Source organism: Bacteroides sp. RTP21281st1_H5_RTP21281_210402, from assembly GCF_040918965.1.
GTDB lineage: Bacteria > Bacteroidota > Bacteroidia > Bacteroidales > Bacteroidaceae > Bacteroides > Bacteroides congonensis.
On record NZ_JBCOWR010000008.1, the window covers coordinates 57,672 to 115,342 of the forward strand.

The following is a 57,671-nucleotide window of genomic DNA, read 5'->3' on the forward strand; positions in this document are numbered from 1 at the left end:
GAATTTGCAAAAGTTCTTCGTGAAGAGAATTTGTCAGATACAACTATCAGAATATATCTAACTTTGATAAAGGTGATATTGAATTATGCAGGAAAGATGAATTATGTAACCTATTCTATTCATCCTTTTATTCTCTTTAAAATGCCGGCAAGTAATGTACGGGAGCTTGATTTGTCAATAGATGAATTAAAGAGAATACGGGATGTTCATCTTTTAAAGCCTTCTTTATCTATAGCAAGGGATATTTTTATGCTTACTTATTATCTAGGTGGTATTAACCTGAGAGACTTATTGACATACAATTTTAAAGATAAAGATTATATGCGCTATATACGTCATAAAACACGTAATAGTAAAAAAGGAGAGAATAAAATCGTATTTACTCTGCAACCTGAAGCAAAAGTAATTATAGATAAATATCTGACAAAAGAAGGCTATCTGAAATTTGGGAAGTACTCATCTTATAAACAGATATACAGTTTGATTTTCCGCCATATCGGCAAAGTCTCAATACTCTCGGGAATAAAGAAAAAAGTCACTTATTATTCTGCTCGAAAAACCTTTGCACAACACGGATACAATTTAGGAATCCAGATTGAAAAAATTGAGTATTGCATAGGACACAGTATGAAAAACAATCGTCCTATATTCAACTATATTAAAATCATGCAGGAACATGCTGATAAAGTATTCAGGGAGATATTAAACCAGTTATTGTAAAAGGTTGCTCTGTTTGTCTCACCTTGGGGCATTTCTTTTATTGCTATATTCTTTTTACTGTTGAAACGATTTCAATGGTTACCTCATCGTTGCCTAAAGATAACTTTCTCAATTTTATAACTGCTTTATATACAATGCTTTCATTTCAAATTATGAATCTAACTTTTGTTTAACTTAACAATTAAAGTATGAAAAGCAACAAAAAAGGTAATCACCTGTACGCCTGTAAGGATACTATCCGACGGCTATTTTTCCTCACTTTGCTCTCCTTTTTAATAATTGGAGCCTATGCCCAAAATAAAACGGTCACAGGTACAGTCATTGATTTTACAGGAGAACCGGTTATCGGTGCCAGTGTATTGGTCAATGGCACTACCAATGGTACTATAACAGATTTGAATGGTAAATTTACCCTCTCTAATGTACCAGCTAAAGGTACGATAACAGTTACTTATATAGGATATAAGAAACAAGAAATTTCTGTCGCAGGAAATACTAATTTCAAGATTACACTTCAAGAAGATTCGGAAACGTTGGATGAAGTAGTAGTTGTGGGATATGGCGTTCAGAAAAAAAGCGACGTAACCGGTGCTATGGCGCGGGTTGGAGAAAAAGAGCTGAAAGCAATGCCTGTAAAGAATGCCTTGGAAGGAATGCAAGGAAAAACAGCAGGTGTGGACATCACCTCCAGCCAACGACCCGGTGAAGTAGGAAATATCAATATTCGCGGGCAACGCTCTATCAATGCCGAACAAGGGCCGTTGTATGTTGTTGACGGCATGGTTATTCAAAACGGCGGTATTGAGAATATCAACCCTTCCGATATTGAAGCTATTGATATTCTAAAAGATGCTTCGGCTACGGCTATTTATGGTTCGCGTGGTGCCAACGGTGTCATCCTTGTCACTACCAAGAAAGGAAAACAAGGGAAAGTTACTTTAAACTATTCCGGTACTGTCACCTTTGAAACATTGCATGACGTAACAGAAATGATGTCTGCATCCGAATGGCTGGACTATGCCCGTATAGCTAAATACAATGCAGGCTCCTATGCATCCGCTACTCCGACGTACGAAGCGGATAAAGCAGCCTTCGGCAGTGTAGCCGCTTCCTGGAAAAATATCGACCAGGCATGGTCAAACGGCAATTACGACCCTTCAAAAGTCGGTTCTTACGACTGGGCTTCCCACGGCAAACAAACCGGAATTACCCATGAACACACATTAAGCGCATCCGGCGGTTCGGATAAGTTCCAAGGGTATGCTTCATTCGGCTATATGGATCAGAAAGGTACACAACCCGGCCAGGCTTATGAACGTTATACCTTAAAGACTTCATTTGACTCAAACCCGGTGGAGTGGTTCAAAATGGGAACTTCCATTAACGCTTCCTACTCTACCCAAGACTACGGTTATAGTTTCTCTAAATCCGTAACCGGTTCCGGTGATTTCTACAGCGCATTGAGAAGCATGATTCCATGGACAGTGCCTTATGATGAAAACAATGAATACATCCGCTATCCGAGTGGTGATGTCAATATCATCAATCCTATCCGTGAACTGGATTATAATACCAATCAGCGTCGTACCTTCCGTGCATCAGCCAGCATGTATTCACAAATAGACTTCGGTAAAATATGGAAGCCGTTGGAAGGCTTGTCCTACCGTATCCAGTTCGGCCCTGAATTTCAATTCTATACATTGGGAGTTGCCAATGCAGCCGACGGTATCAATGGCGACGGTAATAACGGCGCACAATATAAAAACGAACAGAAACGTGCATGGACATTAGATAACCTTATCTATTACAACAAGACATTAGGCCAACATAATCTGGGATTGACATTGATGCAATCAGCATCGGCTTACCATTACGAAATGGGAGATATGAGAGCTACCAATGTTGCGTCGGCAGATGAGCTGTGGTATAATATGAGTTCTGCCGGTACACTGAATTCTTTTGGTACAGGTCTGACAGAGACTCAAATGGCATCTTATATGATTCGCCTGAACTATGGATATAAAGACAAATACTTATTAACTGCATCTATGCGTTGGGACGGTGCTTCGCAATTGGCCGAAGGACACAAATGGGCGAGCTTCCCTTCTGCAGCCATTGCATGGAGAATGGATCAGGAAGATTTCCTGAAAGATGTCAGTTGGCTTAATCAGTTGAAACTCCGTGTTGGTGTCGGTGTCACAGGTAATGCGGCTATCAAAGCCTACGCTACCAAAGGAGCAATCACCGGCTTATATTACAACTGGGGACAAAATGATTCTTCATTAGGCTATGTACCTTCAGATCCATCCCAAAAAGAACCGGCAAAAATGGCAAACCCGACTTTAGGCTGGGAAAGAACGACCCAATACAATGTCGGTGTTGATTACGGTTTCTTTAACAACCGACTCAGCGGTAGCATTGACGCGTACAAGACCAAGACGAACGATTTGCTGTTGGAAATGACAATTCCTTCATTGACCGGTTATGTTTCTACTTATTCGAATGTAGGCAAGACATCCGGTTGGGGTATTGACCTGCAAATAAACGCAATCCCGGTACAACTGAAAGATTTCTCATGGAGTACAACCCTGACATGGTCTATGGATAGAAACCGGATTGACGAACTATCCAACGGCAGAACGGAAGATGTAAACAACAAATGGTTTGTAGGAGAAGAAATAGGTGTTTACTATGACTGGGTATATGACGGCATATGGAAAACGGAAGAAGCTGAAGAAGCTGCCAAATACGGACGTAAACCGGGACAAATCAAAGTGAAAGATTTGAATAATGACGATAAGATAGATGCTAATGACGATAAAAAGATTGTAGGCCATGTACGCCCTCGCTGGACAGGCGGTTGGAGCAACACTTTCAATTACAAGAACTTTGAACTATCTTTCTTCATTCTGTCACGCTGGGGATTCACCGTACCACAAGGTGCTGTCACACTTGACGGCCGCTATATGCAACGCAAGGTTGACTACTGGGTAGCGGGAACAAATGAAAATGCAAGATACTACTCACCGGGATCCAACGGTGAAGGAGCAGATACTTACAACAGTGCCATGAATTACCAGGACGGTTCGTATATCAAAGTGCGTAACATTTCACTAGGTTACAACTTTACTCCGAAACAATTGGGCAAACTGGGTATCAATAACCTGAAATTATATGTTCAGGCAATGAATCCCTTCAATATCTATAAGGCGTGTGATTTTCTGGATACCGATTTAGTGAACTATGACAACAATACCAAAACATTCGGTTCACCCACTACTTTAAAGAGTTTTGTCATTGGTGTCAATATCGGATTCTAATAAACAATTAAAAGTAAGAACATTATGAAAATAAATAAATTATTATTCGCAGCTATACTAACCAGTGTTATGGGCGGTTCGATCACTTCGTGCAGCGAATCATTCCTTGACGAAGAGCTAAAGACCCAATATAGTACCGACCGTTTCAAGACACAGGAAGGTCTTGATGAATTAATAACCGGAGCTTATCAAAAATTGAAATTCAAATTCAATTATATCTGGGGAATCCAATGTTATAACATGGGAGTGGACGAATTTACCGACGCCAATAATGTGATACCGGCATGGAATCATTACAGCCAGGACTTGAATTCTTCAGAAAATGCCGCTAACCAACCGATATGGGATAACTATTACGGATTGGTTGAACCGGCCAATATACTTCTTCAGAACTTGCCGCAATATTACAATACAAGTTCGCCTACTTACAACACCCGTTTGGGAGAAGCCCACTTCCTGAGAGCTTATGCCTATTTCGAACTGGTGAAACAATTCGGCGGCGTACCCTTGAAACTGGAACCTTCTACAAGTGCGGAAACTTACTTCACACGCAACTCGGAAGAGGAAATATACACTCAGGTAATATCCGACTTCGGAGAAGCATACAGACTGCTGCCGGAACGAGGAGAATCTGTCGGACGTATCAACAAATATGCAGCCGCCCATTTCCTGGCAAAAGCACATCTGTTCCGTGCTTCCGAATTGTATAGCGGTTGGAACGGGAATTATGTATCTTCCGATTTGGACGCAGTTATCCAATATGGTTCAGAAGTGGTAGACGCACATCCACTGTGCAACGACTATGTAGAATTATGGGATTACCAACAGCCAAACGGTGCAAACGAAAAAGTCAGCGAAGTAATTCTGGCTGCCCAATTCTCCAATGATGAATCAACATGGGGACGTTATGGAAACCAAATGCATCTTTATTATCCGTCTGTATATCAAGGCAATGACATAGGTGGTTGTAAACGTGACATTTCCGGCGGACGTGAATTCTCGTACGTCAGTGCAACAGAATATACCATGCAAGTGTTCGACCGTGTCAACGACTCCCGTTTCTGGAAATCATTCATCACTTGCTATGGAGCCAACGAAACAAAAAGTGCCCCGGAATGGACAGAAGAAGATATGCCTTATGCTCCGGCAGGTGTCAACAAGGGTGACAAACGTTTCAAAGGCGGTGAACTGGGCATGAAATACATTGTCAACAATCCGGGTGACAACCGATATGAAGAATACCCTAACGCTCCGGCATATACAGCATTGAAAGACGGAAAGATGTGCAACACATATACTTATGTACGTTATTTCAAAGGACAATCCCATAGCTGGAACCTCAGTGAAAAGACCGGCAACTATTACAATATTATCCCGCACAAGCGCTCGGTCGCTTTGTCTAAATTCCGTGACGGTTACCGCGTTTCTATCGCTTCACAATTTGGTACTCGTGACGCTATCATTGCCCGTTCGGCTGATGATGTGTTAATGGTTGCCGAGGCTTATATCCGCAAAGGTGAAGCCAGTTATGACAAAGCTATCGAATGGATTAATAAATTACGCAACCGTGCCGGTTATGCTGACAAGGAAGACCGCAGCAAGAATGTAGACGGTGGACAAGCCTATAAGAACAATCCTTACTGTTCAGGAAAAGGTGGCGGTCACTCTGACGAAGGTGCTATCTATTGGGATAAAAACACCTATTATGAATCCAATAACATGGAAGGTGCAGAGACTACGGCTTCAACTAAATCAGCAATGAAACTGAATAGCGTAACAGACGTTTATAATTCAGCCGTTGACACCCCTATTTATAATGAATTAGGTTGTACGTCCAATGCCGAAAAGATGATGTGTTTCTTATTAAACGAACGTACCCGCGAACTTTGCGGTGAATTGCAACGTTGGGAAGACTTGGCCCGTACCAAAACATTGGATAACCGCTGGCATAAATTCAACGACGGTGCTACCCGGGGTATTGGCGAATTCAATCCAAGCAAACATTATTACCGCCCAATCCCACAGGCATTCTTAGACGGTATTACAAATGCAAGCGGCTCTGCCTTGACTAACGATGAAAAGAAAGCGATGCAGAATCCCGGATATTAATCTTAGATAGATATTGTCGATATTGCCACTTATGCTTCTTGAATATAAAGGCTTATTCAAGAAGCATAAGTGGCAATAGCTTGTATTACTAATAAACACTTTTGTTGATTTCTAATAAAAGCAATAGCATCCTACCAAATAGAATCTTCATAGGATTTGATTCATTTCCGTACGGTTATGAACTAATTCCGAGCTTGCGCAGATTTATTTTTAATACTTAATGGATTTATGGTTAATGATGCATAGCTTTATTCGTCTGACAACTGTTTCTTTTTCGTCTGACAGTTGTTAGACGAAAGAATAACAGTTATCAGACGAAAGTTTAACAATTGTCAGACGAATAAAGTTATGTATAACGGGGATTAAATCATTGTATACTACCAATAAAGTTTTAGAAAAACTAAGTTTAGTTCATTTCAGTACGGAAAAAACTATTCAAAGATAAGAATTATACACTATCTCATATTCATATTGAAAAGACCAATACGCCCGCCGTAGGGATTTCCGGTGTTCCTATTAATGCTTTACTGCCTTTCGGCAAGTCAAAGTTATAAGGCCGGTCAGAATAGTTCAGAACAATTCCAAAGCCATTGCGGTATTCAAGGGTTACGCCATAAGGCAAATCCATTACCGGAATATCGAGTTGTGCATATAGCTTCTTCAACAAGTCTTTTTCCAATGCACCGTTACAGCTGTCCACCCCGACATAAGTAATCGTTCCCTTTCCCAATTTACGGAAAGTCACCGCGGGGCTTCCTTCGTAAAATTCGTTGGCATATGTCGCCCATACTTGTGCATCGGCCGGGGGATTCAGGATTTCTCCCCAGGTATTCCAGGAATACTCTTTTCCATTCATTACAACAGTGCCGGGGTCTTCGGGAAGAAGCAAGTCATAGAAATTCATTTCGTTTCCGGTCAGCGGGGTAATCATAGACCCGAAAGGGGCTTCCGGCAGACGACCGTAACGGTCTTTCTGTGCTGTGCGACAGGTCAGTACGAGATTTCCGCCATTCTTCACATAAGCAGTCCACTTGTCTACCAATTCCTTATCAGCCAGTTGGTAAGCCGGGGCGATGACTATCGGGTAATCTGACAGGTTCTTGGCTTCTGAAATAAAATCGACAGGTGCTCCGAATGATTTTAAAATACGGTAATACTTTTCGATGTGTGCAAAAGTATCCCACGTGCGGTTCTGTTTCTGCCGTTCGATGCTCCAGGAATTTTCATGGTTGAAAAGAATAGCTGTACGACGTGCCATGTATGCGGCAGGTTTCGTTTCACGGGGAGAATAGTGCTTGCGAAGTTCGCGAATCTCTTTTATAAAGGTTTCATATTCTCTCCCACCGGGAGTAACGGTCACTCCGTCGGTGCCTACTATTCCGTAATGATATTGCTCTGTGCCGTAGAGCGGCTGACGATAGCGGTAGGTGCAGATAAAATCACTTCCACCGGCAAAGACACTCCACATCCACAGACGGACTGCTCCCGGAAGCGGTTGGGGATTGATGCCGCCCCAGTTTACCTGTCCCGGCTGAAGTTCCATTACACCGTAGGTTCCCTGTATCGGACGGAAGAAATCATTCGCCCACGCGATACGCAACGGATTGCCGACACGATATCCCCGACGACCGATACCTTCATTATCTCCATATACCATATAGCGGGTATAACTCTGAAAGTCAAGGGAAGGGCTTCCGCCGATATGCCCTTCGTCATAGTTCGGTATATAGTTGGTAGTTACCCATTGGTTCTTGGCGTATCTCTTGATCAGCAGGCATTGTTCGTTCAGGAAATCATTGGTTTGCGTTGCCGCAAAACGACGGTAATCCAAAATTTGATGATGATTCATAAACATCTGTACACGTTTGGGAAGGGTTATTTCATCAAAAGACGAATAGGCTTCGCTCCAAAAAGCCGTCCCCCACGCATCATTCAATTGACGGATGTCATTATGGTATTTGGCACGAAGGAAATCACGGAAGGCAAGTTCCGCTTTCAGGTTATAGTCGAATTGCACGGCAGGCTCGTTATCGAGTTGCCAGCCGATAATGCGGGAGTCATTTCCATAATGTTGCGCCAGTTTCTCTATCATTTTATAAGACAGCTCCCGATACAGGGGAGAAGTAAACGACGCGTGCTGGCGGGCGCCATGGTCGAGGATAGTGCCGTCTTCGTTCTTCAGCAGGATTTCGGGATATTTCCGGCTCATCCATACAGGCGGTGTGGCGGTAGAAGTGCACATGATTACTTTCAAATCATATTTGGCAGCCAAAGCTACGGCCCTGTCGAGCCAGGCAAAGTCGTAACGCCCCTCTTCGGATTCCAATTGCGCCCAAGCAAACTCAGCAAAATGGGTAAATTCAAATCCCAGTTCATGCATTTTCTTGAAGTCACGCTCCCATTGGCTTTCATCCCAGTGTTCGGGATAATAATAGACACCTGTCAATGTCAAGTCCTTGTCATTAAACCAGGATGAGGTTTGTGCTGTAGCTGAAAGGGTCAGTAGGCAGGCGGCACAAAAAACTGCCAGCATTTTACTTTTTATCATATACTTCATAGATTCGATTAATTATTAATGTTGGTATTTTAATCACATTGCTCTTTCAACGTTTCCACTACAGAAATATCGACAGCAAAGGCTGTTCCGTGGCGGATACCCCGCGGAAAGAAAACCTGTTCGGAAACATCTTCCCACGTTTTGCCGTAATCTATTGAACGGACAGCGCCATAACGGTGGTCACGGTATTTATCGAAATATACATAGAGCGTATCGCCTACAAAAAGAGGAGCCGGGCCTTCCGCCCAGTATTTTCCTGTAATGGGTGACGATACTTTAGTCGGGAATCCTTTTTCTATTTTCCTTGTACGTGTGACACGCAGATTCTTTTCCGGCGGATTGGAATTTTCGTTCTTCACCACCATTATTAAGTCTTCATGTTTCGGGTCTTTCACAATGGCAGCGTCAATTACGCTGAAATCAGGGTTGAAAAACATCTTTGTCTTTGAGAAAGTGCGGAAGTCTTTCGTCGTTACATAATAGATGCGATGATTCAGTCCCTTCTCACTTTCACTGGTCGGCACTTCCTTGTGACGGCCGGGGATGGTGGTAGCCCAGAAAATATAGTAGGTCTGCGAAGGCTCATCGTAGAACAGTTCGGGCGCCCAACAGTTATGGGCGTCCGGCTCATGCATCATCACCGGAATGGCTTGCTGCTCACTCCAATGAATCAGGTCGCGGGAAGAGGCATAGCCGATAATCCGGTCTGTCCAACTGGAAGTCCATACCATGTGGAATGTCCCGTCCGGTGACTGGCAAATGCTCGGGTCACGCATTAATTTATCTTTACCGACAGAGGGCGTCAGATAAGAGCGTCCGCCATTCAGAGGCAGCCAGTTTAAACCGTCATAACTGTATGCCAGATGCAATCCGTCCTTACTGTCATTGATAAAATAAGAAAAGAGATAAGCTGTCTCACCAGCAAAGATTGTCATGACCGGGCAAAGAGTTAGAGCCATCCAGAGAATTACTTTTTTCATGGTTCCTTCTAAGATTAAAAAGTTTACTTCGCAAATATAGGGTATCTCCCAAACTCCTCAAAGACAAAGGGCATGGACAATATTTCAAATACATGTAGTTTTGTACACCCACCGCCCTATATGTCCATTTTGATACAATATTCTATGTATCTGTACATCTTTCTATTTACCAAACCCCTAAAAAGCCCTACTTTAGCGGCAGATTTTCAGAAGAAATGAAAAACATATCAATTCTATATATCATGAAACGACTTTTAGTAAGTATTGCTATCGTATTTGCCGCTATACTGACCGCAATGGGGCAAAATCACTCTTTCAGCTTATCCGGCAAGTGGAACTTCCAGATAGATCGGGAAGATATCGGCGTCAGGGAACAATGGTTCAAAAAATCCCTCGACGACTCTATCAACCTGCCCGGCTCCATGCCCGAAAAGCTAAAGGGGGATGAAGTGACCGCCCGCACCCAATGGACGGGAAGCCTCTACGACAGTTCTTACTACTTCAACCCATATATGGAAAAATATAGGATAGAGGGACAAGTAAAACTCCCCTTTTTCCTGACTCCCGACAAACATTATGTAGGCGTAGCCTGGTATCAAAAGAAAGTTACAATCCCTTCCAACTGGAAAGGGGAAAGAATCTCCCTTTTCCTGGAACGTCCGCATATCGAAACCACCGTTTGGGTAAACCAAAAGGAACTCGGTATGCAGAACAGTCTTTGTGTTCCCCACGTCTATGACCTGACTTCTGCGGTCGCCCCCGGAAAGACGTGTCTGATTACTATCCGCATCGACAACCGCATCAAGGAAATCAACGTAGGCCCCGACTCCCACAGTATCACCGACCAGACGCAAGGCAACTGGAATGGTATCGTCGGACGAATCGAATTGCAGGCCACTCCGAAAGTACACTTTGAGAACATTCAAGTATATCCCGATTTGAGCAATCAGAAAGCACTGGTACGTATGAATGTGCAGTCCGCCTCTTCCGCCAAAGGAGAAATCACGCTTTCCGCCGAGAGTTTCAACACAGACATCCGGCACAAAGTCGCACCCGTACAGCAAAGTTTCAGTATCCGTTCGGGAGACAATGCGGTTGAAATGGAACTTCCGATGGGAAAGGACTTTCTGACATGGGATGAATTCAGCCCTGCACTCTATAAACTGACAGCCACGTTGAGCAACGGCAAACAGACGGATACGAAGCAAGTACAGTTCGGTATGCGCGACTTCAAGATAGAAGGAAAATGGTTCTATGTGAACGGCAGAAAGACAATGCTTCGCGGCACGGTAGAAAACTGTGATTTTCCGTTGACAGGCTATGCGCCGATGGACGTAGCTTCCTGGGAACGGGTATTCCGCATTTGCCGCAGCTACGGGTTGAACCATATGCGTTTCCACTCTTTCTGTCCGCCGGAAGCGGCATTTATCGCTGCCGACCTCGTTGGTTTCTACTTGCAGCCGGAAGGGCCGAGCTGGCCGAATCATGGCCCGAGACTAGGCAACGGACAGCCGATTGACAAGTACCTGATGGACGAAACGATTGCTTTGACGAAAGAATACGGGAATTATGCTTCTTATTGCATGCTGGCATGCGGCAATGAGCCTTCCGGTCGTTGGGTGGCATGGGTAAGCAAGTTTGTGGATTATTGGAAAGCGACCGACCCGCGCCATGTATATACGGGAGCTTCCGTAGGAAATAGCTGGCAGTGGCAGCCTCACAATGAGTTTCATGTGAAAGCCGGAGCACGCGGATTGAGTTGGGCAGGTGCCCGTCCTGAAAGCATGTCGGACTACCGTGCAAGGATAGATACAGTGAAACAGCCGTATGTTTCGCATGAGACAGGTCAGTGGTGCGTATTCCCTAATTTCAATGAAATCCGCAAATACACCGGGGTCAACAAAGCGAAGAATTTTGAAATCTTCCGGGATATTCTGAATGACAACCACATGGGAAGTCAAAGTTACGACTTTATGATGGCTTCGGGCAAACTTCAGGCTCTCTGCTACAAACATGAGATTGAAAAGACATTGCGCACTCCCGATTATGCCGGATTCCAGTTGTTGGCTCTCAATGACTATTCCGGTCAGGGAACCGCATTGGTAGGTGTGTTGGACGTATTCTTCGAAGAAAAAGGATATATCAATGCAGAACAGTTCAGACGCTTTTGCAGTCCGACTGTGCCATTGGCGCGTATCCCGAAATTTGTATATGCCAATAACGAAACATTCCATGCCGACATCGAAGTGTCTCATTTCGGGGCAGCTCCTTTGCAGGAAGCAAAAACGTTTTATACTATCAAGGATAAGTTCGAAAAAGTATATGCCCATGGAAGTGTAGGTACTCACAATATACCTGTCGGTAATCTCTATTCTTTGGGTAGTGTAGATATGGATTTAGCAGAAATCACTACTCCGCAGAAACTTAATCTGGAAGTACGTATCGAGGGCAGTGATGCCGCGAATGACTGGGATTTCTGGGTATATCCCGCACAAGTGGAACTGACACAGGGTGATGTATATACCACGGATACACTGGATGCCAAGGCTTTATCGGTATTGCAGGAAGGTGGAAACGTTCTGATAACGGCAGCCGGAAAGATTCAGTACGGCAAGGAAGTCAAACAATACTTCACTCCTGTGTTCTGGAATACTTCCTGGTTCAAGATGCGTCCACCGCACACGACGGGTATCTTCGTGAATGAATATCATCCGCTTTTCCGCCAATTCCCGACGGAATATCACAGCAACCTGCAATGGTGGGAACTGCTGAACAAGGCACAGGTGATGCAGTTCACCGACTTCCCTGCGGAGTTCCAACCGACTATCCAGAGCATTGATACGTGGTTTATCAGCCGGAAAATAGGAATGTTGTTTGAAGCAAAGGTATTGAACGGCAGACTGATGATGACCAGTATGGATATCACTTCCCAACCGGAGAAACGAATCGTTGCCCGTCAGATGCATAAAGCTGTTCTGGATTATATGAATTCAGACGCTTTCCGCCCGACAACGACTGTCAGTACGGAACAGATACAAGCACTATTCACCAAAGTGGCAGGAGACGTGAAGTCTTATACGAAAGACTCTCCCGACGAACTGAAACCGAAGATTAACTAAACGGAAATTAAAGAAAATCCCAATATTGACTGATATGAAAAGTAAAAGCATCCTTCCCCTACTTCTGGCGGGCACATTTTTTATAGCATGTACCCCTGCCAAACAGGCAGGAAGCAACAGCTTCGAATGGGGACAGGTTCCGCAACAGCCGGATTTGTCATGGGCCGACAGCGTAGGAAGCCGGCAAACTCCCGGAAACGAGCTTATTTTATCCGCCAATTCTTTTGGCGCAGTGGCAGACAGTACAGTGGTCAGCACAGAAGCTATCCAGAAAGCAATCGACAGTTGCGCCATCTCCGGCGGGGGAACCGTCACTCTCCAACCCGGATATTATCAGACCGGAGCACTGTTTATCAAAAGCGGTGTCAACCTGCAACTGGGGAAAGGCGTCACCCTGCTTGCCAGCCCTCATATCCACCATTATCCCGAATTCCGTTCGCGGATTGCAGGTATCGAGATGACATGGCCGGCGGCAGTGATAAACATTGTCAACGAGAAGAATGCCGCCGTCAGCGGAGAAGGCACTCTGGACTGTCGGGGAAAAGTCTTTTGGGATAAATATTGGGAAATGCGCAAGGAATACGAAACGAAAGGACTACGCTGGATTGTAGATTACGACTGCAAACGTGTGCGGGGTATTCTTGTGGAACGCAGTTCGGATATCACCCTGAAGGGATTCACCCTGATGCGTACCGGCTTCTGGGGCTGTCAGATTCTTTATTCCAACTATTGCACGATAGACGGACTGACTATTAATAATAATATAGGTGGTCACGGCCCGAGCACGGACGGTATCGACATCGACTCTTCATGCAACATTCTGATTGAGAACTGCGATGTGGACTGTAACGATGATAATATCTGCATCAAATCGGGTCGGGACGCGGACGGTTTGCGGGTGAACCTTCCTACGGAAAACGTGGTTATACGCAATTGCATTGCCCGCAAAGGCGCAGGACTTATCACCTGCGGCAGTGAAACTTCCGGCAGTATCCGGAATATATTGGGATATAACCTCGAAGCTGCCGGCACTTCCGCCGTGCTCCGTCTGAAAAGCGCCATGAACCGCGGGGGGACAATCGAAAATATCTACATGACCCATGTAAAAGCTGAAAATGTCCGCCACGTACTGGCGGCAGACTTAAACTGGAATCCCAGTTACAGTTACAGCACGTTGCCCAAAGAGTATGAAGACAAGGAAATTCCGGAACACTGGAAAGTAATGCTGACTCCGGTGGAGCCAGCCGAAAAGGGATACCCACGCTTCCGCAACGTATATGTATCGCAGATTAAAGCCGAAAACGTAGACGAATTTATCTCCGCTTCGGGTTGGAACGACTCTTTGCGTCTGGAAAATTTCTATCTTTACGCTATCGAAGCACAGGCTAAGAAACCGGGTAAAATTTGCTATACGAAGAATTTCAACCTGTCGGAGATTACATTGGACGTAACAGAGAAAAACGCTATCGAACTAAAGGAAAATGAACAAAGTAATATTAAATTCAACTATGCTGAAACAACTCCTGACCATCGTACTGCTGGGAATCTTGCTCATTGATGCGCAAGCGCAGTCTCTGACGCCACCCGCCGGTACTTTCCGATTAGGAATATCGCAGGGAAACGAAAGCCACTGGCTAAAACCTAAGGAAAAGACACCGGGGATTACTTTCCAATGGAAAGCCCTGCCCGATACCCGCGGATTTATACTGGAAATAGAGGTGGCATCCTCTCCCAAAGCCGATGCCTTATTCTGGAGCTTCGGCGATTGCCAACCGGATGCGGACGTGAACGTGTTTAGCGTGGAAGGGCAGGCTTTCACCTGCTATTATGGGGAAAGCATGAGATTACGGACTGTACAGGCAGTCACTCCTACCGATGATATCCGCCTGAGCAACGGTCACAAGGACGAAACTCCCCTGATGCTTTATGAATCAGGAAAAAAGACCGACCGCCCCGTACTGGCGGGACGTTGCCCGCTCGTTTCCGGCAGCAGGATTTATTTCTGCTTCTACGAGCAGAACGAGAAGGCGGATTATAACTACTATATGTTACCGGATATTTTTGCCCAAATCGACAAAAAATGAAAAGGATATATTTACTATTCAGTCTCCTAGTGGGTTGCATCTACAGCTATGCAGCCATCTACAACGTGAAGGATTTCGGAGCCAAAGCGGATGGAAAAACGATTGACTCTCCCGCCATCAATAGCGCAATTGAAGCTGCCGCACAAGCCGGTGGCGGAACTGTTTACCTGCCTGCCGGAGAGTATGCCTGCTATTCTATCCGGTTAAAAAGCAACATTCACCTGTATCTGGAACAAGGCGCACGCATCGTTGCCGCCTTTCCCGGAAAAGAGGAAGGATATGATACTGCTGAACCGAATGAGCATAATAAATATCAGGATTTCGGACACAGCCATTGGAAGAATTCATTGATTTGGGGAATCGGGCTGGAAAATATAACTATCAGCGGTTCCGGACTTATCTACGGTAAGGGGTTGACTCGTGAAGAAAGCCGTCTGCCGGGTGTAGGCAACAAGGCTATCAGTCTGAAAGATTGCCGGAATGTGACACTCAAGGATTTGTCCATGCTTCACTGCGGACATTTCGCCCTGCTCGCCACCGGTGTAGACCATCTGACTATCTTGAATCTGAAAGTAGATACCAACCGCGACGGATTTGATATTGACTGTTGCCGGAATGTGCGTATCAGCCAGTGCACGGTGAATTCTCCCTGGGACGATGCCATTGTCCTGAAAGCTTCATATGGACTGGGGCGTTTTCAGGATACGGAGAATGTGACTATCAGTGATTGTTATGTGAGCGGTTTTGACCAGGGAAGCGTTATGAACGGAACCTGGCAACTGGACGAGCCCCAGGCTCCCGACCACGGTTACCGCACGGGACGTATCAAGTTCGGCACAGAAAGTAGCAGCGGATTCCGTAATATTGCGATTACTAATTGTATCTTTGAGCATTGCAGGGGTTTGGCTTTGGAAACCGTAGACGGGGGACGTCTGGAAGATATTGTTATCAGCAATATCACGATGAGGAATATCGTCAATGCTCCTATCTTTCTAAGACTGGGCGCACGCATGCGCAGTCCCGAAGGTACACCGGTAGGCACAATGAAACGTATCCTTATCAGTGACATCAACGTCTGGAATGCCGACAGCCGGTATGCTTCCATCATCAGCGGCGTACCGGGCGCTTGCATCGAGGACGTCACTTTCCGTAATATCCACCTATATTATAAAGGTGGATACAGCGCGGAAGACGGCAAGCGTGTTCCGCCCGAACAGGAGAAGGTATATCCCGAACCGTGGATGTTCGGCACGATTCCCGCCAAAGGATTTTATATCCGCCATGCACGGAACATCACTTTCGACGGTATCCGCTTCCATTTTGAAAAGCCGGACGGACGACCGCTCTTCGTAACCGATGACGCAGAAAACATTGAATATTATAATACGCCCAAAGAATGATGAACAAAAAACAATTGATATTCCTCTGCCTGCTTGCAACAGGCGGAGTTGTACAAGCGCAACAGTGGCCGGACGTTCCGGCAGAAGCACGTCCCGGCACCCGATGGTGGTGGCTGGGAAGTGCCGTAGACGAAAAGAATCTGACATACAACCTGGAAGAATATGCACGTGCCGGCATGGGTACAGTGGAAATCACTCCTATCTACGGCGTGCAAGGGAATGACGCAAACGATATACAGTTCCTCTCTCCCCGCTGGATGGAAGTGCTCAAGCATACACAAGCGGAAGGTAAACGCACAGGTGTTGAAATCGACATGAATACCGGTACGGGCTGGCCTTTTGGCGGGCCGGAAGTCAGCATTGAAGACGCAGCTACCAAGGCAATCTTCCAAACTTATGAAATAGAGGGCGGCAAAGAGATTGCTCAGGATATTAACGTGACTGACCCTAAGCAACAGCCATATTCCGTATTAAGCCGGGTAATGGCTTATAATGAAAATGGCCACTGTCTTAATTTGACTTCTCATGTCAAAAAAGACAAGTTGCAATGGAAAGCCCCTGCCGGTAAATGGAAAGTGGTAGCCCTCTACATTGGAAAGACACGGCAGAAAGTGAAACGTGCAGCACCGGGCGGGGAAGGATACGTCATGAACCACCTGTCAAAGAAAGCTGTCAAAAACTATCTTTCCCGCTTTGACCGTGCATTCAAGAGTAGCAAGACAAGCTATCCGCACACATTCTTCAATGACTCTTATGAGGTATATCAAGCAGACTGGACAGACGATTTCCTGGAACAGTTTGCCCGCAGACGGGGATATAAACTGGAAGAGCATTTCCCTGAATTTCTGGATGAAAGCCGTCCCGAAGTCAGCAGACGTATCCTGTCCGATTACCGGGAGACGATTTCCGACTTGTTATTGGAAAACTTCACCTGTCAATGGACAGACTGGGCACACAAAAACGGTAGTATCACCCGCAACCAAGCCCACGGTTCACCGGGTAATCTGATTGATATTTACGCAGCCGTAGATATTCCCGAATGTGAAGGCTTCGGACTGTCACAGTTCCATATCGAAGGATTGCGCCAGGATTCACTGACCAAGAAGAATGATTCGGACTTGTCTATGTTGAAATATGCTTCTTCCGCTGCCCACATCGCAGGTAAGACCTATACTTCTTCCGAAACATTCACCTGGCTGACGGAGCATTTCCGCACTTCCCTGTCACAATGCAAACCGGATATGGACTTGATGTTCGTTTCCGGTGTCAATCATATGTTCTTTCATGGGACGCCTTACTCTCCAAAAGAAGCCGAATGGCCGGGTTGGCTGTTCTATGCGTCTATCAATATGAATCCGACGAACAGTATCTGGCGTGACGCTCCTTCTTTCTTTAATTATATCACCCGTTGCCAGAGCTTTCTGCAAATGGGACGGCCGGATAATGATTTCCTGATTTATCTCCCGGTATATGATATGTGGAACGAACAACCGGGACGATTGTTGCTGTTCACTATCCACCACATGGATAAACTGGCTCCCAAATTTATCGACGCCATCCACCGTATCAGCAACAGCGGATACGACGGGGATTATATCTCCGACAACTTCATCCGCAGCACCCGTTTCAAGGACGGACAGTTGGTTACTTCGGGCGGAACGGGTTACAAAGCATTGGTAGTGCCTGCCGCCCATCTGATGCCGGATGATGTGTTGGCGCATCTTGTAGAACTGGCCAAACAAGGAGCTACCATTGTATTCCTCGAAAACTATCCGACGGATGTACCGGGATATGGTCAGTTGGAACAGAAACGTAAGAGCTACCAACGCACGCTCCGTCAACTTCCGTCTGTCTCTTTCTCCGAAACAACCGTCACTCCGGTTGGAAAGGGAAAGATTATCACAGGAACGGATTATGCACGCACATTGGCCAGTTGCCAGATTCCGTGCGAAGAAATGAAAACTAAATTCGGCCTGCAGGCAATCCGGAGAGTGAATGATACGGGATATCATTACTTCATCACTTCTTTGCAAGACAAAGGGGTAGACGGTTGGATTACTTTAGGAACAAACGCAACCGCAGCCGCCCTCTTTAATCCTATGACCGGAGAATGTGGAGAAGCCCTTATCCGCCAGGCAGACGGCAAGGCACAAGTTTATCTGCAACTGAAATCCGGTGAATCGGTTATCCTGCAAACTTATCAACAGCCTTTGCAAGCTTCCAAACCGTGGAGATATATAAAGGAACAACCTTTCAGCCTCAGCCTTGACCATGGCTGGAAACTACACTTTGCCGAAAGCAAACCGGAAATTCAAGGTACATTTGACATAGACCGCCCGTCTTCATGGACAAGTATCAATCATCCGGCAGCCAAAATCAATATGGGAACCGGAGTGTATTCATTGGATATCGAACTGCCTGCCTTAAAAGCTGACGACTGGATACTTGACTTGGACGATGTACGCGAAAGTGCCCGTGTCCGCATCAACGGACAGGAAGCGGGTGGTGTATGGGCAGTGCCTTATCAGTTGAGAGTAGGTCATCTGCTGAAATCCGGAAAAAACCACATCGAAATAGAAGTCACGAACCTTCCTGCAAACCGGATTGCAGAACTGGACAGGCAGGGAGTGCAGTGGCGCAAGTTCAAAGAAATCAATATTGTCGATTTAAGCTATCGACCGGCTAATTACGGACATTGGAAACCCATGCCTTCGGGATTGAATAGCGAAGTGCGGTTGATTCCGGTAGATTTTATGCAGAAATAAATGCTTATCATTATTATTTGATTTCTTCACTTCTTATCCCAAAAGACAAGCCCCTTTTCCGAATTTCATAGAAAAGGGGCTTATTTTATAATTCAGGTTAGTCTCTGCTTCTTTATCTCTGATTACAGAACAACACATAGCCTTTTCTAACCCCATAGTAAACAACGGATTACGTTCTTATTTTTCTCAAAGTATTCTCATGCCTATGAGAAAATATTCTCATCGTGATGAGAAATAATTCTCACTGCGATGAGAAAAAGTTCTCATAGGCATGAGAATTATTTCTCGTTTCGGTGAGAATAATTCTAGTGTAATAACCCCATTCCAAAGAGGTTACTTTAAGCTTATTACTGCCTGCTCCAACTGCTTCAACGCACATTCCAACGTAGCACGCGGACAAGCAATATTCAACCGCATGAAGCCTTCGCCTTCCTTGCCAAATGTTGCTCCATCGTTCAATGCCAAATGAGCATCTTCTATGAAAAGGCGGTTCAGTTCTTCCTGATTTAGTCCTAATTCACGGCAATCCAAAAAGATAAGGTAGGAAGCTTGCGGACGAATCATCCTGATAGCAGGAATATGCTCTTTCAGATAGTTTTCGGTGAAATCTACATTCTCCTTGATATATGCAATCACCTGGTCAAGCCATTCCGTACCATGACTGTAAGCAGCCGCTACACTCAGGTAAGCAAACAGATGCCCTTCACAGAACTCACTTGCTTCCATATATGTCTGGAAACGGTGACGAAGCTCCTCATTTTCTATGATTACATAAGAGCTTGCCAGTCCCGGCATATTGAACGCTTTACTCGGAGACATAAAGACGAGTGAATTCATCCGCGCTTTTTCCGAGATAAGAGCGAACGTAGGATGTTTGTATGGCGGCAAAGTCAAGTCGGCATGAATCTCGTCAGAGATAATTAATGTACCGCTTTCATGGCAAATATCAGCTATTTGGGCCAGCTCTTCTTTTGTCCATACACGTCCGCCCGGATTATGAGGGTTACTTAAAATAAGCAGTTTGCAGCCCTGAATATCTTGGCGGAAACGGTCAAAATCAATATAATATTGTCCGTCTTTCAGCACTAACGGGCTAAATACGACTTCGCGTTCATTCTTCTGAGTTACCAAAAAGAAAGGATGATAAACAGGCGGCATCACCATGACCTTATCCCCTTTCTGCGTAAAGCAGTGGATGGCAAAAGCCAATCCACGGACAATGCCGGGAGTGAAGGTCAGCATCTCTTCGCTTACCGTCCACCCATGGCGTGCCTGCAACCAGTTAATAATGGATTCCGACCATTCCTTACAGGCAAAAGTATATCCGAGTACTTCATGTTCCAAACGCTTTTTCAGAGCTTCTATGACAAAAGGAGCTGTACGGAAATCCATATCAGCTACCCACATTGGAATCAAGTCATTGCGTCCCCAACGACTTTCTACCGCATCCCATTTTACGGAATCTGTACCATGACGGTTTATTATTTCATCAAAATTATAGTTCATACTGCATAATGTTGTTAGGTTATGTGTATAATAAACAGTTAGCAAAGATAGTTGTTTTCGTGGTATTACCGAAAGGCAGCCTCTAATTTTGTATGCCCTATTAAAACATAGAGGGCCGGAGCAATACAGCATCCGACCCTCATATTCATATACCCTGAAAAAAACTAATAACCTATTTGTATTTATTATTCATTCCAACGATGCACTATAAATCCACACTTACCATCTTCTGTTTTTAAAGAGATGAAATAGATATGCGGATGGCTCGTCGGACCTGTACCGATACGTTTTTCCAAAATAAACTCGGTCAGTTTAACGGCAGAGGCTGCTTTGTCTGTGTACGAAGTCTTAGTGTCATTGATAGTCGTTTCAAACTTCGGATTACGGTTGGCAGCATTCACACAATTTAAATTGTTTGCCCAACCACCGTTAAAGTAGACATAATATGTATCTTTCACTTCACCGTTTTGTTGATACCAGTACATATCTTTTGGCGTTGCATAAGATCCGGTACTGACAACTCCGGCCGTGTTAATATCAGCACGATAACCATCCCAATAAATACGTGGCGTCGGGTCGTCAAGATTGAGCGGTACCCATAAGTCTATGGAGCGGCTTTCCTTTTCCTGGTCGGTCACAGTGATGGTTGTACCACCGTCACCTACCACGGTAACAGTTACTGTGGTGCCGGATACTGCAACAGTAGCTACCCCCTCATTCAGAGATTTAACGGTATAACCGCCATTACCGGAAGTGATATTGAAAGAAATCTGTTGAGGCGTACCCTCATACACATATTCTCCCTCAAGAGTCCCCTCTTTATCAAACAGAACAGGACGAATCGGATTCGTCACCCGCACTTTAAGAGTAGCTGACTTGTTTCGGGAATCTGTCACAGTAATCGTTGCCTGTTCGACATTCGCTTTACCGCCAAGTACCAGTTTATATCCTCCTGTTACATCGGGGTCTTCCACAATTTCAGCGTTGATGGCTTCAGGAGCAGAATTGGTTACTGTATAACCGCCATTACCGGTCAGGATTTTCATTTCACGAAGAATAACGCCGTCATTATCCAGACGCAATACTTCCACTCCCTCCGGGAGCGATTCGAGTGTCAGTTCCTGAAGTTTACGTACTTCAACCGTCATGAGAGCACGATTGTAGCTATCATCCGAAAGGCGAACGATGGTGCTGCCTATGTCACCGCCTGTCAACAGTATTTCGTTGCCGACCACCTCGGCAGTCACCACATCCTCATTATCACTCTCTACACGATAATTCACACCGTCCAAACCAATACCGATATGCAGGACTTCTCCCTCAACGAGCACCGGATTGTGCGTCGTAAGCGGAACATTGACATAAGGGTAATACACATCTTTGTCATTCTCACATCCCGTCATCAAGCAGAGAAGAGCCAGAAAAGGGATAAAGGATAAATATTTTATTTGTTTCATTGATTCTAGATTTTTAAAGCCCGATTAAATCTCCCCAAGGGAATATCCGGACAGACTGTTAGTTTTATCAAGTTCTGCAATATCCCGTCTTATTAAAACAGAAAGAAGCATAATTGCCATCCCATTAATAATTAGGATTCTGATACATTCCGTCTTTATTCGTCGAGATCTGTATCTCGCTCAACGGAATGGGGAATAAATAATTCTTATCACTGTCGAAGCTGGTTTTCGTCGTACTAAAACCATTGCGGTTTTCCAGGAAGTGCTCAAGCATACCGGTACGTGCCAGGTCATACCAACGCCAGCGTTCGAAGCAAAGTTCACGGGCACGCTCCAACAAAATATCTTCGAGTGTATACGTATCGTAATTCCCAAATCCGGGGGTATCGTCTTCAGTGACAGCAACTCCCTGATTTAATCCGCGGGCACGTTGCACGATGCGATTCATTGCTTCCACACCCTCATCGGACGGTGAACCGTTGTTCAACATCAAATCGGCTTCGGCGTACATCAGCAGTACATCGGCAAAACGCAGTACGAGGATATTGTTCGGACAGTTAGAGTACACAAAGTTGGTATGTTCATCTTTCCAGGTAGCTCCCCAACGATATTTGGTGACACCACTGTTCGTTACAGACTTCGCATTGTCTCCGGGTTGCGGTTTACCGCTTAGCTCCGTCATGGGTTTCTGTGCTATCGGGCTATTATTGGTCTTATCAAAGTCAATCACATAATCGGCCAGATTCCACTCCCGACGCTTGTCGTAACCATTGGCATCATAATAGTTCCAGAATGAAGGAACATATTTAAGGTTGCATTGTCCGGCAATGGCATTTGTACGCCAGCCGCCGTAAAGTTTCTGTCCGTCGGTATTGATTGCACGGGCACCATATTCTTTCGGCCATTGTGAACCGTAAGGATTCTGTGCGCTGAACTGTATTTCCCAAATCGTCTCTTTATTGATGTTCTTATTTTCAATTTTAAAAACATCTCCGTAGACCGGTTCCAGATCACGTCCGCTATTGGTGATTACATCTTGCAGCAGCGCCAATGCATCACCGTAAAGTTTTTCATCCGTTTGTTCTATCTGCTTGTAACCGGCTACACGATCAGCGGCACGTGCCGAAGCCATCGTAATATATACTTTTGCCAGCAATGTTTTGGCAGCCCAGTAATTCGCCCAACCGCCATCTATTTCTTTAGGCAGAACATCTTCGCCCAAACAGAATAATAAATCATCTTCAATGAGTTGATAAACTTCCGCTACCGGTGTACGCCCCATGTCGTAAGTCAGCTCCGTCACATGATCGGTCATCAGAGGCACCGCTCCGAAAGTCTGCACCAGGTTAAAATATCCCCATGCACGCAAAAAACGTACATTAGCCACATAGCGGTTGATAAGTTTAGCGTCTCCTTCGATTCCCTGTGCTTTGTAGATAACAGTGTTGCAGGTGGTAACCAACCGGTAGTAGCGAAACCAGAATTGCTTGATACAGCCATCGGTAGGCGTATATGTGTAGCGGTCGATAAAACCACGCAGGTTCGTTTCATTGGGATACATACACTCGTCCGTACCTACCATACCGACAAATAACGGGGTATTGGTGCCGACGTTATACATATAGCGCAACGTAGAAAACGCACCGACTGCTCCTACTTTCAGAGATTCGATAGTCTTATAGAAAGTTCCTTCATCGAATTCAGACTCCGGCTTCTCTTCCAGGAAATTGGTACAAGACGAAACGGAAGTTCCGAGTAGGAACGTAGTAGCCAATAATAGTATGATATATTTTTTCATGGAATTCAATATTCAGGGTGTTAAACAAATCAGAAAATAAAATTGAAACCGACAGAATAAGAACGATTGCGCGGATAAGCACTGTAGTCGAGACTCGGCATCAAGTCGCCTGTCTGTCCCTGACGAGTGTTTACTTCCGGGTCAAATCCCGTATATTTGGTAAATACGCAAAGGTTCTTGACCGAAGCAAACAGTTTGATGTTCTGCATACCGACTTTCTTGGCTACTTTCTTTCCAAGTGCATAGGCCAGCGTGATGTCTCCAATACGGAGGAACGAACCGTCTTCAAGCATCTTGGACGTACAGTAGTTGAGTGCCACCCCACCCGGCATACGATATTTGGCTTCGTTGTTACCAGCAAAGAATACGTTACCATCTGCATCATAAAGTGTCGGCGACCAGGACTTGGTATTCATTTCAGCAATCTGATTATGACCGTCACGTCCACTTGTCAATGAATGGAGGTTGGCGTTGAAAACAGTTGCTCCATAACTGAACTGCATAGCTACGCTCAATGACAGGTTCTTATAAGAAACTGTGTTCGTCAAACCGCCTGTGAAATCCGGTTCGCCACTTCCCAGTAATACGAGGTCGGCAGAAGTGATTTTTCCGTCACCGTTCTGGTCGCGGAAGCGATAATCTCCCGGACGTATGCTGGCAATCTTCTGACCGAGCACTTCGGTAAGCCCTTGCTCGTTGATTTCGTGCTGTGAAGCATACACACCGTCAATCTTATAGCCATACCATTGTCCGAGGCTCTTGTTCTTGCGGATCATGACAAAGTTTCCTGAACCGGGAATAACTCCCGGGTCAAATCCCATTTCATCACCAGGGCCGATATCAAGCACTTTCGAACGGTTAAAGCCGATGTTGGCATTCAAGGTCCAGTTCCATTTCTTAGTCAGAATAGGGGTAGCATCCAAGGTAATCTCAATACCCTGATTGCGGACTGCTCCAATATTGGCCCATCCCTTTTCGTATCCTGTAGCCAATGCTGCATTCTTTTCAATCAGCAGGTCGGTGGTCTTTTTGCGATAAACATCCACCGTCATTGCCAGGCGGTTTTTAAAGAAAGACATATCCAGTCCGAGATTGACCATATCCGTTGTTTCCCAACGTAATGACGGGTTTGCCGGCCTGTCAATGCTGGCACCGTAAGAAAGATCGGAACCATACATCGGATAGAATGAAGAAGCGATTGTTGAAAGGCTCCGATAAGAAGGAATGGCTGTGTTACCACTGCGACCATAACCGAAACGCAACTTAAGGTTATAGAAGACTCCCAAGTCTTTCACAAACGACTCTTCGTTGATACGCCATGCCAGACCAACTGACGGAAATCCCGCCCATTTATTACCGGCACCGAAACGTGAAGAACCGTCGGCACGATAGCTGGCTGTCAGCAGATAACGTTCCTTATAATTGTATTCGGCACGTGCAAGGAATGATGCCATATTCCACTTGACAATTGAAGATGTCGGTATCTGTGGAGTGACGCCCATCCCCATTCCATTCACACCCAGATTGAGTGAAGGGAAATTCTGCGTTTCAGTACGCACTGTATTATTGTTATAGGTTTCAAGCGTGCTACCTGCCAATACATTAAGACGATGTCCGCCTTTCCAAGAATTGGTGTAGGTAAGAAATGCTTCTCCAGAGAGCTTTTTAATTCCGGCATTGCTGACAATGGCACGTCCGTTCGCCTTAAATCCCTGTTCGGTATTAGCGGGATAAAACACATCTGTTTTTTGATGGTTATCCTCATACGTACCTGCCACACGCAGTGAGAGTTCGCGAAGTATTTTCCATTCAACTTGCATACGTGCTGTCAGATTATCTTTGTAGCGATTGTTGGTAATATCACGCACTTGTACGTATGGGTTGGAAACCACTTGTCCCTCTTCACTACCTGTACCTTCGGTAATACCGGATGAGGTGGCTGAGTTCAAAGGTGACTGGCGCAATAGTTTCACCATCAGACCATCGGAACTGCCGGTTGCCAAACCAGAGTTTTTAGTTCTTGAACCTGATATGTTGGCGGTCAGGGTCACGTTAGTACTCAATTTCTGAACAAGGTTAACTCTTCCCGTGAAACGTTCGAAACCGGAATTAACAACGATACCTTCCTGGTTGAGATAGCCTCCGGATATCGAATAGCGGGTATTCTTATTACCACCTGAAACGTTGACACGGTATTCCTGATACAGGGCATCGCGGAACATCAAGTCCTGCCAGTCGGTATTTGTATTACCTGGGGCACCATACGACTCCCAGTCTGCATAAGTTGAACTTTCGGGAAGTACCCAATAGTTACCGTCACCGTTCGGGTTGTCACGATAGACAATGCCATCGCTCATGGTCGACGGATCGGTTCCGTAGGGGTAGTATTTCCATCCGGTCTTATAACGCATTAACGCATATTCCGAAGAATTGAGCATATCAAATTGGCGTACTGCCTGCTGTATACCTAAATTAGCATACAGCTCCACCCGTGTTTTTCCATCATTGGTTCCCTGGCGTGTGGTAATCATGATGACACCGTTCGCACCACGCGAACCATAAATAGCGGTTGAGGAAGCATCTTTTAGAATTTCAATGGATGCCACATCACCCGGATTCAGAGAAGAAGCATCTTCGCAAATCACACCGTCGATAACAAAAATCGGGGCACTTGAAGCATTAACGGACGATGCACCACGAATACGGATGGTGTAATCGGAACCGGGAGCACCGTCATTCTGCACAATCTGCATACCGGCTGCCTTACCTCTCATGGCATCTTCGAGTGACGTAATGGCACGTTCGCTCAATGCATCCTTACTAATAGATGATATGGAACCTGTCAAGTCAGAGCGACGCATAGAACCGTAACCGATGGCTACCACTTCTACGTCTCCCAAACCAATCACGTCCTCTTCCATAATAATATTGATCTGTGTACTATTGCCTACGCGATGATCGACAGTTTTCATACTAATCATCGAGAAAACAAGCACTGACTGTTTCGACGGTACATTTATAGAGTATGCTCCATCGATATTGGTAATCGTGCCGCGCGTTGTTCCCTGCACAACGACCGAGACTCCCGACAGTGGGTCTCCCTCCAGATCCGTTACTTTACCGGTAACAGTCAGAGTCGTTTTTTGTCCCATAACATCTATTGCCAGAACAGATGCCAGGAGCATAATCATACATAATGAATAGAATTGTTTCATTGGGTATTAATTTTTTAGGTTACTAAAAGAATACTGTTTTTTCTCAAATATATGGGTGAGATGATTAGAACTAGGGTTAATCCGTGGATTAACACCCTCAAAAAAGCATTAACCGCTATGTTAAAAGAGGGATTAACCTCTATTGCCTTTCACATTCTTCCTGATAAGTTCGAGGAACTGTTCCGTATTCACCAATACTACATTTTCGTTTAATAAGTTTTTAAATGCAAGCATATCTTCCACCGTATAACTGGACGGAGCATTGACGTGTACCACGATTGCCGAATAGGCATCTATACTGTTAATGTCACGCGGAGCCGAGTTCAAAGCCGCAGCGATGGTTTCGGGAGTATGAGGTTCCGTAAACTTATCATCATTCTTCATGAAATAGCGGAACGAAACGACCGGAACATCTCCTGCAAAGAAATAAGCGCCCTGCCATTTGGCATATCCCAGATAGTTCATATACAAGAATCCTTTCATATCGGGCAAGTTGCCGATGTGCCGCTTCATAAATGTTTCATACGAACCGACAGACGAACCGGTGAATAGTTCCGCATCGTCCATCAGTACCATATACTGCATTCCGCAATCTTTCAACATTCCATTCGTCATGCGGAAATAGTCGGCTACAAACTCATGATGAGACGGGAATGTATAACCCGCACCGGACAATGCTCCGACATAACAATTGGTTGCCGGCAGATTTTTCTGATACCAGTTGTGCACCGGAACCATATTGGTGCGCAGAGTCGGGGGATACATCCAGGTAAGCGGAATCTCATGTGCACGCGGATGCGAGATATAGGTATTCCGGGAAAACAAATCGAGCATATAGGACGTATTGTCCCCGTCACTGAATACAATCGTGGCATAATGCACGCCTGTTCGTGCCGGGACTTCCACAGGCGAAGCCGGTCGGTCATACGGTTTCAACTGTTTGGATGACAGGATGGAAAGGCTCATGGTGTTGATACCCGGCACGGTATATACTCCATTATGTTCGCATCCGAACCGTACATCCATGCGTTCAAGATTATAAGGTACTCCCCAACCATAATGAGGCGAATTGGGTTTCAACATATAATAAAGCTTTTGCAACACAGTACCGTCACTTTTGGCATTGCTACACCAGGGATATCGGTTCGCTATGGCAAAATCGACCATTGTCCACGGAAAAGAAGCATTGTTCACAATCGCATTCAAGTTGAATTGTGAAGAATGTTGTTTTATATAGTCAGCCAGCCAAGCCTCATCCTTATCCCTCACGTCGGCCAGTTTCTGCAGACTGTTATAAGGAGCTTTAGAGGCCAGAGCCGTTGTCAGTATCACAGCATCAAGCACTCCTGCAAGGCTTGCAGCAATGTATGTTTTCTCCAATTTATCATCCACCAATACATACCCTTCCGCTCTGTTCAGGAACAAAGAAGTTATCTCCGACAGGCTTTTCTTCGTAAAGGTATAACCGGAGGCTTTCATTTCGTTCATCCATTTGGCGTATGCCTGACCGGAGTGAAGAAAGATTTCGGGGCTGCTGCGATTCACAAGTCCGGCAAGCGAAGCCAGATAGAGCAGTTCTTCATAATTGCTGTTCCCCACTTCGGCGCGCGTGATTTCAATCAAATCCCAGTTTTCAACCAAAGGAGGTTCTTCAGGTAATTCCGGTTCCGGCTTCTCTCCCTGCCCTTGTTCTTTTCCCTGTTCTGTTTCCTGTCCCTGCTCTCCCTGTTTTTCGCAAGAGCAGAAAACCGCCAATAGGGTAAGCCCCATGACATAGATAAAGTTTTTCATTCTCATAGTATTCAATTATAGTGTTCAATTAATATATGAGACGATCAGCCACCTGATTATTTCTGTTGACCGGACATTGAATAAGGAGCATCTTGAGGCATTATGCCACGCTTTTTGTTGGGCTTATCCCCCATCTTGAAGTTCAAGCTACCGCCTTTTATCAAATCATCATGTTTCAGGTAGTTACGGGTATAATCTTTCCCGTTCATCATCATTCGCTGTATATAGCGATTGTTCTTATTGTTGTTTTCTGCCTGTATAGTTATCTTGTTCCCGTTCTCCAATGTAATGACGGCTTTGCGAACCAAAGGAGCTCCGACCACATATTGTCCGCTTCCGGGACATACCGGATAAAAGCCCAGGGCAGAGAATACGTACCAGGCCGAAGTCTGTCCGTTGTCCTCGTCTCCGCAATATCCGTCGGGAGTAGGTTTATACATCCGGTTCATCACTTCGCGTAGCCAATACTGGGTTTTCCAGGGTTCCTGTGCATAGTTATACAGATAAATCATGTGCTGGATGGGCTGGTTGCCATGCGCATAGTTGCCCATATCCATAATCTGCATTTCACGAATTTCGTGTATCACGAAGCCATAATAGCTGTCGTCAAATACCGGTGGCAGGGAAAACACAGAGTCCAACATACCAGTAAAGGATTTCTTGCCATCCATCAAATGAATGAGTCCCTCCACGTCATGAAACACAGACCAGGAGTAATGCCAGCTGTTTCCTTCCGTAAACGCATCTCCCCACTTGAATGGATTGAATGGAGCCTGGAATGTTCCGTCTTCATTCTTCCCGCGCATCAACTTATGAGAAGCATCGTACAGGTTCTTGTAGTTCATGTTACGCTGGCGATATAACTCCTGTTCTGCTTGGGGACGGTCCAACAATTTAGCAATCTGCCAGATGCACCAGTCATTGTATGCATATTCCAGCGTGCGGGCTGTATTTTCTTTGATGCCTACGTTGTAAGGAACGTAGCCCAGTTTGTTATAATATTCATAACCCAGACGTCCTGTCGAAGTACTGGTAGGATGCTCACTATTGGCACTTTTCACCATTGCGTCGTACAATCCCGGCCATAAATTTTTCGGCGTCACACCCTTCAGTATGCCATCGGCTACCACGGAAGCCGAGTTGTTGCCCACCATGCAATCACGATGTCCCGGCGAAGCCCATTCCGGCAGGAATCCGCTTTCTTTGTACGTATTCAGCAATCCCTCCTGCATCTGTTGATTGACGGACGGATATACCAGATTCAGCAACGGGAACAAACAACGGAATGTATCCCAGAAGCCTGTATCGGTAAACATATATCCGGGCAATACTTTGCCGTTGTAAGGGCTATAGTGAACCGGATTTCCGGCTGAATCCATTTCGAAGAACATACGGGGGAAAAGTACGGAACGGTAAAGACATGAATAGAACACCTGTTTCTGATCTTCGTCGGCATCAATAGCGATGCGTCCCAATACATCATTCCATTTTTTCTCTCCATCGTCTTTCAGTTGTTCCAGACTTCTGCCGCCTAGTTCTTTCAGGTTCAACTCGGCTTGCTCGAAGCTGATGAAAGAGGAAGCCACCCGTGCTTGTACCTGTTCTCCCCGTTGAGTGGAAAAGCGAACAACAGCACCTACATGATTGCTTTCCAGCTCCTGTCCGGCAACGGTTTTTCCATTGTTCCACACGGAGAATGAAACGGGTTGCTTATCGAAGTAAATCACAAAATAGTTCTTGAAATTATCCGGTACGCCACCACTATTGCGGGTGGTATATCCTATAATCTTATTCTCTTCGGGAACGACACGTATATACGATCCCTTGTCGAACGCATCAATCACCACAGCAGCAGAGTCCGACTGTGGGAACGTGAAACGAAAGTGCACCGCCCGCTCCGTAGGAACCAACTCTGTTCTAATATCATAGTCGGCCAAGTATACTCCATAATAATAAGGCGTCACCGTCTCGGCTTTGTGAGAGAACCAGCTTGCCCGCTCTTCTTCGTTTATTTTATTCCCAATGACAGGCATGAGTGAGAACTGCCCGTAATCGTTAATCCACGGACTGGGTTGATGGGTCTGTTTGAAGCCTCGAATCTGGTACTGGTCATATTTATACTGCCAGCCATCTCCCATCTTTCCGGTCTGTGGTACCCAGAAATTCATGCCCCATGGCATGGCCACTGCCGGATATGTGTTGCCGGCAGAGAGTTTAAAATCGGACAGGGTTCCTATCAACGGATTCACATAATCGACCGGTGCTTTTTCGGCCCAGACCACACTTACCTGCAAAAGACAGGCAACAATCCACATATTCTTTAATTTACGCATCTGTATAGGATGTTTTCAACTGATGAATCACTTCTTTGTACTGTCACGTCCCAATATCGCCTCCCACATCATCGGTACAAGAATTTCTTGAGCCGCTTTGCGGGTAGGCAAAATACCGTCACGCTGATATGGCTTTAATGCTTCTTCTCCTCCGGCATCGTAGATCTTGTTAAACTCTACCGAGTAATCGACCAGAATGATACCTTTCTTCTTGGCAGCTTCGCGACATGAAGCATTGAATGCAGCCAGTTCGGGACGAGTCTCCGCCGATTGTCCCAACGGACGTTCGGAAAGAATATACAATACGATGGTGGCATCGGGATTCTGCGCCCGCAGATTGTCAACCATATATTCCGCACACTTTCCCGAATACCAGGGAGCATTATTGAAACGGGTCACGGCATCATTCTCCGAAAAGCCGAATATCAGCAAATCGGGTTTGCGGCTCAATACGGAGTCCTTGAAGTTTTCCGTTGCCCAGAAAGAGCCGATTCCCGACTTCGAGCAGTTGTAGAACGTTATCTTTTCGGGGAATCTACGTTCGAGTCTGGTACGAAGCTGGTCCACCCAAACCCGGTTGGAGGTATTGATGGCTGCACTGGCACCGTAGAACACAACAGTCTGTTTTTCACCTTTCTTGAGTTTCTTCAGGAAAGAGGTTTGAGCACTGGTTGTGGAGACTGTGAAAATTGATACTAATATCAAAAGAAATATACGGTTCATACTTATTCTTATTTTTTCCATGGTTTATTATTCACATTCATATTCACATGACGATACCACTCGAACAGACCTTTCTCGTCCAAGCGGTTCTGCAAGCGGCGTACATCGAGATTGCGCACACTCGTCTTCTGTAAAGCTGCCATCGCTGCTGCCGTACCGGCTGCTTCGCCAATGGTTGCACATATCGGTTGCACCCGGTAAGAACTCATTGCCAGACGGGTTCCGCTGATGATACGCCCGGCTGTCAGCAATCCTTCGGTATTGACGGGAATCAAGCTGCGGTACGGGATGCCGTAAGGTCCTACGCTGTTCTTTATTTTGGGGTCTACATTCATTCCCCACGGGTCTAACGAGTACCAGGCATCAGCAATCTTATCATCGTGCATCACTCCTTTCAGTACATCATCTACTGTCAACACATATTCTCCCTTGATACGACGGCATTCTCTGATTCCTATTTTCGGGGCTACATGGGTGACGTATCCGGCCCGGTTGAGGGCTTCGAATTGCGGTTCCAGCTTTTTCATGGCACGACGATGCGCGTCGGCTACCAATACCGGGTCGGTAGTGTCAGTACACTCTACCGTTGCTCCCCAGTGGAGGTATATGCCGGAGTCTATCTTCCGGAATTCCTCTTCCGTCTGCTGGGTTACCCACTTTTCCTGGTCGTGGTCGAGTACACCGGTCTTGAATATGTGGCGGGGAAATTCCGCGTCACTGCGGGTGCGTTGGCTGATGTACATCATTGTACATGGCTGCACTCTACCGTCGCTCTTTTCAAGTCCGATACTTTCGTTGAAGTCCTTGCGGGCGTCACTGCCGTAGAAGTATTCACAACCGGCTTTGGCTGCCAGAAGTCCGGTACCGGTGGCGTCGATGGTAACCGGTGCGGAGACTTTCTGCAACATCCCTTGACGCATCACGCAGACGCCGGTCACTCTGTTGCTGTTGCCTTTTGTCTCGACCACTGCATCCACAACCGGCGAACCACACATCAACGTGATGTTCTTTTCCGCTTTCATAATGCCGTAAACGACTTGCGCAAATGACGACGGCAACCACCAATGCTGCTTATTATCCCATGCCCATTGTCCGAACGTGCTGCTGGGGGTAATGCTTAGTGAATGTTTCTGGTTCAGTTCGCGCACCATATCGATAAATACACCGACACGGGGTGCACCGCACATATATGTGACATACATATCCACCGGAGCTCCTCCGGGCATCATATCTTCTTCCAGTAAAATCACCTTGGCTCCCTCTCTGGCAGCGGCAACGGCAGCAGGTATACCTGCCGGTCCGGCACCCACTACGATTACATCGCAATGCAATTCGGGCAATTTAAACAGGGATTTATCTTGGGGATTCATCGCTTCATTCGCGGCAAACATGGAGACTCCGGGCAAAGCTGCACCAGCAGCACCTATTCCCATGTTCTTCAAAAACTGTCTTCTATTCATTGTCATAGTCGTACGCTTATTTCTTTTTTAAACCATCGAAAAGCCCCATTGAGGCAAGTCGGTCTTGTAGTTGTTTGATATCTATGGAACGAAGTCCGGTTTGATTCAAGGCGGACATAGCTGCTGCCGTACCTGCTGCCATTCCGATGTTGGAACAGATAGGCTGCACTCTAAGAGAACTGTGAGCAATGCGTGTCGCACTGATAATACGTCCGGCAGTGAGCAACCCCTCGGTCTTGGTTGGCAGAATACTGCGATAGGGGATGCCATAAGGGCCGATATGTTTCATCTCTTCGGGAATTTTCATTCCCCACACATCGAACGAATAGTGTGCGTGGGCTATCACGTCATCATGCATCGTTCCGGCAATGAGATCGTTGGCTGTAAGCACGTACTCGCCTTTGATGCGGCGCACTTCGCGCACGCCCAGCTTCGGAGCCAGATGTACTGCGTATCCGGCTTCGTGCCAGATTTCGAGGTTTTCCTGCAGGCGTTCCAATGCTTCCTGCTGGGCTTGTGCCAGCAACAGAGGATCACGGGTATCCTTGCAATATACAGTCCGTCCCCAGTGCAGATAGATGCCGGCGTCTCTCCGGATCATATCCTCCTTATCGTCGGCTTTCACCCAACGATTCAGGTTATCTTCCACAGCACTGCTGCCTTTCAGTTTATCAATAGGTAGTATGGCATTGCGCTTGATTCTTTCACTAATCAGCATCCAGGTACAAGGCTGTACCTTACCATCGGCCACTTCGATGCCTACGGGCTCGTTGTAATCGCTCTTGGCTTCGCTGCCAAACATATATTCGCATCCTGCCATATCGGCAATCAGTCCGTTGCCGGTGGCATCTATGGTAACTGCCGCATCAATATCCTGATAATCGCCATTACGCATGATGCGCACTCCGGTCACCTGGTTTCTGTTGCCGGAGGTCTTGAGCTTTACTCCTACAACGGGTGCTGCGCACATCAGCGTGATGTTTTCTTCTTTTTCGAGAAGCTGATAAATCACTTCCGCATAAGAACCGGGCATCCACCAGTGATTCTTTCCGTCACTGCCTGTTTTTCCGAACGTCTCACAAGTACGCCCGCCAATGGTGTGTTTTGCATTCAATACCTGAATCATCTCCTGAAACACTCCCACCCTGGGACCACCGCATATAAAGGGAACATACATATCGACCGGGGCTCCTCCAGGCATATTATCCTCTTCCAGCAATATTACTTTAGCTCCCTGACGGGCTGCCGCAATGGCAGCAGGTACTCCACCGGGACCGGCTCCGACTACCACCACATCACATTTCAATGTTGGATACTTGGGCTTGGCCTTCTCTACCTTCTCATTGCCCATAGCGGCTACAAATGACGAAGGCAGGACACTCAATGCTGCAATAGCAGACACTTTAGTAATGAAATCTCGTCTGTTAATTTCCATATATGTGTATACTTTAATGTTTTTCAATTAGAATTTATGGCAGAATCTCTATTGACGTGTTTGATTCTTAACCGCCAAAGCAACTCATCTATCGGCACTACCTGTACCTTTTTGTCCAGCAACTGCTTACACCAGTACACGGGAGTCACTCCTCTCGGCGAACGGCTGTTCTGCGGCGCACTGACAATACTGTCTTTCGACTCTTTCTCAAAGCGCGACCAGGCATGAACAATGGTCCACGCTATCTCGCCCTCGGGAATTTTATTCGTCGCATCTTCATTAATTACTGCTGCAATCTGCGAGGGAGTACCGGACTTTTCTTTTTCCTGGTTAGCCCATATCTGTCCGCGTGCGGAAATCACCGGAATATCGTTCCCTTTCCGGTCTTTCACCCAAAACACTTTACCGTATCCGCCATTATAGGGAGAATACTGCACGGCAAGCATTCCGGCTATTCCCTCCAATTCTTCGGCAAAGACACGATATGCATCCAGGGCTTCTTTCGAATCTATCTTATGGCAAATGAAACCAAATGCTTTGATACCCATCTTTTGCATGTGTACATTCACGATACGGGCAAAACTCCGCAACAGTCCCTCTCTGTCGGCGCGCTTTGAAGCAAAAAGGTCGGGGTAATAGTATCCGCCACCATATTCGGCAAGCGATACGTTTCGTGGCTGACTGTTCATCAGTACATTAAGCACATCGGGAGCAGCCATTGACAGGTTGACCATACACGTGGTGAATGACATGGGAATCTTGCCATTATGTTCGTTGCTCCAAAAATCAGGATTATTGATAAAACTACCCAATGTCCACTGCATATTATCTCCGTCGCTCATCACAAAGGAATGATAAATTGCATCAGACTCCCAATTTATCCGGGCCGGATTAACAGTTTTAATCTTTTTTATTTTTTCATTGCCGGTGATGGAGAGCATGGGCAGATTCATGCACCAGTCGGAAGCTGTATTAATTAATCCCCAGTAGGAACAGGGGGCGATGTGCTGAAATTCCGGCCCGCTATTCCAGCCTATCACCGGTGACAAGGGGCGTACCCACTCCAGTATAGTATCCAGCAATTCGTCCACGCCGTAATAAACCATTCCCTTATGGGCAATGGCATAATCACGATTGTTGGCTATCGACGGATTGGTCAGGACAATGAAGTTATTGTTCATCCGGGATTTGTGTTCGTCAAACCAAGCCTGGGTCAGATTCTCCTTGCTGGCGTCATACAATTTCTGCAAGCCAGACGCTTTTGCCTGTTCTTCCAGCGTTATATCTACCAGAATTCCTTTCAGGATGCCGGCCTGTGCGGTTGCCAGACTGATGGAGTTGTCTTTCCGATTATAATCATATAGGATGTAACCTTTTATATAGCCTTGCTTTTGAAAGCGTTTCACGACTTCCCAGGTATTCAGGGCACCCCGTTCCTTTACTTTGAGGCGTTTCAGCCAGGCTTTATAATACAGCTGATAATCCGGTGTACGATTCTCAACCCAAAGTCCCTCGTTGCCGATACCCTCGTTTACAGCTTGGGCAGCAAGTCCGCATAAGGATTGGGCAACATTCATCTCACGGATATCACCGGGTCGGGACAGTGTACATTTCAAGATGTAACCGGGCCTTTTCTGAACAGGCCACCAGTTATCCGGTGAAGAGGAAGCCACTACCGGTGAGATGGTTCCTCCCAGCAGCATTCCTATTAAGAAGAGTGTTTTAATTAGATTTTTCTTTTTCATCGTGGCATTAGTTTATATAGACAAAGATATCCGGGAGCCTATAATATATGGGTTAATTTATAGGTTACCTCCCACTTTTATTTTATTAATCCTACCCGAAAAGGGCTTTTTTCGTGCAAATGTGTTCATCTGCCAACGAACGGTATCGAAGTTCCGTTCATAGATGAATTTGCAGGAAATGTTCCACTTCATCCATCAGTTTAGGAAACATATCTGTAATTCCGGGATGATTGAATGCATGGGAATAATAAGGATAAAGGTGAAGTTCGACTTCAAGGCCCTGTTTAGCAAGCCAGGAAGCAAAGTTAGTACTTTGCACATATCCCACAAGAAAATCGCCTAACCCATGTCCGAGAAAAACAGCCGGGCTTGAAACCGGAATCATGGACGCGGGTGATATTTCACGTTTGAACTCGGCGGTGTTGGGTGCGAAATAGGGTTTATCGTCACCACCAAACATATTGTAATCGTATACGCCGGCAAAACCGACCAACACATTAGTCCCAGGATCGCGCAATGCGGATACGGCCGACAGGTGCGCGCCCGAACTGCCTCCCACATATCCGTAGCGGGTAGTATCTATCCGACACTCGGCGGCACGCCGAAAGACATATTGTCGGGCGTAGTTGATATCATCAAAAGCGCGTGCGATGGTGGCACCCGGATGAGTGGACAACGAATGTCCCACCCGCACTCCTGCTATCCCAAGAGAAGCCAGATATTTAGAAATGACTTCCACCCGTTCGGGCGTGCCGGAAGTCCATCCGCCACCGAAGATATGAAAAAGTACCGGGAAGTCGGAACCTGAAGCAGGGAGGTCGATATACATTTCCAGATCGTATCCCTCGTGTGAACGGTAGACGAAATGTTTAGTCCGTACCTTTTGCTCGTCAATCTCGAACTTATGGTCGTAAATTGTCTTGCTCCAAGGCACAAAGGCATCTGCGGGAAATTGACCGGAATACAGTTTGGCCAATTGTTTCCGGGGATAGACATCTATCTGGCCTCCTACCTGATAGAGGCGATTGCCATAGCGGTTGTAGCCAATGTGTTTCCCTACCGGTTTTTCCTGCGCCCGGAGCGGGGGCCATACAGCCAACGACAGGACACATGCCAAAAGCAGCATGAACGGACGGCAAAGGGAATGGCGGAAAGCAATGTCAGAAGAAATAGGCATCATGTTCTAATTAGTATTATATAGGTTCATCAATTCGATGACACAAAAATAGGTTCAAAGCAAAAAAAAGGGGGTTAATTTTCGGATTAGTGCGCTTTTTATTTCATTAATCACTCCATAAAAAGGTAGATGTCAGGCAATCACCCAAGAGAATTAAACTGAATTATTAGGAATACATGAGGGAAATTTCTAACTTTGCATTGAAACGCATTTCTAAAACGTCGTTTGATTATGCAGAGAACATACCAGTTTTTTATATTCATTGCCATATTTGCTCTTTCTTTTCAACCGCTAAAAGGGGCAGGACTGCTCTTTTCAAGAGAGACTCCCCAGACTTATTTAGACTTATTCAGTGGGAACGATATTTCATTCACCAATTCTGTAACGATCTCTTTCGATTTATCCATTCATAGCCATGAGAGTTTCGGACAGATATGGGTGTATGAGGATAAGGCCGCACCATATAGTTTTGCTTATATCGGTCGCGATAAAAGCAGTTCATCGTTCGTCATCAACAGCCTTACGGATAAAAAGCAATTTCTCGAAATCCCCGTCTCGCCTCAAGCTATCGGTGCACGCAAATGGCTGCATGTAGAAACGCGGCTGGACTTTCAGCACCAGAAAGCGGAAGTGACTATCGACGGGCAGAAATATTCGCTCGATGGTATTACTATTCCGAATCCGTCTAAGGCGAATATTATCTTCGGTGCCAATATCAAGGCGATTCCGGAAGTGCCTGTCATGGTGATTAAAAATATTATGGTGCGGGATGAGGCTTCTCATTCTTTCTTGTTCCCACTCACGGAGTCGGATGGAAAGCTGGTGCATGAGGCAGGTAACAAGTTGCACGGAACAGTGGTCAATCCCACGTGGCAGATTAACAAACAGTTCTTCTGGCAGGAAATAGGTACGTTCACCAGTTCGGCGGCTGCCGGAATAGCGTTTGACGAACCGGGCCGGCAGATATTAGTTGTAGGTGATAATAATATAAGTAAGTTCGACATCAACACGCTGAAACTGACCGAATACCTCAAAGAAACGGTGGGCACGCAAACGGGATATTCGGGCGAGGCTATTTATAACCCGGATAAGCAGGAGACTTATTTCTATAACTTAGCGGATATTGGCGGACAAACCGGTCCTTTCTTCTCCACTATTTCGGATAAGGATCTGCCCACCCGTATCGTTTCTCCTCAATTCTCCAATCCGTTGCACCATCATGCTTACTTTTTCGATCAGGCAAGTCAATCGCTCTATATTTTCGGCGGGTATGGCAACTATCAGTATTCAAACCTGACTTATCAGTATGACTTCGACCATGGAGCATGGAAAGAGATACAATTTACGGGCGATGTCATTTATCCCCGTATGCACACCGTAGCAGGTAAAGGTCCTGTAAAGGGAAGTTTTTTTGTATTCGGAGGAGTGGGCAACGAGACGGGCAAACAGGAGCTTGGCAAGGATTTCTTCTGTGACCTGTATCTGTTTGATACTTCCAAGCATATCGTCAAAAAGTTGTGGAGCAGAGCGTTTCCCGACAATTACTTTATTCCGACCCGCGGACTTGTGTTCGACAGTAAAAAGGGGTGTATCTATCTTTTGTGCATAGACCGGAAAACAACGAATGCCTCTTTGCACCGGTTTGACGTGAAGACAGGGGAACATGCCATTGTCTCCAACGAGATCGTTTTTCAAACGAACTGTATTCTGTCAACGGCATACCTGTTTAATAATCCGAAAGACAATGAATTATATGCCATCATCCGGTATAGCGAAGATAATAATCCAAAAGCGAAGATTAGTGTCTATAAGTTGAACGCTCCTCCTATTACTTATCAGGAGCTTAAAAAATGGAATGCAGACGATGATAATGGTCCAAGCCGGGCTTACCTTTATTGCATTATCGGAGGAATTGCCTTCTTTCTGATTCTTAGTGTGGGCTACTATTATATAAAAAGAAGAAATAAAAAAGAGGTAGTGACACAGAGCATTCCTGAAGATGAGGCATCTGCCGATAAGGTAAGTGCTAGCAATATTCCCCAATTACCAATAGATGCACCGGTCAGTACTCCAATAAAAATCAATGCCATCTATTTGTTTGGAGATTTCCAAGTGTTCGATGCCAAGGGTAATGAGATTGCTTACCGCTTTGGACCTAAAATTAAGCAAATGTTTGTTCTGGTACTGCTTCATTCGTACGACGGTCAGGAGGGTATTAGTACTAACAAGCTGTCCGCTCAACTCTGGCCGGAAAAAACGACAACCTCCGCCAAAAATATACGTAACGTCACAATTAATCATCTACGAAATATCCTAACTGACTTGGAAGGAGTGGAACTTGTTTTCTCAAACGACAAATGGAAGATAGTGTATGGAGATAATTTTTATTGTGATTATCTCAAAGCCTTGAGTATAGCAAAAACGCTGCAGCAGGTTGCTTCACCTCAAGAAAAAGAAGTGAAACAGCTTACCGGCTTGCTACAAAGAGGTACTTTATTGCCAGCTTTTGTACACTACGAGTGGTTTGGTTATATCAAGATAAATCATGATGAGCTTTTTATCCGTATCATAGAGAAACTGCTTCCTATCGTAGAAACGAATAATGAACCCAGAAAGGTGATTGTACTGGCTGATATACTTTTCTCATTCGACGGAATGAGCGAAACCGCACTGATGTTCAAAATAAAGGCACTTAAAAAACTTGGACAGAAAGTATATGCACAAAGCGTTTATGAGCGCTTCCAAAAAGAATATCAGCAACTTTATGGGGAGAAATACAAGGAAAATCCGTTTGAAGAATAATATTAGTTCTATCATTCAGGCGACCGTAGGAGAAAAGAAGAATTACCTCTTCTGTATGTGTAAGACTAAAAAAGCATAAGAGAAGTATCCTAATTGCTATTTACATAGAAAAATAGTACTTTTGTATTCAATTCAAAAAGGAATTTATGACGAAAGCATTATTTTTTGATATAGACGGAACGCTGGTCAGTTTTGAGACTCACCGCATCCCGACTTCTACTATTGAGGCATTGGAAGCCGCCCACGCAAAAGGGCATAAAATATTCATCGCTACCGGACGCCCGAAAGCCATCATCAACAATCTGTCCGAACTACAAGACCGGAATCTCATAGATGGATACATTACCATGAACGGGGCTTATTGTTTTGTCGGAGAGCAAGTTATTTATAAAAGTGCCATCCCTCAAAAAGAAGTAAAAGCAATGGGTGCTTTCTGCGAGAAGAAGGGGGTACCTTGCATCTTTGTAGAGGAACATAATATATCCGTCTGCCAGCCTGACGAGATGGTGAAAAAGATATTCTATGATTTTCTGCACGTGAATGTAATCCCGACTGTTTCTTTTGAAGAAGCGACAAGCAGGGAGATTATACAAATGACACCTTTTATCACAGAGGAAGAAGAAAAGGAAATCCGCCCGTTTATCCCGACTTGTGAGATAGGGCGCTGGTATCCGTCTTTTGCCGACGTCACTGCCAAAGGGGATACCAAGCAAAAGGGGATTGATGAAATCATCCGTTACTTTGATATTAAGTTGGAAGATACGATGTCATTCGGAGATGGTGGAAACGACATCAGTATGCTTCGCCATGCCGCTATCGGAGTAGCTATGGGACAGGCAAAGGATGACGTAAAGGCCGCCGCCGATTACGTGACGGCTCCCATTGACGAGGATGGAATCAGCAAAGCGATGAAACATTTCGGAATCATTGAATAAAAAGGATTTACTATACTTACAAGAATGAGCGTAGACACTAACAACGCTGAGTTTCAGGATGCCCTGAACTTGATTCAATATACACGCCAGTCGGTCTTTCTAACCGGAAAGGCAGGGACAGGGAAATCTACATTCCTGCGTTACGTCTGCGAGAATACGAAAAAGAAACATGTCGTACTTGCTCCGACGGGTATTGCCGCCATCAATGCCGGGGGAAGCACGATGCATAGTTTCTTTAAACTTCCTTTCTATCCGCTATTGCCTGACGACCCAAACCTCAGCCTGCAACGGGGACGCATCCACGAGTTTTTCAAATATACCAAACCGCACCGGAAGTTACTGGAACAGATAGAACTGGTGATTATTGACGAGATTTCAATGGTGCGGGCGGATATTATTGATGCCATCGACCGTATCCTGCGCGTATATTCCCATAACTTACGTGAGCCTTTCGGTGGAAAACAGTTGTTATTGGTAGGCGATGTCTTCCAGTTGGAACCTGTCGTAAAGAACGATGAGCGGGAAATATTGAACCGGTTCTACCCTACTCCCTACTTTTTCTCTGCACGGGTATTCGGTCAGATAGATTTGGTGTCTATCGAGCTTCAAAAAGTTTACCGGCAGACTGACCCTGTTTTTGTCAGTGTCCTTGACCACATTCGTACTAATACTGCCGGAGCTGCGGATTTGCAACTGTTGAATACCCGTTACGGAAGCCAGATTGAAGAAGCGGAAGCGGATATGTATATCACGCTTGCTACCCGAAGGGATACGGTAGATTCGATTAATGAAAAAAAACTGGCCGAACTTCCGGGAGAACCGATTACTTTTGAAGGAGTTATCGAAGGAGACTTTCCCGAAAGCAGTTTGCCTACCTCACAAGAGCTTGTACTAAAGCCCGGCGCACAGATTATCTTTATCAAGAATGATTTCGACCGCCGATGGGTAAACGGTACTATTGGCGTTATTGCCGGCATTGATGAGGAAGAGGAAACGATATACGTTATCACTGACGACGGAAAAGAATGTGACGTGAAACGGGATTCATGGCGCAATATCCGCTATCGCTACAACGAAAAGACGAAAGAGATTGAGGAAGAAGTACTGGGTAGCTTCACCCAATATCCTATCCGGTTGGCATGGGCTATTACTGTTCACAAGAGCCAGGGACTGACTTTCAGCCGAGTAGTCATTGACTTCACAGGCGGAGTATTCGCCGGTGGACAAGCGTATGTCGCACTCAGCCGTTGTACATCACTGGATGGTATCCAACTCAAGAAACCGATTAACAGGGCAGATGTTTTCGTCCGTCCCGAGATTGTGAACTTTGCGGGACGTTTCAATAACCGACAAGCCATTGACAAGGCATTGAAACAAGCACAGGCAGATGTACAATATGCCGCAGCCGCACGTGCTTTCGACAAAGGGGATATGGAAGAGTGTCTGGAACAATTTTTCCGTGCCATTCATTCCCGCTATGATATAGAAAAGCCTGTCCCGCGCCGCTTCATCCGCCGGAAACTCGGTGTCATCAACACCTTGAAAGAACAGAATAAAAAGCTCAAGGAACAGATGAAGGAACAGCAGGAACGTCTGCGCCAATACGCACATGAGTATCTGTTAATGGGCAATGAGTGTATCACTCAGGCACATGACGCACGTGCCGCCCTTGCCAACTATGACAAGGCGCTCAGTCTCGACCCGAACTACGTGGATGCCTGGATACGAAAAGGTATCACGCTCTTTAACAACAAAGAGTATTTTGATGCGGAGAACTGCTTCAATACGGCTGTAAATCTTCATCCGGCAAACTTCAAAGCTGTTTATAACCGGGGAAAACTTCGACTAAAAACAGAAGATACGGAAGGGGCCATTGCCGACCTGGATAAAGCGACAAGCTTGAAACCGGAGCATGCCGGTGCACATGAACTATTTGGTGACGCTTTGCTGAAAGCAGGAAAGGAAGTGGAAGCTGCGTTACAATGGAGAATCGCAGAGGAACTGAAGAAAAAGAGAAAGTAATAAATCTATATAAAAGAAAAAGACGGAAACCGACCGTTTTCGTCCTCACCGACCAACACATCGTTCTTCACCGAGGAAAGCCCCGTTCCCCACCGAGGAAAAGGTTGTTGCTCACCGAGGAACGAATCCCCCACTTACAACGCCTTGGAGAGCCATTGTCTACTTTGGAGAGCTACACGCAAATATATTTACAGATTAAGTTATCATCCCCTACTCTCCATCCTCAACCGTCCCTAACACAATCCCGTACTTTGGATTCTGCTAATTTAAAAATAAGAATCCCTAAAAAAAACACTTTTATCCCTTATTATCAAAAAATTTTATTAGTTTTGCTCCTTGCATATTATCAGACTCTTAAAATAGAAGCAAATGAAAAAAGGTTTGAAAATCGCAGCTATCACCGTAGGAGTAATTATCATTCTGATGCTCCTTCTTCCTTTCGCCTTCCAAGGTAAGATAGCCGATATCGTAAAGACAGAAGGCAACAAGATGCTCAACGCTCAATTTGACTTTAAGAAACTCAACATTAGCCTGTTCCGTAACTTCCCGCAGGCTTCTGTCACTCTCGAAGATTTCTGGCTGAAAGGTACAGGAGAATTCGCTAACGATACCCTTGTACAAGCCGGAGAAGTTACTGCCGCCATTAATCTATTCTCACTTTTCGGAGATAGCGGTTATGATATTTCTAAAATCTTCATTGAAGACACCAAGTTGCATGCCATTGTATTGCCGGACGGGCAAGTCAATTGGGATATTATGAAACCGGATACGACCGCAACCGACGAAACACCAGCCGTTGAGGAAGAAGAATCTTCTCCTTTCAAAGTGAAACTACAACGTTTCGTCATCAAAAACATGAATTTGGTCTATGATGACCAACAAGGAAAAATGTATGCTGACATCCGCGACTTCAACGCTATCTGCGCAGGAGACTTGGGAAGTGAACGTACTACCCTGAAGCTGGAAGCGGAAACCAAATCCTTGACTTACAAGATGAATGGGATTCCTTTCCTGGCAAATGCCAATATCTCCGCAAAAATGGATGTAGATGCCGATCTTGCCAACAATAAATATACATTAAAGGATAATACGATTCGTCTTAATGCCATTCAGGCCGGTATCGACGGTTGGGTAGCTTTGAAAGACCCGGCTATTGACATGGATTTGAAACTCAACACGAACGATATTGGTTTCAAAGAAATTCTTTCGTTAATTCCTGCCATCTACGCTACGGAGTTTTCCAGTCTGAAAACCGACGGAACAGCTACCCTTACGGCAACGGCCAAAGGTGTTCTGCAAGGAGATACGGTACCTGCATTCAATATTGATATGCAAGTCAAGAATGCTATGTTCCGCTATCCGGCTTTACCGGCAGGAGTAGACCAAATCAATATCAGTGCCAACGTTCAGAATCCGGGTGGTAATATCGACCTGACCACCATTGACATTAATCCGTTCAGCTTCCGCCTGGCAGGAAATCCGTTCAGTCTGACCGCTAACGTGAAAACACCCGTCAGTGACCCTGACTTCAAGGCTGAAGCCAAAGGTGTTCTTAACCTGGGAATGATTAAGCAGGTATATCCGCTTGGAGATATGGAATTAAACGGAACAATTGACGCCGATATGCAAATGTCAGGACGTCTTTCCTATATCGAGCAGGAACAGTACGAACGTATGCAGGCTTCCGGTACTATCGGTCTGACGGGTATGAAGCTTAAAATGAAGGATATACCGGATGTAGAGATTAAGAAATCGCTTTTCACTTTCACTCCTAAGTATCTTCAGTTGAGTGAAACGACTGTCAATATCGGAAAGAATGATATTACTGCCGACAGCCGATTTGAGAACTACATCGGTTATGTCCTGAAAGGTACTACTCTGAAAGGTACACTGAATATTCGTTCCAACTATTTCAATCTGAATGATTTCATGACTGCTTCTACGGATGAAGCCGCTACATCGGATGCGGCAGCTACAGATTCCGTAGCCACAGCCACCGGAGTTGTTGAAGTGCCGCGTAACATTGACTTCCAAATGGATGCTAACCTGAAGCAGGTATTATTCGACAAGATGTCTTTCAACAATATGAATGGCAAACTCGTTGTAAAAGACGGTAAAGTAGACATGAAGAATTTATCCATGAGTACCATGGGCGGAAATGTGGTAATGAACGGATATTATTCTACCGCCAACGCAAAGAAGCCGGAACTGAAAGCCGGATTCAAACTGACGAACATTGGTTTTGCGCAAGCCTACAAGGAATTGGATATGGTACAGAAGATGGCTCCTATCTTTGAAAACCTGAAAGGTAATTTCTCCGGTAGCATTAATGTGTTGACGGATTTGGATGCAGCCATGAGTCCTGTATTGGATACGATGCAGGGGGACGGTAGCCTTTCTACCCGTGACCTTAGTTTAAGCGGAGTAAAAGCTATCAACCAGATCGCGGATGCTGTGAAGCAACCGAGCCTGAAAGATATGAAAGTGAAAGATATGACTTTGGATTTCACTATCAAGGACGGGCGGGTAGAAACGAAACCTTTCGATATCAAGATGGGTGACTATAACCTGAATCTTTCCGGTAGCACAGGGCTCGACCAAACCATTGATTACACAGGAAAGATTAAGTTACCTGCATCCGTGGGGAATATCTCCAAGTTAATGACTCTCGACCTGAAAATCGGTGGTTCATTTACTTCTCCGAAAGTCAGTGTCGATACGAAGAGTATGGCAAACCAGGCTGTTGAAGCCGTAGCCGACGAAGCTATCAGCAAACTCGGCCAGAAGCTTGGATTAGACTCTGCCGCTACTGCCAATAAGGATTCCATCAAACAAAAAGTAACGGAGAAGGCTGCTGAAAAAGCACTGGATTTCTTAAAGAAGAAACTTAAATAAAGAATAAGGGAAGGAGAAGAGGTTATGCTTTTGAAGCTATATGATAAAAATAATAACCCGCAGGATTTACAACGTGTCATTGATATCCTGAATGACGGCGGACTTATCATCTATCCCACCGATACGATGTACGCCATCGGCTGCCACGGCCTGAAAGAGCGTGCAATAGAACGGATATGCCGAATCAAAGAGATAGACCCGCGGAAGAACAACCTGTCCATCATCTGTTATGACTTGAGCAGTATCAGTGAATATGCCAAAGTAGACAATAGTGTATTCAAGCTTATGAAGCATAACCTTCCGGGAGCATTCACCTTTATTCTGAACGGCACGAACCGGTTACCAAAAATTTTCCGCAACCGGAAAGAAGTGGGTATCCGTATGCCGGACAATAACATTATCCGTGAGATTGCCCGACTACTCGATGCTCCTATTATGACTACCACCCTGCCTTATGAAGAACATGAGGATTTGGAGTACATGACCGACCCTGAACTTATAGACGAAAAGTTCGGCGACATAGTGGACTTGGTCATTGACGGTGGTATCGGAGGAATAGAACCTTCTACCGTAGTAAAATGCACAGAAGACGAACCAGAAATCGTCCGTCAGGGGAAAGGCTGGTTGGAAGAGAACTAATCTCATCTCCGCCGGAAATTCTATCATACAAAAGGGATATTCAGTAAATGTCCCACAAAAAATGGGCTGCAATCAATTTATCACTGATGCAGCCCATTCTTTATAGCGTTTATCTTATCCCTTACTTAATCAAAGATTCAGGGTCAAGGTGAGCGGATTCAATATCCTTGAAGTAGCGATACGTACCGACTTTCAATTCGGCAGTAGCCGCATCGTCACAAACAATGATACCCTTTTCATGCATCTGCAAAGCACTGATAGTCCACATCTGCGTGATAGAACCTTCTACTGCGTGATACAAAGCGCGCGCCTTGTTATGACCGTTAACGATAATCATCACTTCCTTTGCAGAAAGTACCGTACCCACTCCCACTGTCAATGAAGTCTTGGGAACTTTGTTGATGTCATTGTCAAAGAAACGGGAATTGGCAATGATAGTATCCATTGTCAATGTTTTCTGACGAGTGCGTGAAGTCAGGGAAGAACCCGGTTCGTTGAATGCAATATGTCCGTCAGGGCCGATACCACCCATAAACAAGTCGATACCGCCATAAGACTTAATCTTTTCTTCATAACGTGCACATTCTGCGTCCAGGTCAGGAGCATTACCATTCAGGATATTGGTGTTCTCCCGTTTGATGTCGATATGACCGAAGAAGTTGTTCCACATAAAAGAATAGTAGCTTTCAGGATGTTCTTTCGGCAATCCTACATATTCATCCATGTTGAATGTCACTACATTTTGGAAGGAAACGATTCCTTTCTTATTCAGATCAATCAACGCTTTGTACATACCCAAAGGAGAAGAACCGGTAGGGCAACCCAATACAAATGGTTTTTCAGGAGTCGGATTGGCAGCCTTTATTTTTGCAGCAACATAATGTGCAGCCCACTGAGATACGGACTGGTAGTCCGGTTGAATAATTAATCTCATAAGTCGATTGTTTTATAGGTTAGTAATAAATATATTATCTCATTCACTGTATTAACGGTCTTTCTTCAAGCGTTCCGCCATGGCACGCGCCAAGTTTTCGCATTGGGTATAGGTGATATCTTTCATCGCCTGCTTCATCTCTACCGGATCGCCTATCAGCTCAAATTTGCTCTTTTCCGCAAATTCCGCCAGACGCTTCACAGCAGCACCTGCCCATGTGAAAGAACCGAAATAGCCCAAATAACGACCTTTCACCTCACGCAACAGAATCTTAGAAAGCAGCGCTTCTATTTCAGGGAATATCTGATTGCTGTAAGTGGGAGAACCGATGATAAGTCCCTTATAACGGAAAATATCCGCTATGATATAAGAAGGATGACTCTTCGTCACATTATGCATAACGATGTTCCTGACACCTTGTGCGGAAAGCTCCGCAGCAATAGCCTCAGCCATCTGCTCCGTATTTCCATACATACTTCCGTAGGCGATAACCACACCTTCATCCGCATCATAACGGCTCAAACGGTCATAGATACCAATCACTTTGGCAATATTCTCCGTCCATACCGGCCCGTGAGTAGAACAAATAGCGGAAATAGGAAGTCCGCCAAGTTTCTGCAAAGCCTTTTGTACAGGGCTTCCATATTTGCCGACGATATTTGAATAGTAGCGAACCATTTCTCCCCAGTACTTATCTACATTCATGCGGGTATCCAGGAAACCGCCGTCCAGCGTACCGAAACATCCGAATCCGTCACCGGAAAAAAGAATCCCATCCGTTTCGTCAAAGGTCATCATCGTTTCCGGCCAATGTACCATCGGAGTCATATAAAAACGCAGTTTGTGACGTCCCAAGGCAAGGAAATCCCCGTCTTTCACCAGATACTGTTCACCGGTCACGCCATAAAAGCCTTCAATCATGCCGAATGTCTGCTTGTTGCCTACAATGATAATATCCGGATAATGCTGCTTAATCAATCGGATAGAACCAGAGTGGTCAGGCTCCATATGATTTATAATCAAATAATTAATGGGACGCTCTCCAATCACTTGCTTGATCTTGCGCAAGTAGACTTCAAAATAACAGATATCCACCGTATCCACCAATGCCACCATTTCATCATCAATCAGATAAGAGTTATATGAAACTCCATAGGGTAATGGCCACATCGCCTCAAATCTATGCTTGTTACGGTCATTTACTCCCACATAGTGGACATTTCCTTTAATTTTTGTTTTATGTTCCATTTTTTAAGTTACATTAAAAATCTCTCTCACCACCCGATATTCCCCAAATAGGAATTGTTCAGGTAGTAAATTTATCGTCTGCAAAATTAATCCTTTTTTCCGAATCCTTGTACTTCTTGCCTTGATAAGCACCTCTTTCTTTCATTCTTTTTTGTAAACGCGCTACAAATTCATAATTTTTCAGTCCCCAGTCAGGAGCTATTAATAAATCTTTAGGAGATTGGGAGACAAAGCGTTCCACTACTATATGGGGACGAAGATGTTCTACATAGTCAATCACTAAATCAATATATTCATCTACTTTCGCAAACAAATGAAAATCAACGGGATTCTCAGCATATTCATGAGCCATGCGCGTGCCGCGAATCAGTTGCAACTGATGAATTTTCAGAGTGCTCAACGGCAGTTCCGACAGGATTTCCGCCTGTTCCACCATCGTGTCATGTGTCTCTCCCGGAAGTCCGAGGATGACATGTCCGCCCGTCAAGATACCACAAGCAGCAGTCCGCCCGACCGCTTCTGCTGTATCCGCATAAGTATGCCCCCTATTTATACGTTGCAGAGTTTTGTCGCAAGTACTTTCTATTCCATATTCCACCATGAGAAAAGTATGCCTGTTCAACTCTTCCAAGTAGTGCAATAAGCCTTCCGGCATACAATCCGGACGCGTTCCTATCACCAAACCTACGACATCTTTCACCTCTAGCGCCTCTTCATACTTACGTTTCAGTCCTTCCAATTCCGCATAAGTATTGGTATAAGCCTGAAAATAGGCAAGATATTTCATTTCCGGATATTTATGGGCGAAAAAGCACTTGCCTTCTTCCAGTTGGGTAGCGATGGATTTCTCCGTCCGGCAGTAATCCGGATTGAAAGTCTGGTTATTGCAATACGTACAGCCGCCCCACCCTTTCGTTCCATCCCGGTTGGGACAAGTAAAACCTGCATTCAATGATATCTTTTGTACTTTGTATGGAAAATACTTACGCAAGAAAGTAGGAAAATCATTATATAGAAAAGAAGTTGGCATATTCATTCTGTTCATTCATTATTTAATCTACAAACATAAGAAAAATCAGCGAGGTAAAAAAAGATGCCCCAAAATATCTTTAATATATTAAAATAATCATAAAGACCATAAGATAAATTAATAAATATGGTAATTTAAAAATCTATTTAATTAGCTTTGCCTCGATTTTAGGCATTGACGGGAGGATACTTGTGAAAGTCTTGTGCAATTTATTCCCCAATTATGATTTCATCTCACCATACCCCATGCAACTCTCGTCAATAAAATTATCCTCTTTATGTTCCTAATAAGAATATAAAGAGGATTTTGGTTTAAATAACTGTCGTTTCTTTAAGTTTCAATAAAGCACCGGAAAGGGGGCGATAATGCAATCAACATAAGAGGAAAAAATAATCAAAAAAGAGGATAATTCGTTCAATCCGCCTTTCCTGTTTTCTTTTCCGGTTTGTTTTATTTATTTTTGCTTGGACATTAAAAACAACTACTATGAAACGGCTCATCACTCTATCTTTTATCCTGCTGGCAGCGATTGTAATCATCGCCCAACCCATCTGTCAGGTAAAGCATTTCTCTGTCAGTGACGGTCTTGCCCAAGGAGTGGTAATGAGTATTTTACAAGACCGGAAAGGGCTTGTATGGTTCAGTACATGGAACGGGCTCAACAAATTCGACGGTTATACCTTCAAGACTTATAAGACTTCACAAGAAAGTGCCTATGCATTCGGTAGTAACCGTATGGGAATCATATCAGAAAGTAGATACGGAGATATATGGTGTCCCACTTACGACGGGCAGGCCTGCCTTTTCGATGTCGAAACCGAGAAGTTCATAGATGTTCTTCAACCAATAGAGCGTTCTACCAAACAAACGAATTATGTCACACGCATTTATTCGTTGAAAAAAGGTATTGCCTGGATTCTCTGTGAAAACGGATATGCATTCAGGGTAGACGAACAGTTGTGCAAAAAGGGAGAAGGCATCACACTCTACGCTACTTCCAGCCACAACCTGAAAGGCGACCAGATAGTCAACGTTTATCAGGATTCGGAAGAAGATGAATGGATACTGACCGACAAAGGTATTTCAATCATAGGGAAGAAGACATTGGATACCGACTTCCCCTTCCAATTTATCACGCAGATAAAAGAAACCATCTACCTGATTGCGGAAAATGACAAGTTAGCCAAATATGATTTCCACACCAAGAAACTGAAGTTCGTAGATATCCCTTATCCGCACGGCAAAATAAATAACGTGACCGCCTTGGGAAAAGAGATGCTGGCATTGGGGACGGATAACGGATTGATACTCTATTCCACCCGGGAAGACAGCTTCCGGCAGATAGATATCCGCACCACCACCCAACTCTCCAATTATGTGGAAACGGTCTATCAAGACCACTTTGGAGAACTCTGGATATTCTCCAAAGACCCGGGAATCATTCATATCAACCTCACTACCAACGAAAAAGAACACCTTTTCACTCCCAAAGATGAAATCATCAAACATGGGCGCAAAAGCCGCAAACTTATCTTTGAGGATAAAGCAGAGAATCTATGGCTGCTTCCCACCGAAGGAAACTTCTGCTATTACGACAGGAAGGAGAAAACCCTCAAACCGCTTCTTACGGACATCAATAATCCCAAGTCTATTTTCAGCCCGTTAGTCAGGTCTTATACATTGGACAATCAGGGCAACTGCTGGTTTGCGACAGCACGCGGTGTAGAAAAGCTATGCTTCTTCCCGCAAAGCTATCAATTCAACCTGACTGACTATGAAGCGGAAACACGTGCCTTTCTACGTGACAGCAACAACCGCTTATGGACGGCATCCAAGTCGAACTATATTCAGATATACGCACCTGACGGTACTTTGGAAGGTTATCTGTCCGCCCAGGGAAACATCGTCAAAGAAAAGCAACCGTTCTACAACGGAGTATATTCCATTTTGGAAGATAAAAACAATAATATATGGTTGGGGACGAAAGACATCGGCCTTTTCCAATTAAGGAAAACAGGGACAAACCATTACTCTATCCATCATTTTGAACATCAGCCTGACAATCCTTACAGCCTAAGCAGTAACAGTATCTATGCCATCTATCAGGATAGCCGCAATCATATCTGGGTAGGATGCTATGGCGGCGGATTAAACCTGCTCACACAAGCCAAAGACGGCAAAATATCCTTTATCCATGGCAACAATGAACTGAGGAACTACCCCATAGCCTATGGCATGAAAGTGCGGAACATCGCCGAAGCACCGGGGGGAGTTATCCTTGTGGGAACGACCAACGGGCTGCTCACATTCTCAAACAACTTCGAGCGCCTGGAAGAAATCAAATTCTACCGGAATATCCGCAGGCCGGGAGACAAGAACAGCCTCAGCGCCAACGACATCATGCACATATACACCGACAAGAACCAGACTACTTATATCATTAGTTTTACCGGTGGAGTAAACAAAGTCATATCTGAAAAGCTACTCAGCGAGAATATCCGGTTCAAGAACTATGACAAGAATAACGGACTGGCTTCGGATTTGGCACTTTCGATGATTGAAGATACACAGAACCAGTTATGGGTTGTTTCGGAGATAGCCCTCTCCAAATTCAATCCCGCCAAAGAAACATTTGAAAACTACGAGTTGAGTTCTATTTATCAGGAGTTTAATTTCTCGGAAGCGATTCCTGTCATCAATGCCCGTAACCAGATAGTATTAGGGACGGATAAGGGATTTCTTGAAGTCTCTCCCGAAAAGATGCACAAGAGCGGATATGTTCCGCCTATTGTGTTCACGGGGCTTAAGATTCAGGGACACTCCACGGATTATTCCATCGACAACCTGAAAGAACTGGAACTCGAGCCGTCGCAACGGAATGTCACTTTCCAATTCGCCGCGCTCGATTATGTGAATCCGAAAGGCATCTTATATGCCTACCGCCTGCAAGGACTGGAAGAAGAATGGAACGAAGCCGACAATAACCGGTCTGCAAGCTATATCAACTTACCCGCAGGCAAATATCAGTTACAGGTAAAATCAACGAACAGTGACGGCGTATGGACGGATAATGTACGTACCATGTCCGTACACGTACTTCCCACCTTTTGGGAAACCTATTGGGCATGGCTGCTCTATTTCGTCCTGTTCATACTCTTCACAGCCACAATCGTATATGTACTGTTCTACATCTACCGGCTGCGCCACAGGGTCGATATGGAGCAACAATTAGCCAACATCAAATTGCGTTTCTTTACCGACATTTCCCATGAGTTACGCACCCCGCTGACTCTAATCAGCAGTCCTGTAACGGAAGTTCTGGAGAATGAGCCCCTTTCACCTTCCGCACGCGAACATCTTACGTTAGTGCATCAGAATACCGAACGTATGCTCCGGTTGATGAACCAGATACTGGATTTCCGCAAGATTCAGAACCAGAAGATGAAGCTGTTGATAGAAGAGACAGACTTGGTGCCGCTCCTGCAAAAAGTTATGAACAACTTCAGGCTGATAGCGGAAGAAAAGCACATCAACTACCGGTTACATACCAAGGTTGAATCCGTATATAGCTGGGTGGACAGGGATAAATTTGAAAAGATATTCTTCAACCTGCTCTCCAACGCATTTAAATATACGCCTGCCGACAAGTCGATAACAGTCAGCATCTCGACGAAAGAAAAGACAGTGGAGATAGAAGTGGCGGACGAAGGCATCGGCATCGCGGCGGAAAAACAACACTCCCTCTTCCAACGCTTCGAATCATTAGTAAAACAGAATATCCTGCAACCGTCTTCCGGCATCGGCCTGTCTCTGGTAAAAGAAATGGTGGAAATGCATCACGGCACTATCGAAGTGGACAGCCAACCCGGTACTGGCAGCCGCTTCACAGTCATTCTGCCTTTGCAGAAAGAAGTATTTGAAGAAGATGGACAAGTCGAATTCATCCTGAATGACAGCCTGGACTCAACCCCTCACCCCGCCGACAGCATGCAAGCTATCGAAGAGACAGAGGAAAAAGAGGAACAGGAACGCAATTCTGACAATTTCTCCATACTGGTCGTAGAAGACAATGAAGAGCTCAAAGCCTTTTTGAGGAATATCCTGTCGGAGAACTACACCGTCATAACGGCATCCAACGGCGAAGAAGGACTGCAACGTGCCGCCGACAATCTGCCCGACCTTATCATCAGCGACGTCATGATGCCGGTTATGGACGGACTTGAGATGGTCAGATTAATCAAAGAGAACAACAATATCTGCCATATCCCCATCATCGTTCTGTCCGCCAAAGCATCTCTGGACGACCGCATCGCCGGACTGGAACAAGGCATAGATGATTATATTACCAAGCCTTTCAGCGCCACCTACCTGAAGACACGCATAGCATCCCTGCTACGCCAACGCAAAGCGTTGCAGGAAATCTATATGAACAAACTGATGGAAGGCAAAAACTCTTCTTCCGCCGCTCCCGTTGCCAACTCCCTCACCCCGTCTCAACCGCAGATAACCCCATACGACGAGCAATTCATGGAGAAAGTGATGGAATTTATGGAAGAACAGATGGACAACGCCGAACTCACCATTGACGAATTTGCCGAAAAATTAATGCTAAGCCGCACCATCTTCTACCGCAAACTGAAATCAATCATCGGGCTGACACCCGTAGACTTCATACGCGAAATACGTATCAAGCGTGCCGTCCAGCTGATTGACAGCGGCGAGTACAACTTCTCCCAAGTAGCCTACATGACAGGCTTCAACGACCCGAAATATTTCAGCAAATGCTTCAAGAAAGTGATAGGAATCACACCGTCGGAATATAAGGAAAAGAAAAAGTAAATAAATACTCCTTTTCTACCGGATATTACCCGAAGAAACAACGGAAACCCCGTACTATTGCAGTCTCAAATCTAAAAACCAAAAGAAACAGAAAATGAAAAAGCAATGGATTATCGCCTGTCTTACCGGAATATTCATGATGAACGTGCAGGCACAACAACCAGAAAAGTATCCCTACCAGGACACAAAGCTGACTGCTGAACAACGGGCAGACGACTTGCTTCAACGTCTCACACTGGAAGAAAAAGTCGCATTGATGCAGAACAACTCCCCCGCCATCCCACGTCTCGGCATCAAGCCTTACGAATGGTGGAACGAAGCGCTCCACGGAGTGGCGCGCGCCGGACTGGCTACCGTCTTCCCGCAAGCAATAGGCATGGCGGCTTCTTTCAATGACGGACTGCTATACGAAGTGTTCGACGCCGTATCCGACGAAGCACGTGCCAAAAACCGCGCCTTCAATGAAAGAGGACAATACAAACGCTATCAAGGACTGACCATGTGGACGCCCAACGTCAACATCTTCCGCGACCCGCGTTGGGGACGGGGACAAGAGACCTACGGCGAAGACCCCTACTTGAGCGGACGCATGGGAATGGCGGCGGTAAGAGGCCTGCAAGGGCCCGAAGACGCTGAATACGACAAACTTCATGCCTGTGCCAAACACTTTGCCGTACACTCCGGCCCTGAATGGAACCGCCATAGTTTCAATGCCGAAAATATCGCTCCGAGAGATTTATGGGAAACGTATCTTCCCGCGTTCAAGGAACTCGTGCAGAAAGCGGGAGTAAAAGAAGTGATGTGCGCCTACAACCGTTTCGAGGGTGAACCCTGCTGCGGCAGCAACCGCCTGCTCACCCAAATTCTCCGTGACGACTGGGGCTTCGAAGGTCTTGTTGTCACCGACTGCGGAGCTATCGGAGACTTCTTCCAACGTAAAAAACATGAAACGCATCCCAACGCCGCACACGCTTCCGCCGATGCCGTACTGAGCGGAACCGACCTCGAATGTGGCGGCAATTTCAAAAGCATAACGGAAGCCGTAGCGAAAGGGCTTATCTCCGAAGAGAGAATCAACACGTCCGTCAAAAGACTGTTGAAAGCCCGTTTTGAACTGGGCGAAATGAACGGGACTCATCCGTGGAGTGAAATCCCCTATTCGGTAGTAGACTGCCCCAAGCATAAAGAACTGGCTCTGAGGATGGCACACGAAAGTCTGGTACTGCTTCAGAATAAAGGAAACCTGCTCCCCCTGAACCGCAAGATGAAAGTTGCCGTTGTCGGCCCGAATGCCAACGACTCGGTGATGCAATGGGGCAACTATAACGGATTCCCGTCACATACCGTCACCCTGTTGGAAGGACTGCGTGCCAAACTTCCCGAAGCACAAATCGTTTATGAACCCGTCTGCGGATATACAAACGATACCACCCTGCACAGCCTTTTCAACCAATGCAGCATCAACGGGAAAGCGGGATTCGACGCCACTTACTGGAACAACCGCGAATATAAAGGTGAAATAGCCGCTACCGACCATCTGTCCACTCCTTTCCACTTCAGTGCAGAGGGTTCTACAGTGTTTGCTCCGGGAGTGAGACTGAAGAATTTCACTGCCATCTACCGCACCACTTTCCGTCCGGCAGACTCCGGCGCGGCAACTTTCCGAATCATGAGCAATGGCGGACTCACCCTATTCATCAACGGAAAACAAGTGGCCGAAGGAACGAACATCAAAAATCCCGCCAACCTGTATTCGTTCAATTTCGAAGCCGGCAAGAGCTACGACATCGAGCTGCATTTCATTCAGGTGAAAGATAACCCTTCACTCAATTTCGACCTTGCCCGACTTACTCCTATGGATACACAGGACATACTCGACAAGCTGAAAGATACAGATGTCGTTATCTTTGCCGGTGGCATCTCTCCCTTATTGGAAGGTGAATCCATGAGAGTGTCCGACCCCGGATTTAAAGGCGGCGACCGCACGGAAATAGAACTGCCCGCCATCCAGCGCGAAGTTCTGGCTCTTTTGAAAAAGAATGGTAAAAAGACAGTATTCGTCAACTTTTCTGGCTCGGCAATGGCAATCGTGCCCGAGACACGGAACTGCGACGCTATCCTGCAAGCATGGTATCCCGGACAGGCAGGCGGAACAGCCGTTGCCGACGTACTCTTCGGAGATTACAATCCTGCCGGACGTTTGCCCGTCACCTTCTACAAGAATATGCAGCAACTGCCGGATTATGAGGACTATTCAATGCAGGGGCGCACCTACCGCTTTATGCGTGAAACTCCCCTGTATCCTTTCGGCTACGGATTAAGTTATACCCGCTTCTCTTATGGAAAAGGCAAACTGAACCAGTCGAAGCTACACAAAGGTGAAAAAGTTATCCTCACCATTCCAGTAAGTAACATCGGGCAGAGAGACGGTGAAGAAGTTGTGCAAGTATATATTTCGCGTCCTGACGATAAGGGGGGCCCGCAAAAGACACTTCGCGGTTTCAAACGGGTCAACATAGCCAAAGGCAAGACGGAAAATATAACAATCGAGCTTCCCTACGAATCATTCGAATGGTTTGATACCGCCACCAATACGATGAATCCTTTGACGGGAACATACAAGGTGCTTTATG

Annotated in this window: 30 protein-coding genes and 1 pseudogene (2 of these 31 cut by a window edge); 15 read left to right on the plus strand and 16 right to left on the minus strand. The window is 45.5% G+C overall.

Annotated elements, in window-relative coordinates:
• The 3 genes from AB5443_RS13250 to AB5443_RS13260 form a co-directional block, all read left to right on the plus strand.
• Positions 1–720, plus strand: the 3' portion of a protein-coding gene (locus AB5443_RS13250) for a tyrosine-type recombinase/integrase (RefSeq protein WP_368113908.1). 459 nt of this gene lie to the left of the window's left edge; only the last 720 of its 1,179 coding nucleotides appear in the window; the start codon falls outside the window, past its left edge; its stop codon occupies positions 718–720.
• A gap of 188 nt (positions 721–908) precedes the next feature.
• Positions 909–4,040 (plus strand): SusC/RagA family TonB-linked outer membrane protein, encoded by a 3,132-nt coding sequence (locus AB5443_RS13255; RefSeq protein WP_368113909.1) that lies wholly within the window; start codon positions 909–911, stop codon positions 4,038–4,040.
• Between the two features lie 24 nt (positions 4,041–4,064).
• Positions 4,065–6,149, plus strand: coding sequence for a RagB/SusD family nutrient uptake outer membrane protein (locus AB5443_RS13260; protein ID WP_368113910.1), 2,085 nt, complete (start codon positions 4,065–4,067; stop codon positions 6,147–6,149).
• A 466-nt stretch (positions 6,150–6,615) separates the two neighbouring features.
• Here AB5443_RS13260 and AB5443_RS13265 read toward each other — a convergent pair whose 3' ends face one another.
• On the minus strand, positions 6,616–8,706 hold the full coding sequence (locus tag AB5443_RS13265) for a beta-galactosidase (RefSeq protein ID WP_368113912.1): 2,091 nt from the start codon (positions 8,704–8,706) through the stop codon (positions 6,616–6,618).
• A gap of 47 nt (positions 8,707–8,753) precedes the next feature.
• Positions 8,754–9,686 (minus strand): annotated as a pseudogene (locus AB5443_RS13270) (glycoside hydrolase family 43 protein); the annotation flags it as partial.
• 242 nt (positions 9,687–9,928) lie between these two features.
• Between AB5443_RS13270 and AB5443_RS13275 the strand changes: the two are divergent.
• Genes AB5443_RS13275 through AB5443_RS13295 form a run of 5 tightly spaced genes read left to right on the plus strand, consistent with a single transcriptional unit; the run spans position 9,929 to position 19,054 of the window.
• Positions 9,929–12,805 carry a sugar-binding domain-containing protein gene (locus tag AB5443_RS13275; protein ID WP_368113914.1) on the plus strand — a complete coding sequence of 959 codons (2,877 nt, stop codon included), beginning with the start codon at positions 9,929–9,931 and terminating at the stop codon, positions 12,803–12,805.
• Positions 12,806–12,839: 34 nt separating this feature from the next.
• A complete protein-coding gene (locus tag AB5443_RS13280; protein WP_277133042.1) occupies positions 12,840–14,363 on the plus strand; it encodes a glycoside hydrolase family 28 protein in 1,524 nt (507 codons plus the stop codon).
• Entirely contained in the window at positions 14,314–14,889 is a 576-nt protein-coding gene (locus AB5443_RS13285; protein ID WP_022139106.1) for a DUF4450 domain-containing protein, read from the plus strand. Before AB5443_RS13280 ends, AB5443_RS13285 begins: the two co-directional genes overlap by 50 nt.
• Positions 14,886–16,289, plus strand: coding sequence for a glycoside hydrolase family 28 protein (locus AB5443_RS13290; RefSeq protein WP_277133040.1), 1,404 nt, complete (start codon positions 14,886–14,888; stop codon positions 16,287–16,289). The genes AB5443_RS13285 and AB5443_RS13290 overlap by 4 nt, the downstream gene beginning before the upstream one ends.
• On the plus strand, positions 16,289–19,054 hold the full coding sequence (locus AB5443_RS13295; RefSeq protein ID WP_277133066.1) for a glycosyl hydrolase: 2,766 nt from the start codon (positions 16,289–16,291) through the stop codon (positions 19,052–19,054). Before AB5443_RS13290 ends, AB5443_RS13295 begins: the two co-directional genes overlap by 1 nt.
• 333 nt (positions 19,055–19,387) lie before the next feature.
• Here the strand turns inward: AB5443_RS13295 and AB5443_RS13300 are convergent, their stop codons facing one another.
• The 11 genes from AB5443_RS13300 to AB5443_RS13350 form a co-directional block, all read right to left on the minus strand.
• Complete coding sequence (locus AB5443_RS13300) at positions 19,388–20,560, minus strand: MalY/PatB family protein (protein WP_277133038.1); 1,173 nt, start codon at positions 20,558–20,560, stop codon at positions 19,388–19,390.
• Between the two features lie 185 nt (positions 20,561–20,745).
• A complete protein-coding gene (locus AB5443_RS13305) occupies positions 20,746–22,017 on the minus strand; it encodes a hypothetical protein (protein ID WP_277133037.1) in 1,272 nt (423 codons plus the stop codon).
• Between the two features lie 124 nt (positions 22,018–22,141).
• Complete coding sequence (locus AB5443_RS13310; RefSeq protein WP_277133036.1) at positions 22,142–23,815, minus strand: RagB/SusD family nutrient uptake outer membrane protein; 1,674 nt, start codon at positions 23,813–23,815, stop codon at positions 22,142–22,144.
• Between the two features lie 29 nt (positions 23,816–23,844).
• Complete coding sequence (locus AB5443_RS13315) at positions 23,845–27,030, minus strand: TonB-dependent receptor (protein ID WP_277133035.1); 3,186 nt, start codon at positions 27,028–27,030, stop codon at positions 23,845–23,847.
• A 132-nt stretch (positions 27,031–27,162) separates the two neighbouring features.
• Positions 27,163–28,821, minus strand: coding sequence for a GxGYxYP domain-containing protein (locus AB5443_RS13320; RefSeq protein ID WP_277133034.1), 1,659 nt, complete (start codon positions 28,819–28,821; stop codon positions 27,163–27,165).
• A 56-nt stretch (positions 28,822–28,877) separates the two neighbouring features.
• Positions 28,878–31,154: a GH92 family glycosyl hydrolase gene (locus tag AB5443_RS13325; protein ID WP_368113919.1), complete on the minus strand. Its 2,277-nt coding sequence runs from the start codon at positions 31,152–31,154 to the stop codon at positions 28,878–28,880.
• A 27-nt stretch (positions 31,155–31,181) separates the two neighbouring features.
• Entirely contained in the window at positions 31,182–31,877 is a 696-nt protein-coding gene (locus tag AB5443_RS13330; RefSeq protein WP_022139116.1) for a GDSL-type esterase/lipase family protein, read from the minus strand.
• Between the two features lie 8 nt (positions 31,878–31,885).
• Positions 31,886–33,343 carry an FAD-dependent oxidoreductase gene (locus tag AB5443_RS13335; RefSeq protein WP_368113921.1) on the minus strand — a complete coding sequence of 486 codons (1,458 nt, stop codon included), beginning with the start codon at positions 33,341–33,343 and terminating at the stop codon, positions 31,886–31,888.
• Positions 33,344–33,353: 10 nt separating this feature from the next.
• Positions 33,354–34,772 carry an FAD-dependent oxidoreductase gene (locus AB5443_RS13340; protein WP_022139118.1) on the minus strand — a complete coding sequence of 473 codons (1,419 nt, stop codon included), beginning with the start codon at positions 34,770–34,772 and terminating at the stop codon, positions 33,354–33,356.
• Between the two features lie 23 nt (positions 34,773–34,795).
• A complete protein-coding gene (locus AB5443_RS13345; RefSeq protein ID WP_277133029.1) occupies positions 34,796–36,517 on the minus strand; it encodes a GxGYxYP domain-containing protein in 1,722 nt (573 codons plus the stop codon).
• Between the two features lie 157 nt (positions 36,518–36,674).
• Positions 36,675–37,697: an alpha/beta hydrolase gene (locus tag AB5443_RS13350; protein ID WP_277133028.1), complete on the minus strand. Its 1,023-nt coding sequence runs from the start codon at positions 37,695–37,697 to the stop codon at positions 36,675–36,677.
• Between the two features lie 228 nt (positions 37,698–37,925).
• On the opposite strand from AB5443_RS13350, the gene AB5443_RS13355 reads away from it, so the two are divergent.
• From AB5443_RS13355 to AB5443_RS13375, 5 genes are all read left to right on the plus strand, one after another.
• The gene (locus AB5443_RS13355) at positions 37,926–40,496 is read left to right on the plus strand and encodes a kelch repeat-containing protein (protein ID WP_277133026.1); all 2,571 of its coding nucleotides are present in this window, start codon (positions 37,926–37,928) and stop codon (positions 40,494–40,496) included.
• A gap of 146 nt (positions 40,497–40,642) precedes the next feature.
• The gene (locus tag AB5443_RS13360) at positions 40,643–41,431 is read left to right on the plus strand and encodes a Cof-type HAD-IIB family hydrolase (protein ID WP_277133024.1); all 789 of its coding nucleotides are present in this window, start codon (positions 40,643–40,645) and stop codon (positions 41,429–41,431) included.
• A gap of 24 nt (positions 41,432–41,455) precedes the next feature.
• Complete coding sequence (locus AB5443_RS13365; protein ID WP_195405863.1) at positions 41,456–43,453, plus strand: tetratricopeptide repeat protein; 1,998 nt, start codon at positions 41,456–41,458, stop codon at positions 43,451–43,453.
• Positions 43,454–43,822: 369 nt separating this feature from the next.
• Positions 43,823–46,348 carry an AsmA-like C-terminal region-containing protein gene (locus AB5443_RS13370; RefSeq protein WP_277133022.1) on the plus strand — a complete coding sequence of 842 codons (2,526 nt, stop codon included), beginning with the start codon at positions 43,823–43,825 and terminating at the stop codon, positions 46,346–46,348.
• Between the two features lie 24 nt (positions 46,349–46,372).
• Complete coding sequence (locus AB5443_RS13375) at positions 46,373–46,987, plus strand: L-threonylcarbamoyladenylate synthase (RefSeq protein WP_044655952.1); 615 nt, start codon at positions 46,373–46,375, stop codon at positions 46,985–46,987.
• A 121-nt stretch (positions 46,988–47,108) separates the two neighbouring features.
• Here AB5443_RS13375 and nagB read toward each other — a convergent pair whose 3' ends face one another.
• The 3 genes from nagB to AB5443_RS13390 are packed head-to-tail and all read right to left on the minus strand — an operon-like array spanning position 47,109 to position 50,205.
• Positions 47,109–47,921 (minus strand): glucosamine-6-phosphate deaminase, encoded by an 813-nt coding sequence (gene nagB / locus AB5443_RS13380; RefSeq protein ID WP_022139126.1) that lies wholly within the window; start codon positions 47,919–47,921, stop codon positions 47,109–47,111.
• A gap of 51 nt (positions 47,922–47,972) precedes the next feature.
• Positions 47,973–49,169, minus strand: coding sequence for an FprA family A-type flavoprotein (locus AB5443_RS13385; protein ID WP_277133017.1), 1,197 nt, complete (start codon positions 49,167–49,169; stop codon positions 47,973–47,975).
• Positions 49,170–49,227: 58 nt separating this feature from the next.
• Positions 49,228–50,205, minus strand: a complete 978-nt coding sequence (locus AB5443_RS13390) for a TIGR01212 family radical SAM protein (protein ID WP_277133064.1) — start codon at positions 50,203–50,205, stop codon at positions 49,228–49,230.
• 480 nt (positions 50,206–50,685) lie between these two features.
• Between AB5443_RS13390 and AB5443_RS13395 the strand changes: the two genes are divergently transcribed.
• Both AB5443_RS13395 and xyl3A read left to right on the plus strand, forming a co-directional pair.
• Complete coding sequence (locus AB5443_RS13395; RefSeq protein ID WP_277133015.1) at positions 50,686–55,038, plus strand: hybrid sensor histidine kinase/response regulator transcription factor; 4,353 nt, start codon at positions 50,686–50,688, stop codon at positions 55,036–55,038.
• A 94-nt stretch (positions 55,039–55,132) separates the two neighbouring features.
• A protein-coding gene (gene xyl3A / locus AB5443_RS13400) for a xylan 1,4-beta-xylosidase (protein WP_368113927.1) crosses the window boundary here: on the plus strand, positions 55,133–57,671 show its 5' portion. The gene runs 53 nt beyond the window's last position; the window shows 2,539 of its 2,592 coding nt (coding positions 1–2,539); it begins with the start codon at positions 55,133–55,135; its stop codon lies beyond the right edge, outside the window.

Excerpts from the sequence above, each read along its gene's own strand:
- AB5443_RS13255 (WP_368113909.1), top strand. The coding sequence starts at position 909 with ATGAAAAGCAACAAAAAAGGTAATCACCTGTACGCCTGTAAGGATACT.
- AB5443_RS13260 (WP_368113910.1), top strand. The coding sequence starts at position 4,065 with ATGAAAATAAATAAATTATTATTCGCAGCTATACTAACCAGTGTTATG.
- AB5443_RS13265 (WP_368113912.1), bottom strand. The coding sequence starts at position 8,706 with ATGAAGTATATGATAAAAAGTAAAATGCTGGCAGTTTTTTGTGCCGCC.
- AB5443_RS13275 (WP_368113914.1), top strand. The coding sequence starts at position 9,929 with ATGAAACGACTTTTAGTAAGTATTGCTATCGTATTTGCCGCTATACTG.
- AB5443_RS13280 (WP_277133042.1), top strand. The coding sequence starts at position 12,840 with ATGAAAAGTAAAAGCATCCTTCCCCTACTTCTGGCGGGCACATTTTTT.
- AB5443_RS13285 (WP_022139106.1), top strand. The coding sequence starts at position 14,314 with ATGCTGAAACAACTCCTGACCATCGTACTGCTGGGAATCTTGCTCATT.
- AB5443_RS13290 (WP_277133040.1), top strand. The coding sequence starts at position 14,886 with ATGAAAAGGATATATTTACTATTCAGTCTCCTAGTGGGTTGCATCTAC.
- AB5443_RS13295 (WP_277133066.1), top strand. The coding sequence starts at position 16,289 with ATGAACAAAAAACAATTGATATTCCTCTGCCTGCTTGCAACAGGCGGA.
- AB5443_RS13300 (WP_277133038.1), bottom strand. The coding sequence starts at position 20,560 with ATGAACTATAATTTTGATGAAATAATAAACCGTCATGGTACAGATTCC.
- AB5443_RS13305 (WP_277133037.1), bottom strand. The coding sequence starts at position 22,017 with ATGAAACAAATAAAATATTTATCCTTTATCCCTTTTCTGGCTCTTCTC.
- AB5443_RS13310 (WP_277133036.1), bottom strand. The coding sequence starts at position 23,815 with ATGAAAAAATATATCATACTATTATTGGCTACTACGTTCCTACTCGGA.
- AB5443_RS13315 (WP_277133035.1), bottom strand. The coding sequence starts at position 27,030 with ATGAAACAATTCTATTCATTATGTATGATTATGCTCCTGGCATCTGTT.
- AB5443_RS13320 (WP_277133034.1), bottom strand. The coding sequence starts at position 28,821 with ATGAAAAACTTTATCTATGTCATGGGGCTTACCCTATTGGCGGTTTTC.
- AB5443_RS13325 (WP_368113919.1), bottom strand. The coding sequence starts at position 31,154 with ATGCGTAAATTAAAGAATATGTGGATTGTTGCCTGTCTTTTGCAGGTA.
- AB5443_RS13330 (WP_022139116.1), bottom strand. The coding sequence starts at position 31,877 with ATGAACCGTATATTTCTTTTGATATTAGTATCAATTTTCACAGTCTCC.
- AB5443_RS13335 (WP_368113921.1), bottom strand. The coding sequence starts at position 33,343 with ATGACAATGAATAGAAGACAGTTTTTGAAGAACATGGGAATAGGTGCT.
- AB5443_RS13340 (WP_022139118.1), bottom strand. The coding sequence starts at position 34,772 with ATGGAAATTAACAGACGAGATTTCATTACTAAAGTGTCTGCTATTGCA.
- AB5443_RS13345 (WP_277133029.1), bottom strand. The coding sequence starts at position 36,517 with ATGAAAAAGAAAAATCTAATTAAAACACTCTTCTTAATAGGAATGCTG.
- AB5443_RS13350 (WP_277133028.1), bottom strand. The coding sequence starts at position 37,697 with ATGATGCCTATTTCTTCTGACATTGCTTTCCGCCATTCCCTTTGCCGT.
- AB5443_RS13355 (WP_277133026.1), top strand. The coding sequence starts at position 37,926 with ATGCAGAGAACATACCAGTTTTTTATATTCATTGCCATATTTGCTCTT.
- AB5443_RS13360 (WP_277133024.1), top strand. The coding sequence starts at position 40,643 with ATGACGAAAGCATTATTTTTTGATATAGACGGAACGCTGGTCAGTTTT.
- AB5443_RS13365 (WP_195405863.1), top strand. The coding sequence starts at position 41,456 with ATGAGCGTAGACACTAACAACGCTGAGTTTCAGGATGCCCTGAACTTG.
- AB5443_RS13370 (WP_277133022.1), top strand. The coding sequence starts at position 43,823 with ATGAAAAAAGGTTTGAAAATCGCAGCTATCACCGTAGGAGTAATTATC.
- AB5443_RS13375 (WP_044655952.1), top strand. The coding sequence starts at position 46,373 with ATGCTTTTGAAGCTATATGATAAAAATAATAACCCGCAGGATTTACAA.
- nagB (WP_022139126.1), bottom strand. The coding sequence starts at position 47,921 with ATGAGATTAATTATTCAACCGGACTACCAGTCCGTATCTCAGTGGGCT.
- AB5443_RS13385 (WP_277133017.1), bottom strand. The coding sequence starts at position 49,169 with ATGGAACATAAAACAAAAATTAAAGGAAATGTCCACTATGTGGGAGTA.
- AB5443_RS13390 (WP_277133064.1), bottom strand. The coding sequence starts at position 50,205 with ATGAATATGCCAACTTCTTTTCTATATAATGATTTTCCTACTTTCTTG.
- AB5443_RS13395 (WP_277133015.1), top strand. The coding sequence starts at position 50,686 with ATGAAACGGCTCATCACTCTATCTTTTATCCTGCTGGCAGCGATTGTA.